Source organism: Halalkalibacter sp. AB-rgal2, from assembly GCF_041821005.1.
In the GTDB taxonomy this organism is placed as follows: Bacteria; Bacillota; Bacilli; order Bacillales; family Bacillaceae_D; genus Halalkalibacter.
The window spans coordinates 1-57,671 of sequence record NZ_JBGUAV010000026.1 but is presented as its reverse complement, the minus strand read 5'-3'; the positions used below and the strand labels follow the sequence as shown (position 1 = coordinate 57,671).

51 protein-coding genes and 1 pseudogene (1 of these 52 running past the window's edge) are annotated in these 57,671 nt (G+C 38.3%); 16 read left to right on the top strand and 36 right to left on the bottom strand.

The genetic code is table 11. From position 1 onward, the window contains the following. Positions 1-663, bottom strand: partial view of a PrkA family serine protein kinase gene (locus ACERJO_RS17155; protein ID WP_247103397.1) — the start only. It extends 1,233 nt beyond the left edge of the window; 663 of the gene's 1,896 nt are visible here — the first part of the coding sequence; it begins with the start codon at positions 661-663; its stop codon lies beyond the left edge, outside the window. A 307-nt stretch (positions 664-970) separates the two neighbouring features. Between ACERJO_RS17155 and ACERJO_RS17150 the strand changes: the two genes are divergently transcribed. After that, positions 971-2,830 carry a transglycosylase domain-containing protein gene (locus ACERJO_RS17150; protein WP_373648265.1) on the top strand — a complete coding sequence of 620 codons (1,860 nt, stop codon included), beginning with the start codon at positions 971-973 and terminating at the stop codon, positions 2,828-2,830. Positions 2,831-2,947: 117 nt separating this feature from the next. On the opposite strand, the gene ACERJO_RS17145 is transcribed toward ACERJO_RS17150, so the two are convergent. The 5 genes from ACERJO_RS17145 to queG all read right to left on the bottom strand — a co-directional run bounded on the left by ACERJO_RS17145 (position 2,948) and on the right by queG (position 7,193). Then, the gene (locus ACERJO_RS17145; RefSeq protein ID WP_247103401.1) at positions 2,948-3,505 is read right to left on the bottom strand and encodes a DUF5366 family protein; all 558 of its coding nucleotides are present in this window, start codon (positions 3,503-3,505) and stop codon (positions 2,948-2,950) included. Positions 3,506-3,775: 270 nt separating this feature from the next. After that, on the bottom strand, positions 3,776-4,249 hold the full coding sequence (gene trmL / locus ACERJO_RS17140; protein ID WP_373648264.1) for a tRNA (uridine(34)/cytosine(34)/5-carboxymethylaminomethyluridine(34)-2'-O)-methyltransferase TrmL: 474 nt from the start codon (positions 4,247-4,249) through the stop codon (positions 3,776-3,778). 150 nt (positions 4,250-4,399) lie between these two features. Continuing rightward, positions 4,400-5,284, bottom strand: a complete 885-nt coding sequence (locus ACERJO_RS17135) for an amidase domain-containing protein (RefSeq protein WP_373648263.1) — start codon at positions 5,282-5,284, stop codon at positions 4,400-4,402. 164 nt (positions 5,285-5,448) lie between these two features. Next, on the bottom strand, positions 5,449-5,982 hold the full coding sequence (locus ACERJO_RS17130; protein WP_373648262.1) for a methylated-DNA--[protein]-cysteine S-methyltransferase: 534 nt from the start codon (positions 5,980-5,982) through the stop codon (positions 5,449-5,451). A 68-nt stretch (positions 5,983-6,050) separates the two neighbouring features. Continuing rightward, the gene (queG, locus tag ACERJO_RS17125; protein WP_373648261.1) at positions 6,051-7,193 is read right to left on the bottom strand and encodes a tRNA epoxyqueuosine(34) reductase QueG; all 1,143 of its coding nucleotides are present in this window, start codon (positions 7,191-7,193) and stop codon (positions 6,051-6,053) included. 149 nt (positions 7,194-7,342) lie between these two features. Here queG and ACERJO_RS17120 point away from each other — a divergent pair, with 149 nt between their 5' ends. After that, the gene (locus ACERJO_RS17120; RefSeq protein ID WP_373648260.1) at positions 7,343-8,035 is read left to right on the top strand and encodes a B3/B4 domain-containing protein; all 693 of its coding nucleotides are present in this window, start codon (positions 7,343-7,345) and stop codon (positions 8,033-8,035) included. Positions 8,036-8,140: 105 nt separating this feature from the next. Next, on the top strand, positions 8,141-8,587 hold the full coding sequence (locus ACERJO_RS17115; protein ID WP_247103415.1) for a Dps family protein: 447 nt from the start codon (positions 8,141-8,143) through the stop codon (positions 8,585-8,587). A gap of 196 nt (positions 8,588-8,783) precedes the next feature. Here the strand turns inward: ACERJO_RS17115 and ACERJO_RS17110 are convergent, their stop codons facing one another. Both ACERJO_RS17110 and ACERJO_RS17105 read right to left on the bottom strand, forming a co-directional pair. Then, positions 8,784-9,290, bottom strand: coding sequence for a ferritin (locus tag ACERJO_RS17110; protein ID WP_247103417.1), 507 nt, complete (start codon positions 9,288-9,290; stop codon positions 8,784-8,786). Positions 9,291-9,366: 76 nt separating this feature from the next. Next, entirely contained in the window at positions 9,367-11,715 is a 2,349-nt protein-coding gene (locus ACERJO_RS17105; protein WP_373648259.1) for an FdhF/YdeP family oxidoreductase, read from the bottom strand. A 117-nt stretch (positions 11,716-11,832) separates the two neighbouring features. On the opposite strand from ACERJO_RS17105, the gene fdhD reads away from it, so the two are divergent. After that, entirely contained in the window at positions 11,833-12,627 is a 795-nt protein-coding gene (fdhD, locus tag ACERJO_RS17100) for a formate dehydrogenase accessory sulfurtransferase FdhD (protein ID WP_247103421.1), read from the top strand. A 227-nt stretch (positions 12,628-12,854) separates the two neighbouring features. Here the strand turns inward: fdhD and moaA are convergent, their stop codons facing one another. From moaA to ACERJO_RS17040, 12 genes and pseudogenes are all read right to left on the bottom strand, one after another. After that, positions 12,855-13,871, bottom strand: a complete 1,017-nt coding sequence (gene moaA / locus ACERJO_RS17095; RefSeq protein WP_373648258.1) for a GTP 3',8-cyclase MoaA — start codon at positions 13,869-13,871, stop codon at positions 12,855-12,857. 185 nt (positions 13,872-14,056) lie between these two features. After that, the gene (locus tag ACERJO_RS17090) at positions 14,057-15,646 is read right to left on the bottom strand and encodes a catalase (RefSeq protein WP_373648257.1); all 1,590 of its coding nucleotides are present in this window, start codon (positions 15,644-15,646) and stop codon (positions 14,057-14,059) included. Positions 15,647-15,762: 116 nt separating this feature from the next. Continuing rightward, positions 15,763-16,350 carry a class D sortase gene (locus tag ACERJO_RS17085; protein ID WP_373648256.1) on the bottom strand — a complete coding sequence of 196 codons (588 nt, stop codon included), beginning with the start codon at positions 16,348-16,350 and terminating at the stop codon, positions 15,763-15,765. A 22-nt stretch (positions 16,351-16,372) separates the two neighbouring features. Then, the gene (locus ACERJO_RS17080; protein ID WP_247103432.1) at positions 16,373-16,669 is read right to left on the bottom strand and encodes a hypothetical protein; all 297 of its coding nucleotides are present in this window, start codon (positions 16,667-16,669) and stop codon (positions 16,373-16,375) included. Between the two features lie 213 nt (positions 16,670-16,882). Then, the gene (locus tag ACERJO_RS17075) at positions 16,883-18,580 is read right to left on the bottom strand and encodes an ABC transporter substrate-binding protein (protein ID WP_373648255.1); all 1,698 of its coding nucleotides are present in this window, start codon (positions 18,578-18,580) and stop codon (positions 16,883-16,885) included. Between the two features lie 361 nt (positions 18,581-18,941). Then, complete coding sequence (locus ACERJO_RS17070; protein WP_247103436.1) at positions 18,942-19,766, bottom strand: carbohydrate ABC transporter permease; 825 nt, start codon at positions 19,764-19,766, stop codon at positions 18,942-18,944. Continuing rightward, the gene (locus ACERJO_RS17065) at positions 19,759-20,622 is read right to left on the bottom strand and encodes a carbohydrate ABC transporter permease (protein WP_373648270.1); all 864 of its coding nucleotides are present in this window, start codon (positions 20,620-20,622) and stop codon (positions 19,759-19,761) included. Before ACERJO_RS17065 ends, ACERJO_RS17070 begins: the two co-directional genes overlap by 8 nt. Positions 20,623-20,792: 170 nt before the next feature. After that, entirely contained in the window at positions 20,793-22,112 is a 1,320-nt protein-coding gene (locus tag ACERJO_RS17060) for an ABC transporter substrate-binding protein (protein ID WP_373648254.1), read from the bottom strand. 246 nt (positions 22,113-22,358) lie between these two features. Further along, positions 22,359-24,101 carry a sensor histidine kinase gene (locus ACERJO_RS17055; RefSeq protein ID WP_247103440.1) on the bottom strand — a complete coding sequence of 581 codons (1,743 nt, stop codon included), beginning with the start codon at positions 24,099-24,101 and terminating at the stop codon, positions 22,359-22,361. 3 nt (positions 24,102-24,104) lie between these two features. Further along, the gene (locus tag ACERJO_RS17050) at positions 24,105-25,658 is read right to left on the bottom strand and encodes a response regulator transcription factor (RefSeq protein WP_373648253.1); all 1,554 of its coding nucleotides are present in this window, start codon (positions 25,656-25,658) and stop codon (positions 24,105-24,107) included. Between the two features lie 157 nt (positions 25,659-25,815). Further along, positions 25,816-25,977, bottom strand: a pseudogene (locus tag ACERJO_RS17045) (twin-arginine translocase subunit TatC); the annotation flags it as partial. A 195-nt stretch (positions 25,978-26,172) separates the two neighbouring features. Next, the gene (locus ACERJO_RS17040; RefSeq protein ID WP_373648252.1) at positions 26,173-26,781 is read right to left on the bottom strand and encodes a dihydrofolate reductase family protein; all 609 of its coding nucleotides are present in this window, start codon (positions 26,779-26,781) and stop codon (positions 26,173-26,175) included. A 694-nt stretch (positions 26,782-27,475) separates the two neighbouring features. On the opposite strand from ACERJO_RS17040, the gene ACERJO_RS17035 reads away from it, so the two are divergent. Beyond that, positions 27,476-28,168 (top strand): DsbA family oxidoreductase, encoded by a 693-nt coding sequence (locus tag ACERJO_RS17035; RefSeq protein WP_247103444.1) that lies wholly within the window; start codon positions 27,476-27,478, stop codon positions 28,166-28,168. 126 nt (positions 28,169-28,294) lie between these two features. Here ACERJO_RS17035 and ACERJO_RS17030 read toward each other — a convergent pair whose 3' ends face one another. From ACERJO_RS17030 to ACERJO_RS17020, 3 genes are all read right to left on the bottom strand, one after another. Beyond that, the gene (locus ACERJO_RS17030) at positions 28,295-28,567 is read right to left on the bottom strand and encodes a class I SAM-dependent methyltransferase (RefSeq protein ID WP_373648251.1); all 273 of its coding nucleotides are present in this window, start codon (positions 28,565-28,567) and stop codon (positions 28,295-28,297) included. Between the two features lie 115 nt (positions 28,568-28,682). Beyond that, positions 28,683-29,861, bottom strand: a complete 1,179-nt coding sequence (locus ACERJO_RS17025) for a S41 family peptidase (RefSeq protein ID WP_373648250.1) — start codon at positions 29,859-29,861, stop codon at positions 28,683-28,685. 224 nt (positions 29,862-30,085) lie between these two features. Further along, positions 30,086-30,943, bottom strand: coding sequence for a LysR family transcriptional regulator (locus ACERJO_RS17020; protein ID WP_373648249.1), 858 nt, complete (start codon positions 30,941-30,943; stop codon positions 30,086-30,088). Positions 30,944-31,061: 118 nt separating this feature from the next. Here ACERJO_RS17020 and ACERJO_RS17015 point away from each other — a divergent pair, with 118 nt between their 5' ends. Beyond that, complete coding sequence (locus ACERJO_RS17015) at positions 31,062-31,835, top strand: methyltransferase domain-containing protein (protein ID WP_373648248.1); 774 nt, start codon at positions 31,062-31,064, stop codon at positions 31,833-31,835. Between the two features lie 69 nt (positions 31,836-31,904). Here ACERJO_RS17015 and ACERJO_RS17010 read toward each other — a convergent pair whose 3' ends face one another. The 11 genes from ACERJO_RS17010 to rraA form a co-directional block, all read right to left on the bottom strand. Beyond that, positions 31,905-32,219, bottom strand: a complete 315-nt coding sequence (locus tag ACERJO_RS17010; RefSeq protein WP_373648247.1) for a hypothetical protein — start codon at positions 32,217-32,219, stop codon at positions 31,905-31,907. 52 nt (positions 32,220-32,271) lie between these two features. Continuing rightward, positions 32,272-32,652 carry a YhfM domain-containing protein gene (locus ACERJO_RS17005; RefSeq protein ID WP_373648246.1) on the bottom strand — a complete coding sequence of 127 codons (381 nt, stop codon included), beginning with the start codon at positions 32,650-32,652 and terminating at the stop codon, positions 32,272-32,274. 70 nt (positions 32,653-32,722) lie between these two features. Further along, entirely contained in the window at positions 32,723-34,090 is a 1,368-nt protein-coding gene (locus ACERJO_RS17000; protein WP_373648269.1) for an MATE family efflux transporter, read from the bottom strand. A gap of 305 nt (positions 34,091-34,395) precedes the next feature. Then, positions 34,396-35,562: an iron-containing alcohol dehydrogenase gene (locus ACERJO_RS16995; RefSeq protein ID WP_373648245.1), complete on the bottom strand. Its 1,167-nt coding sequence runs from the start codon at positions 35,560-35,562 to the stop codon at positions 34,396-34,398. 349 nt (positions 35,563-35,911) lie between these two features. Beyond that, positions 35,912-36,727, bottom strand: coding sequence for an ABC transporter permease (locus tag ACERJO_RS16990; protein ID WP_247103452.1), 816 nt, complete (start codon positions 36,725-36,727; stop codon positions 35,912-35,914). Positions 36,728-36,731: 4 nt separating this feature from the next. Then, positions 36,732-37,709: an ATP-binding cassette domain-containing protein gene (locus tag ACERJO_RS16985; protein ID WP_373648244.1), complete on the bottom strand. Its 978-nt coding sequence runs from the start codon at positions 37,707-37,709 to the stop codon at positions 36,732-36,734. A gap of 33 nt (positions 37,710-37,742) precedes the next feature. Next, on the bottom strand, positions 37,743-38,123 hold the full coding sequence (locus ACERJO_RS16980; RefSeq protein ID WP_247103460.1) for an SHOCT-like domain-containing protein: 381 nt from the start codon (positions 38,121-38,123) through the stop codon (positions 37,743-37,745). Positions 38,124-38,136: 13 nt separating this feature from the next. After that, positions 38,137-38,505, bottom strand: a complete 369-nt coding sequence (locus ACERJO_RS16975; RefSeq protein ID WP_247103461.1) for a DUF2089 domain-containing protein — start codon at positions 38,503-38,505, stop codon at positions 38,137-38,139. 636 nt (positions 38,506-39,141) lie between these two features. Continuing rightward, a complete protein-coding gene (locus ACERJO_RS16970; protein WP_373648243.1) occupies positions 39,142-40,359 on the bottom strand; it encodes a CynX/NimT family MFS transporter in 1,218 nt (405 codons plus the stop codon). 199 nt (positions 40,360-40,558) lie between these two features. After that, positions 40,559-40,942 carry a DUF302 domain-containing protein gene (locus tag ACERJO_RS16965; protein WP_247103464.1) on the bottom strand — a complete coding sequence of 128 codons (384 nt, stop codon included), beginning with the start codon at positions 40,940-40,942 and terminating at the stop codon, positions 40,559-40,561. A 697-nt stretch (positions 40,943-41,639) separates the two neighbouring features. Further along, positions 41,640-42,125, bottom strand: coding sequence for a ribonuclease E activity regulator RraA (rraA, locus tag ACERJO_RS16960; RefSeq protein WP_247103467.1), 486 nt, complete (start codon positions 42,123-42,125; stop codon positions 41,640-41,642). A gap of 199 nt (positions 42,126-42,324) precedes the next feature. On the opposite strand from rraA, the gene ACERJO_RS16955 reads away from it, so the two are divergent. Further along, the gene (locus ACERJO_RS16955) at positions 42,325-43,248 is read left to right on the top strand and encodes an ArsR/SmtB family transcription factor (protein WP_247103468.1); all 924 of its coding nucleotides are present in this window, start codon (positions 42,325-42,327) and stop codon (positions 43,246-43,248) included. 32 nt (positions 43,249-43,280) lie between these two features. Here the strand turns inward: ACERJO_RS16955 and ACERJO_RS16950 are convergent, their stop codons facing one another. Then, entirely contained in the window at positions 43,281-44,162 is an 882-nt protein-coding gene (locus ACERJO_RS16950; RefSeq protein ID WP_373648242.1) for a LysR substrate-binding domain-containing protein, read from the bottom strand. 159 nt (positions 44,163-44,321) lie between these two features. On the opposite strand from ACERJO_RS16950, the gene ACERJO_RS16945 reads away from it, so the two are divergent. The 4 genes from ACERJO_RS16945 to ACERJO_RS16930 all read left to right on the top strand — a co-directional run bounded on the left by ACERJO_RS16945 (position 44,322) and on the right by ACERJO_RS16930 (position 49,453). After that, positions 44,322-45,416, top strand: coding sequence for an ABC transporter ATP-binding protein (locus ACERJO_RS16945; protein ID WP_247103472.1), 1,095 nt, complete (start codon positions 44,322-44,324; stop codon positions 45,414-45,416). After that, positions 45,403-46,455 (top strand): ABC transporter substrate-binding protein, encoded by a 1,053-nt coding sequence (locus ACERJO_RS16940; protein ID WP_373648241.1) that lies wholly within the window; start codon positions 45,403-45,405, stop codon positions 46,453-46,455. The genes ACERJO_RS16945 and ACERJO_RS16940 overlap by 14 nt, the downstream gene beginning before the upstream one ends. A 3-nt stretch (positions 46,456-46,458) precedes the next feature. Then, entirely contained in the window at positions 46,459-48,120 is a 1,662-nt protein-coding gene (locus tag ACERJO_RS16935) for an ABC transporter permease (RefSeq protein WP_373648240.1), read from the top strand. A 112-nt stretch (positions 48,121-48,232) separates the two neighbouring features. Continuing rightward, complete coding sequence (locus ACERJO_RS16930; protein WP_373648239.1) at positions 48,233-49,453, top strand: MBL fold metallo-hydrolase; 1,221 nt, start codon at positions 48,233-48,235, stop codon at positions 49,451-49,453. 119 nt (positions 49,454-49,572) lie between these two features. Here ACERJO_RS16930 and ACERJO_RS16925 read toward each other — a convergent pair whose 3' ends face one another. Beyond that, positions 49,573-51,759, bottom strand: a complete 2,187-nt coding sequence (locus ACERJO_RS16925) for an alpha-galactosidase (protein ID WP_373648238.1) — start codon at positions 51,757-51,759, stop codon at positions 49,573-49,575. A gap of 191 nt (positions 51,760-51,950) precedes the next feature. On the opposite strand from ACERJO_RS16925, the gene ACERJO_RS16920 reads away from it, so the two are divergent. The 5 genes from ACERJO_RS16920 (at position 51,951) to ACERJO_RS16900 (ending at position 57,321) form a co-directional block, all read left to right on the top strand. After that, positions 51,951-52,832: a helix-turn-helix domain-containing protein gene (locus ACERJO_RS16920; protein ID WP_247103490.1), complete on the top strand. Its 882-nt coding sequence runs from the start codon at positions 51,951-51,953 to the stop codon at positions 52,830-52,832. A 278-nt stretch (positions 52,833-53,110) separates the two neighbouring features. After that, entirely contained in the window at positions 53,111-54,340 is a 1,230-nt protein-coding gene (locus ACERJO_RS16915; RefSeq protein WP_373648237.1) for an ABC transporter substrate-binding protein, read from the top strand. Positions 54,341-54,417: 77 nt separating this feature from the next. Next, on the top strand, positions 54,418-55,284 hold the full coding sequence (locus ACERJO_RS16910) for a carbohydrate ABC transporter permease (RefSeq protein WP_373648236.1): 867 nt from the start codon (positions 54,418-54,420) through the stop codon (positions 55,282-55,284). Further along, on the top strand, positions 55,284-56,108 hold the full coding sequence (locus ACERJO_RS16905) for a carbohydrate ABC transporter permease (RefSeq protein WP_373648235.1): 825 nt from the start codon (positions 55,284-55,286) through the stop codon (positions 56,106-56,108). Before ACERJO_RS16910 ends, ACERJO_RS16905 begins: the two co-directional genes overlap by 1 nt. 328 nt (positions 56,109-56,436) lie before the next feature. Beyond that, a complete protein-coding gene (locus ACERJO_RS16900; RefSeq protein WP_373648234.1) occupies positions 56,437-57,321 on the top strand; it encodes an AraC family transcriptional regulator in 885 nt (294 codons plus the stop codon). Positions 57,322-57,671 lie beyond the last annotated feature (350 nt).

Here is a 57,671-nt window from a genome sequence, read left to right as displayed (position 1 = left end):
ATCAATACTTCCTGTTAAATCAGCAATATCCTGTGATTTCGGGTCTGAAGGACTAAAAGTCCCAATTCCAGTCCGCTTATCTTCAGAAAAAAAGATACGTTCAACGATTACATCTTCAATTCGGCCACTATATTCTTCTTCCAAGCGCATCATATTTAATGGTGATAAATTCCCTTCCACTTTAATTCCATATTCCTCGTAGAATTCATTTCTCAAGTGATTCGGAATAAGATGAAGAGGATCTTCATGCATAGGACATCCTTTTATGGCATAAACCGCACCTTTATCCATTCGTGAATATTGTTCTAACCCACGCTTTAGCATTGTAACAAGTGTCGATTTACCTCCACTAACAGGCCCCATTAAAAGTAAGATACGTTTCCGTACATCTAAACGTTTAGCAGCCGAATGGAAGTATTCTTCAACAAGCTTTTCAAGGGCTTCATTTACTCCAAACAACTGATCTTTAAAAAATTGATATTCTTTCTTCCCGTTGTCTTCCTCTACTCCAGCATCCTTAATCATATTGTAAACACGGGAGTGAGCGGTTTGAGCAATCCACGGCTTCTCCTTCAAAAGGTTTAAGTAATCAGCAAATGTACCTTCCCACTTTAGACGCTCCTCTTCTTCTCTGAAATCTTCAATTTTACGTAAGATTGACATGTAGCGTAACCTCCATCCTCATGGTCAGAGCAAGATTAGTTAACCATATGCAGCAAAAGAAATGAACATGCAATCTTTTATGATTATGACCCTTTTTCTTTAAATTGGTGGTAAAATATAAATGGAATAATTAAGATCTTTTCTTAAATATGTCGTGCGGAGCCATTACTTTGGATTAAGATTGTCTGATCAGATAACTCATATAATGAAGTAGACGACGCCCGTCCAATATTCCACTTAATCTCCACAATTGGATTTCTTTAAAATTTCCTGAATTCTGATCATATAAGAAAAGAGTGAACACAAAATGATAAAGATGGCAATCGGTTGGATTTTCACTAGTATATCAAGTATCGTATTTGCATTTGTCTTAATAGAAGTGACAGCTGAAGTGAAAGAGGTTAAGACTTTATCCGAGCTTATAGATGAACAAGTCGACTTGCAAGACATACAGTTATCTTCTAACAGCTATATGTATGACCAACATGGAGATCTAATTTCAGAGCTTTACAACGATCATAATCGGCGATACCTACATTATGATGAAATACCTGTCCAACTGATCGATGCTTTTATTGCTACAGAAGACCAACGCTTCTTTGAGCATAAAGGCTATGATGCGATTGCAATGGTTAGAGCGCTTTTGGCTAACGTTCGCCAAGAGGGTATTGAAGAAGGTGCAAGTACAATGACTCAACAGCTTGCTCGAAACCTTTTTCTAACACATGAACAAACGTATAATCGCAAAATGACGGAAATCCTCTATTCACACGAATTAGAAAAACATTTTACAAAAGAAGAAATTATTGAGCTTTATGTGAACTCAATTTATTTCAGTAATGGCGTATATGGAATTGAAGCGGCTAGCTATTTTTATTTTAATAAGCCGAGTAAGCAATTAACATTAGCCGAAACAGCCTTCTTAAGTGCGATCCCGAACAATCCAAGTCATTATGATCCACTACAGCACTTTGATCGGACATTACTTCGCCAAGAATGGATTTTGCAAAAAATGCTTGAGGTTCACTATATTTCAACGGAAGAGTACGAACAAGCACGTAATGAGCATCTTACAATAAATCAACGACAACGAATTGATGAATTTCCTGATTACGTGACTTATATTCATCACGAACTAACAGAACTTATTGCACAATCAGAAGGATACTCATTGAGAATAGAGCAAGCAGAATCAGATGACACACGTCAAGAAATTGAACGTGACCTGCAAAGCCATGTTCAACAGCTACTTGAAAGCGGTATTCATATCGAAACTGCCCTTGAACCGTATAGACAGAACAGTATTACAAAGGCTATACAACGGTATTTACCTGAAGATGATATACAAGCTGCCGTCGCAATGATCGACCACCATAATCATGAGATCGTCGCGATAAGCGGAGGCAAAGGCTATAACAAGTTTGATTTTCATCGCGGGTATCAAGATTTCCGTCAGCCAGGCTCTGCGATTAAGCCCATTCTTGTCTATGGACCTTTTATTGAAGAAACAGGTGCATCTATTTCAACTCAAATTGATGCATCGAACATATGTATTAACGACTATTGTCCAAATAATTATGGAGATCAGGAATATGGTCATGTCCCAATATTGACAGCATTCAAACACTCCTATAACACACCAGCTGTACGTCTGCTACACCAAATTGGCATTCAACATGCATTTACGTATTTAGAACCTTTTTCGTTTTCAAGAGTCGTATCAGATGACTATGTTCCAGGTGCTGCTTTAGGAGGCTTAACATATGGAGTCTCTCCACTAGAGCTCACACAGTCCTACACAACATTTGCAACGGATGGAGCTTTTACACAGTCATATGGCATTCGAGCTGTAAAAGATCAAGAGGGGACGATTTTGTATAGTTGGGAACAAGAGTCTGAACAAGTATGGAGTTCTTCAACCAATCAAAAAATGCGCTCACTTCTAGATGAAGTCATTACAAGTGGTACTGGGAGACAGGCCAATATTACTGCATCCTACCGTGGTGGGAAGACAGGTACAACTGATGAATATCGTAATTTATGGTTTGTTGGTTTAACCGACCAATACACAGCAGGAGTATGGATTGGTAACGATGATAACGAATCCATAGAAAGAGTCAATAACCGTTCACCTCACCTAGACATTTGGAGAGAAAGTATTAAATAAGACCAATAAATGAAAGAGAGTCTCCTCCCTTAACTGGAAAAAGATGGAAACTCTCTTTTAAATGTGTATGAGTATCAAGTATCTACTTATAATAAGTGAAGATTTCACTCCACCCAATTAAATCGGCAAACTTGCCATAAAGCTATTATACAAGCGTACTAAAGCGTACAAGACCGAAATAACAAATGCTCCCCAAAAGAAAACTTGAAAGAAAATAAATCCGACAAGACCAGCAAAGGATAAAACATCACTTACTTTATAAATGAGAAAAACAAAATAAATAAAATTAGCGAGTAAAAAGAGAGCAAGAATGAAAATAAGTTGGTTGGCGACAAATAATGAGATGATACTTCCAATTAAATAAATCCATGCACCTGCCCTCGCTTTGGACAGCTCTGTCCCTTCTTCGTCTTTTGAAAAAAAGAGCATCGATAACTCAATTGTCGTATCTGCTATTAGCTTCAATGCAGAAAATACCATAAAGAAAAATAACATTAATAAAAATAGTAAAGTCAATTTAATTCCATTCTCTGAAATGAACTCTAGCATACCGCTATAGACTCCCATATTTACAAGCTCAGTCAAAATAAGCCCTTGAACATAGATAGCTAACGCTAGACTAAAGAGTACAATTGATATTAAAGGGAAATGACTAGTAATATAACGATTGGTCATGAACGTTTCTCCATTTCTTCATATTCATTAAGTGTGTCTTGATTGTGAATTTAGACTTCTGATATTTCATTCTTCGTCAAGTTGATTTATAATGAAAAGGATCATGTCGCAAGGAGGCTATGATTTATGGGAACTATTCTTATCCTTGGAGTATGTGTAGTATTCTTTGTTGCCCTCTTTACAGCTGGCTATGAAGATAATCCTCACAAGAACTAATGAATGAAAAAATCGATCAGACTCGCATAAGAGCTGGTCGATTTTTTTGTATCCTTATGTTAAATTAGGAAAACCTTGTTGACGAATGGCTTCATAAATAACAATAGCTGCAGTATTGGACAAGTTTAACGATCGGATATGATCGGTCTGAGGAATCCGAAGGCATCGTTCAACATTACGGTTGATGATTTCATCAGGAATTCCTGTTGTTTCACGTCCAAATACAAAAAAGTGATCCTTATTTACATCTGAATAATCAAACTCACTATAATTCTTTTCACCAACTGTTTCAATAAAATAAAATTCTCCATCATCATAACTTGCAAAGAGCTCGTCCAATGAATCATAGTAACGAATGGTCACACTTGGCCAATAATCACACCCTGCACGCTTTAACATTTTATCATCAGTTGAAAACCCTAACGGACGAATTAAGTGTAGCGTTGTATTCGTTCCTGCACACGTTCGAGCAATATTGCCAGTGTTTGCTGGTATTTCTGGCTGATACAATACAATATGAAGCCCCACGCGCTCCACTCCAATCTTTGTATATCATGGTCTCTTAAACGAATTTATTATATCATAAGACTCCTTTAACCGCCGAATTTTATTTTATCGAAACTACAATTAAAGGGTATTCAAACCGTTTAAATCCAGGCTAGAATACCCTCACGATCCTCATATCTTTATATGAAAGAACTTATATTGAATTTGTGGTGTCCAAGCTGTTGAATCTTCATATTTCCAGTAACGCATTCGACTATTAGTCGTTTGCGCATTAACAAGCGGCTCTCCATTAGCATCTTTTGCTACAACGATCGTTGTATGCTGCCAACTGCCATTCCCATTAAAATCATAGCAAATGACATCCCCTGGCTCTAACAGCTCAGCACGTGCTCGTTCTTCCCCTCTAAGCCCTGAATTCGCTCCGCTTAAATACCAACGCATCGCATTTGCTACTGACCAGCTGTAGCTCCATGTACGTCCATTATACCACCACCCCTTTGATCGATTTGAAAACCCTCTCATTTCGGCACCACCTGCACGTAAGCATTGTGATATAAAGTTTGTGCAATTATTTTCAAATTTCTCATATTGAGGATTGTAGTCATTCCACCATCTTTCGGCATACTGTACTGCTTTTCGCCGATCATAAGTAGCTCTTTGAATGCTCTCTTCACTTTCTTCATGACTAAATTCAACATGTGCTGTTTCATCATTTTCCGATAATTCCCCTTCGAAACCAATTTGGTGATCCGATTGACATGTTTCCCTTAAAAATGTGGCCCTCCTTACACACTCTCTTTCTTCTACATAAAATTCATCCTTCAATTTAATGAGAAATTCTTCATGTTGAACATAATCAACAATTTGCTGATCATCAAATTGATTAGAACGAAGCACATCACCTTCAACAAGTGTACGGACAATAGTCGCTCCACGTTGACGATGCATACTTAACACATTTTCAACTTGTTGATCCGTTTTTTCAATATTTGAAACATAGGCATGACTCCGATTCTTAATACGTTGATGCAAATTCAATATGATCCTTTCATCCATCTGATTACACCCCTTTCCTTTTTACACTATGCGTGAAATCCAGAATCCATTAATCAGAACAACTTTAGAATGAATACTCTTCATTGATTAGAAACAAAAAGAAGCCACAAAGGCCAATAACCTCTACGACTTCTAACCTTGTTATTAAGCTTTATATTCTATGATTAAGAGGATATTTTTTGAATTGCTCCTTCTAAGGATAACAATCGTTCCTTTTTGTCTAATCCCCCACCATATCCAACCATATTCCCATTACTACCAATTACTCGATGACAAGGTATAACGATTGGTATAGGGTTTTGATTGTTAGCACCACCAATCGCGCGAACGGCTCTTGGCGCTCCTATTCTTTCAGCAATTTCCTTGTAAGAAACCGTTTCTCCATATCTAATTTGTGTTAACGCACTCCAAACCTTTTTCTGGAATGGTGTACCACATAAATCTAGCGGAACATCAAAGTGGTCTCTTTCACCAGCAAAGTATTCTTCTAATTGTGCACAATATAGACGAAGAGTTTCAGAACAATGAATGATATCTCCACAACGACTTTGTTTCTTCAGCCATGCCTTTAAACTTGCTTGACATGTCGATATTTCTCCAAAATACAAACGACAAAGGCCTTTTTCTGTTGCTACGATTGTCAGTGGTCCTAGCGGGCTATCCAACTCATCAACATAATGTGTGAATAGACTTGACATGTATGAACCCTTCCTTCCTATTGTCCATCTTTTCCTAACATTACCTTAATCATCGCTAAAATGCATGATTACAAACTCTTATTTTCAATGATATTAAGACCTTTTTCTATCTCTTCTAGTACTTTTTCCTCAAATTCGGTCTTTTTCAACTCATTTAACAGCTTTTTCTCCTGATAGCTCCCAATAACTCCGATTGCCCAGGCCGCCGTCCCGCGAATAACAGGACGAGGATCATTTTTAACTAAATCCGTCAAGACCGGTAACGACCTTTCGTCTTTAAAATGAGCTAACGCAATAATCGCATTACGCTGAATAGGCTTCTTTCCACGCCAGGACCCGGACACATGACCAAACTTCGCCTTAAAGCTTCTATTACTCATTGTCAATAGTGGAATGAGCTTCGGTTTCGCTATTTCAGGGTCTGGCTCCATCTCAGAATGAATATGAACATCTTTTCCTTTATTTACTGGACAAACTTGCTGACACGTATCACATCCATATAATCGATTCCCTAATTTCTTTCGGTATTGATCTGGTAAGAAATCTTTTGTTTGCGTCAAATAAGCAATGCACTTCTGTGAATTCAATTGACCGCCTTGTACAAGCGCACCAGTCGGACATGCATCTATACATTTTGTACAGGATCCACATTGGTCTGTTAAAGGGACATCTGGCTCTATAGACAATGTTGTTATTAAATCACCTAAGTACACATAGCTACCGAACTCCGGTGTAATGATTGCACAGTTCTTTCCACTCCAACCAATACCCGCGCGCTCTGCCACAGCCCGGTCAGATAATTCACCCGTATCAACCATTGAAACAGTCCTAGCTTCAGGAGCTCTTTCTCTAATAAATTGCTCTAGCTTCTGCAATCGTTCTCGAAGAATATGATGGTAATCTTTTCCCCATGATGCCCGACAAAAAATCCCTCGACGTTCTTCCTTCGTATTCTTAGGCGGGTTTTTCATTCTTGAAGGATACGCTAGCGCAATGGAAATAATTGTTTTTGCATGAGGCAAGAGCCGTTCAGGTGTCACACGCTTATCAATATCTGGTTCCTCAAAGCCAGACTGATAGCCTAACTGCTGCTGTGTAAGTAAACGATCCTTTAATTGCAAAAACGGATTAGCAGAAGCGAAGCCAATTTTATCAATACCTATTGATTTACTATATGCAATGATTTCATCTTTTAGTTGGGCGAGTGTCACGAGCTACCCACCTTTCTCTTACTTTTTTACGTTTATGCTACAATAGAACAAACACATATATCACTTTCGCGCATAGCCGTTACTTGATTTTATAGCTTTAAAGAAGCTTGTACATAGGCTTAGTATCTATTATTATAGGAGGTCAAGAAATGATCCATACGAACATCAATCCATCTCTTAAGGCAATTGTACCAAACTTTAAAATAGGATGTATTCAATATCATCATATCGAAATTCAAGAATCTCCTCAAATGTTAAAAGGACGATTACGTTTTTTTCAAGAAACAATTCAAGTAGAATTAGCAACTAAACGTATAACCGATGTTGCTGGCATCGCTGACTGGAGAAGTACGTTTAAATCCCTTCGTATCGACCCTAATCGGTATCGTCCATCAAACGAAGCACTTTTTCGTCGCATAAAAAAAGGGAGCGCACTTCCATTTATTCACTCAGCTGTCGATCTAAATACATTTTTCTCGTTGCAATACGAAATTCCGATTGGGATTTATGACCTTTCAACAATTGACACCGATCTTACCATACGAATCGGTCAAAGTGGAGAAGCATATGTTGGAATTAACGGACGAGAAAATCAGCTCGAAGGAAAATTAATTAGTGCTGACACCATTGGTCCGTTTGGAGGACCAGTTGTTGACTCTGATCGGACAAAGGTAACTGAACATACGACCGACGCTTTACATATTTTTTACCTTCGACCTTCAATGGATATGGCCGAAGCAAAACAGCTAATAGAAGCTGCAGCAAAGATGTTTACACATGTTCACGGAGGTGAAAGCTCTCACCTTATTCACCATGTAGATGGAACGAAGGAAAGTTGGTAAACCACTCTTAGTACGTATAATTAGCTGATTTTTATAAATGACGTTTAGGCTTGGTCAAAGATGGGTAATAGTAATATATAGCAAATGATTAGGAGTGGTTATAAGATGGAAGCAAAATTACATGATGTATTAAATAAGCAAATTGCCAATTGGAGCGTTTTATTCGTTAAACTACACAATTACCATTGGTACGTAAAAGGGCATCAGTTCTTTACTCTACATGATAAGTTTGAAGAGCTATACAACGAATCTGCGACTCATATCGATGAGTTGGCTGAGCGTCTATTAGCTATAGGTGGAGAACCGATTGCGACAATGAAAGAATATTTAGCAGAATCCTCCATCGAAGAAGCCAAATCAACAGAGACTGCTGAAGAAATGGTCCAGTCAATCTCTAAGGACTTCACAACGATGATCGGTGAACTACGAGAGGGGATGGCTATCTCCGAGGAAGCGGATGATGAAACAACAGGAGACATGCTTCTTGCCATTCATTCGAGTCTTGAGAAACACGCTTGGATGCTTCAAGCATTCCTAGGTAAATCTGTCTAGCGAAAAAACGAATGAGAGCTTTATCAAAGTCTCATTCCTTTCAAACATAGACACAACGCCTTTGAGAAGAGACTCTCAAAGGCGTTTTTATGACCATCCTCTCAAATCACAAAAAGCCTGTCAACCGTCTCTTTATCCTAAGACTTTATGACAGGCTTTTCCTTCTTTTAAAAATAGAAATCATTGCAAAGTGTTCTTATTGACCCTCAGGACTAAAGGATCGCTTCGAAAATTCATCATCTAACATGAAGAAGGCATTACTATCATTATCAATTCGCTTAAGCTTCTGAATAATGCTATCAAACATATCCTCTTCTTCTACTTGCTCCTCAATAAACCATTTTAAAAAGGAGATTGTCGCATGCTCTCTTCGATCTAATGCCAAATCAGAAAGATAATAAATTTTCTTTGTGACATCCTTTTCTTGTGCTAGGGCTTGTTCAAATGCATCTTTTACAGACGAAAACGAGTTATTAGGTTTTGGTAATGATTGAATCGTTGCTCGTTCTCCTAATGCATTGATGAAATTGTAAAACTTCATTGCATGGAAACGTTCTTCCTCAGCTTGCACTAAGAAAAAGTTAGCGAACCCATCAAGGCTTTCACTTGTGCAATAAGCAGCCATTGCCATATAAGCATGTGCTGCATAAAATTCATAATTCATTTGATCATTTAAAGCTTTTGTCAATTGGTCATCTAACATGACTAATCATCCTTTCTTTCTGCTATCTACTCCATTATACTATACCCTTGGATAACTGTGGAAAAACCTTAAACACTTAATTAACTGATATTTCTAAATCAGCAATCCGCTTTTCTACGTATTTCTGATCTTTTTTAGCATGAAATATATCCGCCCGTTCGACTATGACAGTTGAATTATATTCTGGAATCTTGGCGTGTTTCTCATATACCCCTTTTGGGAGAAGTACATTTCCTTCTGGCCAATAGACAGCAATATTTCCATTTGCCACGTCTTCAAATTTCGCTCTACCTTGAAGCTGTCCATAATGATTAAATACGACAACCGACACGCCTTCATCAATTGCCAGTTTGCGAGCATCCTCTTCATTTAGAAATATATCGTAACGTTCTCCATCATTAAATGGATCAACCTCACTATAAATCATCGAGTTAAATTGCTTCCCTCGACGAGTTGTTACGAAGAACTGACCTTCTGTTCGGCGGTTTTCAGGCAAATCAATGGCAAAGAGCTGTCCCTTCCCATCTTCAGTCGGACAAACACCACCCTCACAGAGCCATGCCCCTCCCCACTGAAACAGATCTCCTTTTTCAGTAAGGTGTTGAATTCCATCATAGTTTGGATTCGCTTGAGCAATCTCGGCACGTATGTCAGCCGCGGTTTCAAATTGAATCAATTTCTTTTGATCAGGCTTCACACGTCCTGCTAAATCAATATAAATTTCCCACTCTGATCGAGCTTCCTCTATGCGAGGGCCTCTTATCTCTGGACTAAAATAAACCATCCGCTCCGTACTAGTCGAGGTGCCGCCCCCCGGCTGTTCATATCGGGTCATTGCTGGTAAAATAATCACTTCTTCTTTTGCATCAACTAATGTAGATGTATTCAATATAATATCTTGATGAACACGTAGCTCTATCTTTTCTAATGATTGTTGCATAAAATCCGGATCTGGCATCGTTTCTAGGAAATTTCCGCCACTCGTATAAAACAGCTTCAGCTTACGTTCGTGCTCTTCGCGTAAATGAGTATTTTCTAAAGATTGACCGACCGTATCTCCTTGCCAATCCATAATTGGAAATCCCCAAAGCTTCTCCATTCTTTCCTTGTTTCGCGGATCAAAATCACCACCTGGTAAAACAAAAGGATCAGCTCCCATTTCACCAGATCCTTGAACACCACTATGGCCACGAATCGGCATAACACCACAATGCTCCCTCCCTAAAAAGCCACGTAACATCGCCAAATTGGCAACTTGTGATATATTATCTGTCGCAAAACGATGCTGCGTCAACCCCATACTCCATATAAATACTCCTGACTTCGAGTTAGCTAATAGTTGAGCAAACTCTTCGATTCGCTCTCTTGAAAGACCTGATGAACGTTCGATTTCGTCCCAAGTAAGTGTACGGACATGTACTTCCACTTGTTCAATCCCTTTCGTATGCTGCTTAACAAACGAATGATCGATCGCCGATCCCCTTTCTTGTTCCTCCATTTCAAACCAATGCTTCATTACACCATTCATAAACGCAATATCTCCACCAATATTCACTTGATACACATCATCAACCATTTTCGTCCCGAATAATGCACTTTCAGCAATCGATGGAATCCAATATTTCTCCATGGACGGCTCACGATAAGGGTTAATCATAATTATTTTCGTTCCTGCTTTCTTTGCAGCATACATATATTTCGTTGAGACTGGCTGGTTGTTTGCTGCGACGCTCCCCCAGAAAATAAGGACATCCGTCCCAATCCAATCTTTATACGAACAACTTGCTGCACCAATTCCTAATGAACGCTTTAAAGCCGTTTTACTTGGTGAATGGCAAATTCTTGATGCATTATCAATATTATTCGTTCCAAGGAATCTAGCAACCTTCGCTGCAGTATAATAGACTTCATTTGTAATCCCACGTGCTGTTAAATAAAATGCCATCTGTTTCGGGTCAATCTCTTGCATTTTTTCTGCAATGCGATTCAATGCTTCATCCCATGTTAGTCTTGTAAACTTCCTCTCCCCTGGTTTGCGTGAAAGCGGATATGGAATACGACCTAGTTTCCTCAATTGGCTACTATCCATCTTGCGTAATTGCTCAACATCCTCAAACCATTTATCCTCAATAGCTGGTGCTGTATTTAATCGCAGCACATTCAACCGCGTCGTACAAAGGTGAGGACCTTTTAACGTCTGATCATAAAGTCCAGAAACACCAAGAGCACAACCATCACATACACCTTCTGTTAAAATACGATAAGCATAGCGGGCATTATCGCGATTTTCCCAAGCAACCTTCATCGTATCGCGAATATGCTTCGGCTTCACCTTTCCAATCCCCATCGGAGTCATTCCTGCCCATAACGAAGGCTGAGGTTTTTTATTTAGTTTCATTGGTCCTGTATGTTTTGTTTTTCCCATTAAGAGCAACTCCTCTTCTTCTCAATACAAACTCTCTCTTTCACAAACTACTATATTCATTATAAAATAACGTATGAGCCTTGTATGCAATTTCATAATAAAAGTGAGGGTACTACGTTGAATAATGATCTTAATCATCAACATGCCGTTATCAAATATCAGCATGGAGCGTTTCAATCGACTACTGATGCGATTGTAGAGGAAGCTCCATTAACCATTTACATTAACCAAGAAGAATTCGCTACGTTATTGTGTAGTCCCACCTATTTAAAAGAATTAATGATCGGTTTTTTAGCTTCGGAGGGCATCATCATCGCCAAGAAGGAAGTTGAATCTATGCATATTGACGACCATAAAGGTGCTGCCTATGTCACATTAGTAAACAAAAAAGTAAACATGATGCAAACAACGAAGCGAGTATTTGGTTCATGCTGTGGAAAAAGCCGACAATTTTACTTTCAAAACGACATGAAGACGGCCAAAACGGCGATGTCCACATTACGCATTACACCGGATCAATGTATAGCATTAATGGAAACACTCCAACAGCAAAGTGAAATTTTTCAGAAAACAGGTGGTGTCCACAACGCAGCTCTAGCGACACCCGATCACATTCTTTTACAAAGAAGTGATATCGGCAGACACAACGCACTTGATAAGCTCTATGGTCATGCACTTATTCAACAGCAATCCCTTGCGAACCAAGTTCTCGTTTTCAGTGGCAGGATTTCATCTGAAATTCTATTAAAAGCTGCCAAAATGCGGATTAGCATCCTCTTATCAAAATCCGCACCGACAACACTAGCGATTGAGCTAGCAAAAGACTTAAATATGACAATCGTCGGATTTATACGTGAGCAATCATTTAATGTGTATTCGCATCCAGAGCGTATAATTAAACGGTCCAACTAATTTTACTCTCTGTGATACGAGTGAAGCGATTGCTAGTCAAAAGAAAATCACCATCCATCTGAAAAAATATGATGAATGGTGATTTGAAATCTTTTACAATGAGAAATATGAAAAAGATTGCATCTTGGTAAAAAAGAATCGCAAGCAGACGGTTTTGAAATGAGTTTAATATATATTTTAGGCTCACGATGAAACAACTGAATATGAATTTTGACTTGCAACTCCTGCTATCCACCTATATAAGACATCTCAATTTTCTTGCGCTTTTTCACTGACTCTTCTGTTCTTAGTTCAGAATAGCGGTCGAATCGTTTATTCCAAATCCCTTTCACAGTTGTCAAAATTTCTTGATCAGTAGCATCTGAGCGAAGTGACTCTACTAATGTGTGCCCCTCCTCCGCAAATAGACACGTATACAATTTCCCATCTGCCGAGATTCTCGCTCTTGTACAATTCCCACAAAATGTATCACTAACAGAAGAAATAAAACCTACTTCCACATTCGTTCCTTTGTAACGATATTTCGAGGCAACCTCCCCTAAATAATCCTTACCCACAGTCTCTAATTCACCTAAAATTGATACTTGTTCCATTAATTCCTTTTTCGTGACTACCTCGGCAAAGTTCCAGCCATTTGTCTGACCGACATCCATAAACTCAATGAACCGTAGCGTAATATGCTGATCCTTAAAGTAGGAAGCCATGTTTAGTACTTCACAATCATTGACACCCTTTTTAACAACCATATTAATTTTCACATCTAAACCTGCTTTAACTGCTGCATCAATTCCCCTTAATACAGCCTTCGGTTTGACATTTTTTCCATTCATCTTTTGGAAAATTGATTCCGTTATCGCATCCAAACTTACATTCACTCGTTTCAATCCAGCTTCCTTTAGCCTTTTCGCTTCCTTAACGAGAAATACTCCATTTGTCGTTAAAGCAATATCCTCAATTCCGTCTATGGCAGCTAAACGCCGAATGAGTAAGTAAGCATCCTTCCTCATTAAAGGCTCTCCACCTGTTAGACGTAGCTTTTTCACACCTAGCTTCGTAAATAATCGAACAACCCTCTCAATCTCTGAAAAAGATAGTAGCTTATCTTCTGGTAGAAAGGCATAGTCTTCTCCAAAAATTTCAGCAGGCATACAATAAGAACAACGAAAGTTACATCTATCAATGATCGAGATTCGTAAATCTTGTAACGGACGCTCATATTGATCGTATACATGTTCGAATGTCATTGAGCTTCCTCCTTAACGTCAATCCTATATCTTATACTATATGCTATTTTAACACATCTAGCTTGTTCATGTGATAAACCACAAAAAGGAAGGACACCAAAAAAGTTGAAAACAAAATTTTTCCAGTGTCCTTAAAAAGCGAACTCATTCAATATCCTCATTAAGAAATGCTTGCTATCATTACTCTAATATGGATCAGATGGATGACTCATCTCTTCAGCTTGCTGAACGGCTTCATCTGTTTTAGTCGTTCCAATTGGATCACTCGAATTCATATTATCATTCATTTGAGCAATCCCTTCCTTCACTCGACGTCCATATTCAGGGTCTGCCTTCGTAAAGTTTTCAATCATTTGCTGCTGAATGCGCTCATCACAGGTTGATAAATTGTTGACTAAATTTTTTATTAATTCATCTCTTTCAAAATCAGTAAATCGTCGATACGTTTCTCCAGCCTGAGCAAAATCATTTGTTCGATCAATCGACTGTCTCTTTACGTTCCCTTCAACATATGGCGTATGTTCAACACCTGGATTTTCCGCTTCATCTAAGCCTCCTAACGTAGACGGCTCATAGTTCACATGAGGATTCTGATGTTCTCCTCGATCAACATGATATTCCATTTGGCCACCGCGTTGATTCGTCGCCACACGCTTCTTCGGGGCATTGATTGGTAACTGTAAATAATTCGCACCTACACGATACCGTTGAGTGTCAGAATATGAAAACGTTCTCCCTTGTAATAGCTTGTCATCAGAAAAGTCTAGACCATCTACAAGGACTCCTGTTCCAAATGCAACTTGCTCTACTTCATTATAATAATCCTCTGGGTTACGATCTAACACCATTCTTCCTACTGGCTGCCATGGGACATCCTCCTTATACCATAACTTTGTTGGGTCAAGTGGATCGTAATCAAGCTGATGATTTTCACCATCAGGCAGCACTTGCACAAACAGCTCCCATTCAGGATAATCTCCATTTTCAATCGAATCATATAAATCTAATGTAGCATGATTGAAGTTTTTAGCTTGGAGTTCCTCCGCCTCTTCTTGTGTTAAATTACGAATACCTTGCTTCGGTTCCCAGTGATATTTCACTAAAAAACCCTCTCCCGCGCTGTTTACCCATTTGTATGTGTTCACACCTGATCCTTGCATCATCCGATAATTAGCCGGAATACCCCAAGGAGAAAAGAGAAATGTCACCATATGTGTCGCTTCAGGTGAATTGCTGACAAAGTCGAAAATTCGCTCACTGTCCTGAACATTTGTAACTGGATCAGGCTTAAATGCATGAACAAGATCAGGAAATTTAAGTGGATCACGAATAAAGAAGATTTTTAAATTATTCCCTACTAAATCCCAATTACCATCCTCTGTATAAAATTTTATCGCAAACCCACGAGGATCGCGTAACGTTTCCGGAGAATGCCCACCATGAATAACAGTTGAAAAACGAACAAATACCGGAGTCCGTTTACCTTTTTCTTGGAACAGCTTAGCTCTCGTATAGTTTGAAATCGGCTCTTCACCAAACGTACCATATGCTTCAAAATAACCATGAGCACCCGCTCCTCTTGCATGAACAACTCGTTCAGGAATTCTCTCACGATCGAAATGACTAATCTTCTCAAGAAAATCATAATTTTCTAACGTTGTCGGTCCACGATTCCCTACCGTTCGAACATGCTGATTATTTGTGACTGGATGACCTTGACGATTCGTTAACTCATCTTCACTTTCATTTCCCATAACATTTTCTTCATTCACCATAATCTACCTCCTTTAAAATTCCTTTTCAATTTACCCATAAAGGTGAGAGATTATGTATAGCATACAAAAACCTAGCTACAGACTCATTAAGTCTACTAGCTAGGTTAAGAAATTACTTATTCTGCATCAACCGGTTTAGCATAAACGATATATCGATCTGGTGCCGATCCTACAAAACCAAATGGATAACAAGTCGACAATGTTAATATTTCATCAGGTGCTGTTGAACGAATCACCGTTCGATCATCAGCATCAACGATTTCATCTTCATACATCACGTACGTAAATTCACCATACGGCATCTTTACAATGAATTCATCGCCCATTTCTAAATCACCAAACCCACGAAAAACCGTATCACGGTGACCAGAAAGGAGGATTTGGTCTCCTTGACCTGGAAGTACGGTCGTTGTATAGTGACCTACTCCGCGATCAAGTTCTTCCTCATCTGTACCAGAAACAATTGGAAGCTCCTTATCGAATCGTGGGATATATAAAATTCCAATCACATCCCCTTGATTAATATCCATATCTTCAGCTGAAGTCGGCTTACCTCCTTCACTATTAGAATTTGTTTTCGTAATAAGCTCATTAGCTTGGGCAATCGATTCATTTTGCTTCGCATGATTATCATAAATGTTATAGCCACTATAAAATACGAGAGCAAGTCCAACGATAATAATGATATTCGCAATAATTTTCATTTACTACATCAACTCCTTTATCTCATTTTGAGCGTTTCCAAACAGAAATTAAACCTGTAAAGCCAATTAACCCTCCAATAAACCAGCCAATTGTCGCGCCAGTCTCACTGTACATACTGCCGATAATAAGCCCGAGAAATGGTATCGTAATTGCATATGTAAAGGATAAAATAATTTTATGTGTTTTACTTTTTGCATAGCTTGATTTTTTTACATCCGTTTGAGGCTTCGACTTATGCTTCTGTTGATAAGCGTGCTCTGATTCTTTCTTCGCCTGCTGCCAGTCACTCTTGAATCGTTCTTTACTCCAAAATCCCATGTTGTCTCATCCTTTCACTTATAGAATACCAAATAAACGATCGTTTTGGCTATTCTTATTCGAATGTGACAACAGTTTATGCAGATTCTAAATATTCTCAATTTTGATTATAACTGAAACATAGGAAAAAGCAATCTTTTTAGTAAGCGCTCTATTTATTATTTTCTCTATAGAAAAGAAGCCAGCCTTTTAGCTAGCTTCTCCCTCTCTTACTTATTCACCTTCAAATGCTTCGACACGACTCTTAACAACTTCTGTAAAGAACGCTTCATACCCTTCAACATCAAGCTCATTCACTCGTGCAACATAATCTTCCCAAATACCATCAAACTCTGATGGATCTGATAGCACTAAACGTGGGAAGAAATCACGCTGAATATCTTCTAAACGCTGTTCGAATATTTCAGGATCCGAACCTTGTTCAATATTAGCACTCCACGTTGGATACCACGGACGATCCTGTGGCTCAGCAAAGATTTGTGTAAATGTTTCTAATCCGTACGCATCTAAGAATTCACGGTCAACCTCATTGTACGTTTCTTGGACAACAGCAGGCTGTCGGCGAGGCTCCCAAGCATTCCCATCTGAGAATACACCGCCTCCACGTGGCCAGTACCACTCAAAGTAGGCAAATCCGAACTCTTGTCTCCAATCTTCATCTTCAGTCATCGTAATTTGTTCTGATGTGCGATAGTACATACCATCTTCATCGACTTCATATGTTTCTCCTTCAATTCCCCACATAACAAGCTTTTGCGTCTCTTCCTTAGCAATGTGGTTAAAGAATTCCATAATACGCTCAGGATTATCCGCGCTTGTCGTAATACCTACACCGCGGTTCGTAACAAATGCTGGTGGATCAAGGTACTGATCAGTAATATCTTCATCAAATACAATCGGAAGACCCATGTACTCTTTATAATGGTCACCATCTTGTCTATGAACATTCATAGCTACATTTGCTTGCCATCCATAATCAAAGAATCCTAATAGTCGACCAGAAGAAATTTTCGCTAAATATTCATCATAGTTCGCAACAAATGCTTCTCGATCAAATAACCCTTTTGCATTAATTTCATTTAATTTCTCAAGGTAACGTCTTGTTTCTTCTTTATCAGCGTAAATTTCCGCTTCATGCGTGTCCATATCCACCCATACGCCACCATCATTTGGAAAACCAGCTAAATGGTTAGGCACATTGGATAATGCAAAGAATCTCCAATCATACGTCAAAGCTGTATATCCAATTGTTGAAGCACCGTCAATTTCAGGGTACTTTTCAACATAAGCTTCAATTAAATCAAAATACTCGTCTAACGTCGTAATTTCAGGATAATCAAACTCACGTAAAACTTCACGTTGAATCCAAAATGCTCCTTGATCTTGGTTAGCTGGAGGGATAAATCCTTGGTCCGCTCCCATCGGGATATAATAAATATTCCCATCTTCATGAGTCATCGCATCAAGGTACGGCTCATAAAGCGCTTTCAAGTCAGGTGCATATTCATCAATTAAGTCATTTAATGGGATAAATGCTTCAGCATCTAATAGAGCATCAATTGCTTCATTTGGCTCAATAACATCTGGATATTGACCCGATGCAACCATCGTACCAATACGCGTGTTAAGATCACCAGTAATATACTCCATGTCAACAGTAGTGTTCAATTCCTCTTCAAACATAGCTCCAATTGTTGTTTCTCTTGAATTAACATTCGGAAGTGTCGTTGAACCATTGAAATACGAAAATGTAAATGGTTCATTGTCCGCCGTTGCTTCCTCTTCACTACTAGAATCGTCGTTTGTATCACTTGACTCATCACCTGACGTATCGTCACCTGAACAAGCGACTAACGCTAACATTAGCGCCAACGCTAGACATAAGAAAAAGTTTTTCTTACTAATAAACATACTGCAATTCCCCCTTTTTTGAAATTGCTTACCTTTTCTGTAAGCCCTTTCATTGTATATTTAATGACTTAGTTCAGTCACTCTACAAACTAAAGATTAAACCTTAAAAATTATATTTTCTATCTTAGAGATGTTAACTTTACCATGTCTAAACAAGTGAAACAATATAAATAAAGACACCATTAGTAAATAAAAAACTAGAATCTACTTGCGACTCTAACAAGGAAACGTTTTATGCATTGGCTAAATAACAAATACTATCTTGATTCAGATATGTTTTTTTAAAACAACAAAAAACCCATATGCAAGGATTCCATTCGTTCCTTGCATACGGGATGAATGAATAAAAGAGAATTCATAACTATTTGATGGAACCAAGCATTCCCGCTACAAAATGTCGTTGCATCAAAAAGAAAATAATCGCTGTAGGTAGGGTTGCTATGACAATCGCAGTCATGATTAAACCATAATCAGGGGAATAGCTCGAACCTAATGTTGAAATGAGTAATGGAATCGTTTGTTGTTCCTGAGACTGCAATACAACTAACGGCCATAGGTAGTTATTCCAGCTATTCATAAACGTAATAATGGCTGCAGCTGCATACGTTGCTTTCATCGTTGGCATGTAAATCCGAAAAAAGATTCCAATCTCTGAAACACCATCAATTCGAGCAGCTTCCAATATATCTTTTGGAAAGAACTTTGTATTTTGTCTAAATAGAAAAATAAGAAAGGCTGTAGTAATGGTCGGAAGAGCTGCTGCTGCCAGTGTATCAATGCCAATGGCAGGAATAATATGTGAAATCGTTCCAAACAAACGAAACAACGGAACCATTAACGCGGCAAAAGGAATCATCATTGATAACAATAAAATCGAAAAAACAATATCCTTTGCTCGACTTCGATAAATTTCAAATCCATAACCTGCTAATGAACCTATCAATAAAGCTAGTACGGTTGTCCCAACAGCAATGAGTGTCGAATTCCAAAGAGCTTGCACAATATCAACAGTTGCAAATAAATGACGGATATTTTCAATTAAATGTGTTCCCGGTAATAATCGACCACCCGTCACATCTACAGATCGATTCGTTGAACTAATAACCATCCAAAGAAACGGAAGGATTGAAATAAGGGATGCCACTGACAAAAATAAATATGTGAAAATTCGTTTAACGTTACGCATTTTTATCACCTGCTACTTTAAACTGAATAATGGAGAAGAACACAACCATCACAACGATCGCATACGAAACAGTTGCCGCATAGCCAAAGTCAGGCGTGTATTTGAATGAAATGTTATAAATATATTGCGAAATAGTAATTGTCGCATTACCTGGTCCACCACCCGTTATATTCATAACCTCATCAAATAATTGTAATGTTCCAATTGTCGACATAATCGATGTAAATAAAATAATTGGTTTTAACATTGGCACCGTAATTCGGAAGAATTGGGTAAATGCCGATGCTCCATCGATTCGTGCCGCTTCATAAATAGCTGGGTCAATATTTTGTAGCGCAGACAAATAAAAGATCATGTTGTACCCTGTCCATCTCCACGTAATCGCAATAATAATTGTTACTTTCGCCCAAAACGAATTCGTAAGCCATTGAATCGGCTCTGAGATTAATGAAAAATTTAAAAGCATCACGTTAATGAATCCATCTGCACCAAACATATACTTAAACACAACAGAATAAGCAACTAAAGATGTGACACAAGGAAGAAAGATCGCAATTCGAAAGAATCCTCTCCCTTTTAACGTTCGATCATTGAGTAGCACGGAAAAAAATAACGCAAGAATGAGCATGACTGGTACTTGAATAAGAAAGTAAAGGACCGTATTCTGTACGGCTGTTATAAAAACAGGATCTGAAAACAATCTCGTATAATTAGCAAACCCAATAAATTCTAAGTTATTCCCAGATCCTGATTGAAAGGATAAGATGAACGCTCGTAGCATTGGATAAAAATAAAAAAGCCCGATCATGAAAACAGATAAAATAATAAAAGACCATCCAATCATCGATTTTTTCATACGTAACCGAGTTAATGGTCGCTTCGGCTTAAGCTGAGTTCGTTTGTTTTCTTGCTTGGCAGGCAACACTTTCTCCACCCCTCTCTTAATTTAAGAAAAAAAGCGTTAGATGAAGTGAATGTCCTAAAGGGTATACTTTCACCTTTTAGGACATCCACACTCTTCTTTGTTTAATTTAATGAGGCTTCGGCTTGTGCTTGTGCATCTGCTAGCGCATCATCTAAATCCTTCCCATTTAAATAGTTTTGCATTTCAACGACTAGAATGTCATCAATCGCATACGTATGCATCCCATAGTTAATTTGCGGAATATCCTCTGCCCATTCTGAAAAAGTCGCAATAATCCTTTGACCTTGAAAGTAATCATCTTCTAATTGATACGCCTCTCCTTCAGCCGCAGGCGAATATGTCCCGATTGCACCAATTTCAGTAACTAAATCTTGGTAAAAGTCAACATTCGAACCAAACGTTTGTGTTAAGAAATCAACGGCATCCTCTTTTCCATCAATATCAATCACATACCATGACGATCCCCCTAAGTTTGAGGCATTTACTGCTCCATCAACACCGCTTAGTCTTGGTTGTTCCACGACCTTCCATAAGCCGGCTTGAGAATCTTCTGCCCTGATTGAAGGACTAATCCAATTTCCTGTTTGTACAGTTGCAACGTCTCCACTATTGAACCCTTGTAAAAACTGACTCCAGTCTGAGTGAAAGCCCATAATATCCGCTTCAACCATTTTTTTATACACTTCAAAGGACGCTTTCAAGGCTTCATTATTCGCTAAATTTGGTGTAACTCCATCGTCTTCCATATACCATGCCCCTGCCGATTGAATCATCGTACGAATAAGACCTAAATCACTAGGGTCAGTGGTAATCATTTTCTTGCCTGTCGCTTCATACACATCCTTACCTATCTCGATATATTCTTCCCAATCAATAATTGATAAATCATCTGCTGTATAGCCTGCTTCCTCTAAATAGTCGGTTCGAACGAATAAACCCGTTACACCGGTATCAAATGGAAGACCATAATTCTCTCCTTCAAAGCTTGTCGGTGCTAATTTATAAGGGGCGAAGTCATCTGCGTTAAACGCTCCCGTAATTGGGTAAAATGAATCCGGATACGCATTTAAAAAGCTTTGAGCACGATAATCCTCAATTAAAACAATATTAGGTAAGCCTCTTGTTGTACCGGAGCTCAAGCTCGTATTTAACCTTTGTACAATATCATCCTGAGCATTTTCGATGACCTCAAACTCAACATCTGGATTGATCGCTTGATAATGCTCTTGAGCGATTTCAAGTGCTTTAATATTAAAGTTCACATCCCAAGCCCATACCGTAACCTTTCCTTCTCCAGTAGCCTCTTCTGTAACATCATCTGAATTTGATCCGTTCTCTGTAGATGACTCTTCAGTAGAGTCAGAGCAAGCCACTAACGCGAAAAGAGCTACCATTAAGATTGCCATGAACCATTTTTTCATTTTAAATCCCCCTGTCTTTTATTTGTAAGCGCTTACTTATATAAAAAGTTTACCATTTTACTTATTTATACTGTTAGGAAGATTTCTAGATATATTTGCACTTTTTATCGTTTTCATATAACGTCAGCTTGTATTTTCTTTGGAAATTAGGAGATTTCTTTGTTAATCCTTTTGGAGCATATCCACACTTAAAAAGACACTGAAAAAAATGTAAAAGTTCTTATTTTTCAGTGCCTCCATAAATTATTATTCTTGCTCAACTGGAAGGATCAAGCGTACTCTTGTCCCTTGTTTAAGCTCACTTTGTACAGACACTCGATATGACTCACCGTACAAAAATTGAATACGTTCATCTACATTCTTTATCCCAATTCCTTTAAAGAACGATGAACCTTTACGTTTTTCTTCTATTATAGGCTCCTTCAACTCCATCCCCTTACCGTTGTCGACAACTTCACATACTAGTCTGTGCTCGTCTAACCATATATAGATGTGGATAAATCCCGTTTCCTGTTCATTGAACGCATGAAAAAAAGCATTCTCCACAAAAGGCTGTAAAATTAATTTAGGAATAAGAATTTTTGCGCAACTTTCTTCCACAAAATAATCAACATGTATTCGATCACCATAACGCTTCTGCTGAATGAACACATAATGCTTTAAATTCTCCACCTCCTGCTTCACCGTAATCATCTCATCACCATTACTTAATGTACTTTGTAAAAGTGAGATTAAAGAACGAACGGTATCAATAGCTTCTTCTTTACTTCCTTGCTGAACAAGGAATTGTACGGAAGTTAATGTGTTATAAAGAAAATGGGGATTAATTTGTTGCTGCAATGCAGCGAACTCCGCTTGACGCTTCTGCTTTTCACTGTCCACCACCTTATCCACATACATGTGAAGCTCATCTAACATTCGATTAAAGGCCTGACCAATCTTCTTCGTTTCATACGTATTTTGTAACGTAATATAATAATCAAATTGATTTTCAGAAACATGCCCTATTTGTTGAACTAATGTTGCAATCGAATTCGTCAATCTCTGTGATACAAGGAATACAATAATGACAGCTACGAATGTAATGAGCATACACAATAGAAATATGGCACTCGTATCAATTAAATCAGCAAAGGCAATATCCTTATTCAGCATATTAACTAAATACAAATCAATAGAAGGGATATACGTAGAGAAAATAATATGATCTTCTTGATCGATCGTTGTCGTCAAATAGTCGAGACGACTATCAGCTAGCTCATTTGCATATTGCAGTAAGGACCAATTTTGCTTTCCAATCAAATCATGACGATTACTAGAAACGACTTCACCCGCTTGATTCATTAGCAATATATCATTTCCTGGTGAAGTGTAGCTTTCATAGAAAGGTTGAAAATCAGCTTCTCGTATCGTAAAGTACATAACCCCATACGTTGAATCATTCGTACGATCTAAGAAAGCTCTTGAAATAACGATAATCGGCACTCTCGCTGAAGGATCCACCTGATAAAGCATTTTTCTCGGATAGAGCATCGATAGTTTCGTAATGTCACTTGCATAAAGCTCCTGATCTGAAATCGGCCATTGTGAGCGCTCAGACGTATACACTTGACCGTTTTTTCCTGCAATGAGAACACCGATATCATGGGCACTAAAAAAACGTTTCGTTCTCTCAATTTCTTGGTCCATATAATAATAGGAATTCAACAAATCCAGGCTCGTGTATTCCTCTGTTAAATAATTTTTCACATCATTATTTTGAATGAGCTGATTCGAAGCCATTACTAGAGAATAATGAAACGTATCAATCGAACCTTCCACCTGCTTTAATATTTGTGAATTCGTAATACTAAATGTATTAATAAAAAATCGCTCAGACATGCGAATCGTCGTCCATGTAATAGTAGTCGAAACAATGACCATCAATAACACTGTCATGACAAACAGTTTAATAAATAAGCTTCTATGTTGAAATCGTTTAGGAATCATTGCTTACCCCAACTCTCTTAGTTGATCCTTCTTTTGCTGTCGGCGATAGTAGCTTGGTGAAACCCCCTTTAGTTTTTTAAATACTTTGCAAAAATAACTATGATCTGAATAACCGACAACCCCGCCAATTTCAGAGATAGGTCGCTTTCCTTCTGTTAATTGCTTGCAGGCGTGCTCGATACGTATTCGGTTTACATATTCATTAAATCCTACTTTCATACGGTGAGAAAACTGTGCTGATAAATACGAAGCATTAAAATGGAACGTTTCTGCGACAACATTTAAACTAATAGGCTCATGATAATGAGTAGAGATGTACTCGATCACTTGCTGTATACTATCTTCATTTCCCTTCACACTTACTTGAGTAACGGTATCGTTCATCTCTTCTATAAATCTTTCCATATAATCAATGACTTCATGAGCACTTAACGCTGCACTAACTTTCGACACATACGAGAACTTAACCTTCTCTAGCATCGACCTCTCATAGCCATGGTTGCTTAAAAGAATCGTCACCGTAAAAAAAATATGATTGAAGAAGCTTCTAAACTCATTCACACTTAAATGAGCCGACTGTACTAAACCATAACTGTATTGTCGTAAATATTGAAAAGCAAGATCGTAATGTCCGTTCTTCCATTCATCTGTAAACCAATCTAAATTAAAAGGTTCCTCCTTTTTTGTACAAGGAGCATCCTCAGTGCAAATCAATGACTTCTCTGAAAAATAAAACGGAAGCTGGATCAATGCCTTCCATTCTTCCATATAAATTCTACGTAACTGCTGTAATTGTTCAAAACATGATGTCATTATAAAAGATATTTGAGCTGCCACCTTACATACATTTTTCAAACGTTCATATAGTTCAAGATCATTCAAATTCACTATCGCAATAGAAGTATATTGATCTTCTTTAATCCAAGCGTATCGGACTTGATCTTCATGCTGTTGATAAAAAGGTTCCAATATCCTTTCTGCACATTCAACCTTATTAATGTTACCGCTTTCATTTTGGCTCACTACACCTATTAAACAAAAATAAGGATAAGTGAAAAGCTTACATAATTGCTCTATATCTTCCTTCGAACTATACCCATCTATTACCTTTTCTATTTGAGTAGACTTAGACGAGACAACTTTCTGATAAGTCTCTTCGCATTTTAACACTTTGGGTATATGCTGAACGGCTTTACATAATACGTCATGTAAATCCTTAGCGTTCAATTTCGGTTTAAGAATATAATCAATAGCACCATGATGAAAAGCTGAACGAACATAATCATACTCTCCAAAGCTACTTAAAATAACAACTTGGATATTCGGATAATGTTGCTTCATTTCCTTCGTTAATACTTCTCCATCCATTATCGGCATAACCATATCTGTCAACATAATGTGGGGCTGACATTGAGGAATAAGAGCTAATGCTTCTTGTCCATTTGAAGCTTCACCAACAATCTCAAAGCCGGACTTTTCCCAGTCTAAATAATGCTTAATTCCTTGTCTAATGAGCGGCTCATCATCAACTATTAGAACACGATAAAGATCTTTCATGTACGTCCCCCATTTGATCTATTTATAATACAACTCATTTGTTACTCATTCTACTTAAAGGAGACCGTTTCCTGCTTTCTTACCAAAAGCAAATAGGGAGATGTCTCAGAAGGTAAAGTTATCTTCTGAGACATCTCCATTCGGTTCAATTTATCGCTTAACTTCCTTTACGATGCACAAATCGTGAGATCGTCACACTCACTTCATATAAAATGAGAAGAGGAATAATAACTAACACATCTGATAGAAAATCGGGCGGTGATACACGAACCGATAAACAAATTAAAATAAAATAGGCATACTTACGATTTTTAACGATTATGGAAAGAATCGATACATCAATCTGTTGCGATTTAGTTATATGAAGCGTGTGCAAATACTTTTTAAAGGCTTTTCTCTCCTTTTCATTTTAGATGCAACGGCTTTCTACGAATCCTTATACACTGTTATCCTACAACGACAAGCCGTATTGCTTCACTGAACAATGCGGCTTGTCGCGATAGTTTTGTTCCATTCATTTTATTACATCATATTTTACATGTATCGCACCCGTTCCTTTAACGACCTCAGTTGATCTCAACGTCACCCGCTGCTGTCCAATGTGATCAAACAAACGTATTCCCTTACTGAGCAATACCGGAGCAATATGTAGATCTAGTCCATCAAGCAAACCTAATTGAATGCACTGTTGGGCAACACTGGCTGTTCCAACACTCACATCCTTAGAACCCGCTACTTCCTTCGCTTGCTTAACCGCCTGCTCTACTCCGTCTGTAATAAACGTAAATGGTGTACTGCCACTAGGTGGGCTATCTGGGACATTGTGAGTTAGGACAAATAGCGGAACATGTCTTAAAGGATGACTTCCTCCCCAACCATTCACAATGTCATAAGTCCTTCTCCCAACAATCATTGCACCGGTTTTTTCAGCTGCCGAATCAAAAATATTTTTGTTGATCGTTGAAAGTTTAAAAAAGTCATTAGTCTGACTCGCTATGTCTCCAGAAAACATCCACCGTTGCAGAATTTCACCTTGATCTCCTAAAGGTTGTTTTTGACTATCATTCGTTCCTGCTATAAAACCATCAAGAGACATTGATATATTTAGAATAACCTTGCTCATTTTTAAAACCTCCTTATCAACAGTTTATATTACAAAATAATAGCGTATTTCTTCTCGATTGCTTTTCTAATGATTACAGCCACAAGTCCCCACCAAGTCTTTACTTAATCCATTAACCTTATTAAACTCCTCTGCTTCTTTAACCGCACAAGTAAAGAGAACCGCATTCTGGCTAACCTTATAAGACGAACGGGAGCGTTTCTGGAATAAGCAAAAACGCTTATTCCACTATAGGTGCAGGTTAGTTGTACGTAACGTTTCTATCCCAAAAGGAGAATGGTCATATAACTCTAGTAAAAGTTAGACAGTTTCTATTTGAAATTGAAGGATTACATTGAAGAATCAAATGATCGGGTAACGCCTTGAAGGGTTCTAAGTAGAGTAGCACTAAAATTAGTAAGAAAGATAGTGTTATAAGCTCGGCAAAAAGGCGTGAGAATTTACCGAAACAGTAATTGGGGCTGACAAAAGCCTACCTGCGGGGTGATGTACATCATAATGATAGACCAATACTTTACAATCCTCCATCTTGATTCAAGCATAAATGCCAACACCAGTACCAATCATGGTGGTAAATGCTATGTGGTACAGTTCAATACTGTAATCATACTCGCGTCCTCCAATCAATATTTTGGACTCTAGAAAATACTCTCTGTATACTAACAATAAACCATTTACAAAAGGAGGATGTAACATGATGATTGAAATGTGGACAGATTTCGCTTGTCCCTTTTGCTATATTGGTAAACGACGCCTCGAAGAAGCTTTGAAACAAATCGAAGAGCCAATTGAAGTTGTTTATCGTAGCTTTGAATTAGACCCTGACGCTGACGTTCAATCAAAAGAAACGATATATGAAAAGCTCGCAAAAAAGTACGGAATGAGTATAGCAGAAGCAAGAGCTAATACTGAAAATGTGGAGAAAATGGCTGCTCAGGTGGGGTTAAATTTCAACTTTGACCAAATGGTTGTCACAAATACGTTCGATGCGCACCGTCTCGCGCTATACGCTCACAAAAAGGGGCTAATGCAAGAGATGACCGATCGAATATTGCATGCTCACTTTTCTGAAGGCAAGCATATTGGCGATCGTTCGACCCTAATTCAGCTTGCTACAGAGGTTGGACTCGAACAGGAAGCCGTTTCTGCGTTACTTGAAAGCAAAGAAATGACTGAGCTTGTTCGCAAAGATGAGCAGCAAGCAAGCGAATACGGTATTCGCAGCGTGCCTTATTTCCTGATCAATCAAAAATATGCGATTACAGGGGCACAACCAACAGACGTCTTCGTTCAATCCATTAAACAAATCCTTGAACAAGATCAACTATTAACACAAAAGCAAGCAGATGGAGAAGGTACATGCGACAATGATGGGTGTAGTGTGTAAGGTGATGCCCTAAAAGGTATATTTTTTTACCTTGGGCATCCCTCTTAAAAGACTTACTTCGTACAAAGACACATATTTCGATTAATCGAGAAAAAATATTGATTCAACTGAGAAAGTTCATCCAGCTCAGCCAACCAAGCCTCTATTAATAGCCCGCAATGGCTCCTTGACCCACTCTAACATTTCTGCACATATCACTTTGTCAAATCGATTATCTTCAAATGGAAGAGCAGCAGCGTCTCCTTGAACAAAGGTAATCTTCTTCTCATCCTGCTCCCACCTTTTCTCGGCTCGGTTAATTCGTTTCTCATCATAATCGAGACCGATGATACTATGAATCTTTGGATGCTGATCCACGATTAATTTTTCAGTATCTCCTATATGACAACCGACATCCAATCATTGATCATTGTCTTGAATAGCCAGCTTGGCAATATAATACTCCCATTGCTTGATTACATCCGGCATCGGGGGATCTAGAAAGAAACATTTCTTGAGCCATACTATGTCCTTTCTAGCTATTAGTTAGCTGCTTGTGATAGTGAAGCGCTGTGACTAGACTACTGTCCTGATGTTCATATAAATCTGCTCTCGTCAGCTGCACCTTAATATCAGGTTCAATCCCTATACCCTCGAATCGATCCCCATTGGGCATCCGTGCTCTCATAGCACCAACACATAGAAAATAGCGCTCTGTTTCATAATGATACGGTTGTCCTGTTGAACCCGCAGTCGTCTCACCGACGATCAATGCTCGACGATTATCCTTGAATGGAACGATCAAGTCTTCCGCAGCAGAAGCTGTTTCACGATCAACTATAAAAGTTACATCTCCATCATAAGCATCACGAGCTGGTTCATAGTAGCACGTTAAATCAACATCATCTGGAATAGGCAAAGTCGTTTCGATCGACCACCATCTCCATTTTTGATTCATTAATTTGGCAACTAGCCTAGATGGTGTACTTCCGCCTTGATTACCGCGAAGGTCAATCATAATCGTTTTTGCGTTACTAAATCGGTTTAGATCGTCTAGCACTTGTGCTTCATAGCTTTGCTTTGCAAATGAAGGAATTTTCAAATAAGCAATTTCACCTTTTATTAACCATTGCGATATCGGTTCACATTGCTTTCTATAGCCTTCTTTTGAATCCACTTTTACACGTTTCACTTGTCCGAATTGATCCACTAATTCAATCAAATATTCGTCACTTGGATATAGTAACGTCCAAAGTATTTGCGCACGAGCGACTTGTGATGAGGAATTCAATTCTGGAAAATAGCATTTAAGCGTCTTAATCCAACTATTAATTGGCTTTTCATTTATCTTCATCACTTTATCTCCTGAATGAATCTCTCTCACCACACTATCAACAACAATCCAATCATCATCAAGTAGCTTCATTGAAATTCCTAATGGTATCGCTTCTTCAAGCTTCTCCCAACAAATAGCAGGTGCTAATGAACGATCAAAATAAACGGTATGTTTATTATTAAATAACGCTAAGAACTCTAGCATAAGCTTCATAAACTCAGAGCTACCTTCCATATGTACAGCCTTCGATAAATACTGCTGATACGTATCATCTAATTGATCTTCGGCGATCCGCGCATCCTCCCAGTGAGCAAAATATTTAGAGATGATTGCATAGGCTTTTGATATAAGAAATAGCCGTTCCTCTAAAGAAATCATTACATTCACCACACCCCTTTCGACTAATTTACATATTCTTCATATGAGATGAAATCCCTTTTTTTGAGTGAGTTTTATAACAATTACAAGAAAAAAATAAGCCATACCTAAGCGATATGACTATTATTTATGTGCACTAGCAGTTTCTATTGACCAAATTCAATCATATGATAAATGTATTCTCGATCTATACTTTTCCCTCATGGTCACCTTTTGAAAACGTATTAAGTACCCTTCAAAAACTGCATAAAACGATTCACTTCATATGTATCGACTCTTGTTAAAATGTATGTTGCAGAAGTAGGGGTTGAGACTTTTTCAGGTTGTATTTCTAGCAATTGATTACTCGTTATCTCATCTTCGACCATGGAATAAGGTAAATAGGAAACACCTAGTCCATTCTCAATCAATTTCTTCGTCCCTTCGATTTGATTCACCTCCATCGTTCGTATCATTGGATAATGTCTCTTAATTTCATTTAATAAAGAATCCCAATAGTCTGGATGATTATGTGTGATAAGTCTATACGACGTTAATGCTTCGCTTTCCGCCATTGCACCTGTATGTCTAGTCGATCCAACTAAAATGACTCTCTCCTCTTCAAATGCTTCAACCTCAACATTTGCTTGCAAAGGCTTTACTTTTGATAACCCTATATCAGCCCTTCCTGAACTGATAGCATCGCCAATTTCATATGATTTAATAACATCTATAGATACTTCCATATCAGAATTTTCATCCATAAAAACTCGTAACAACGAGGGTAAGAAGGATGAAGCAATTTGAGGGGCAGCCGCAATCGCTAATTTACGATGATAGCCTTGCTTCCATGATTCAAAATGCTCCATCCCTCGTTCATACGTTTCTATAAATTCCATTGCATAAGGTAGAAATTTATACCCTGCTTGCGTCAAATTCACGTTTTTCCCTATTCGATTGAACAACTGGCTATTCAGATGCTCTTCAAGGCGTTTAATATGCTTTGTTACCGCAGGTTGAGTGAGAAATAGCTCCTCTGACGCTCTTCTGAAATTTTCAAACTTTGCACATATGATAAATGTTTTGAACCACTTAATATCCAATCCGATCACCTTCACCTCTAATAACGATCTGTTATTAAAATTGATATTTTTTGTTAATTTCAATTATATACCTTGTACCATATAATTCAATAAAACAGTAAAAGAGAGGAGAGCAAACATGAAGAATCAAATTAAGGATCAGTGGAATGCTGGATTATATGACGGAAACCATTCATTTGTATCTGAATTTGGAAATGAGTTAATTAAATTTTTAGCACATGAGGAAGGGGAACGAATACTTGATATCGGATGCGGGACAGGGGATTTAGCAAATACGCTATATGAGAATGGTGTAAACGTCATCGGTGTTGATCAATCAGCAAATATGATTAATCAAGCTTTGAACAAATACCCACATATCCCTTTCGTTGTGAAAGACGTGTTGAGTTTGTCTGACAAAAATGAATTCGATGCTGTTTTTTCAAACGCAACACTTCACTGGGTGAAAGAACCCAAACAAGCACTCATTTGCATCTATAATAGCTTAAAGCCTGGGGGGAGGTTTGTAGCTGAGTTTGGTGGTAAAGGAAATGTTCAAACGATTACAAATGAAATAGCCAACCAATTAAAACGTTCTGGCGTCACATACAGCGCTGTTGAACAATTTCCGTGGTATTTCCCAAGTATCGGTGAATACACGACTTTAATGGAGGAAGTAGGATTTCACGTCACCGTCGCTCTACATTTTCACAGACCGACACCCTTAGAAGGAAATGATGGGTTAAGAAATTGGCTCGATATGTTCGCAGTAGAAATGTTTAAACATGCTACTACCGAAACAAAAGAACGGATTTATGCGAGCATAGAAAAGAATCTCAGGAACACGTTATTTACGAACAACCGTTGGATCGCAGACTATAAACGAATTCGAGTTGTTGGGATTAAAGACTAGTATAAGGTAAGGTAGGGGTAGAGGCTTCTTTCTAGCTTTCCCCCTAACAACCACATATCCACTCATCTTCTAATTCACTAACCTATGACGATAAATTAGAAGATTAATGACATTTAAAATGATTGTAACGATTAGAAGAACAGCTACGACAAATGCAAGTGTGTCCATAATATCCATAAGAGCAGACCAATCCTCAATTGTTACAAGATGATTGATACTGAAAATCTGAAAGCATAGTGAAATGGCACAAGCACTGATGCTCGTTACAATAAGTGTCAACACACTATGATCATCGAGATTGTTCATACGTATGAAAGTGACAATAGGAAGTATCCAAGCAATTAGCCCGAGCACAAGGCTACCGATATTAAGTAATTCAACCACGTCTATTCCCCCTTTGTTAATTGAATACAGGTGTCCAATTCAAGCCACCCGATTATTGCCGATTTTCATGTTTAACAATTAATGCATTTACTTCATCAACCGATTGATCTGATAAAGTAAAAATAGTATGTGTATGATTAGCATTCATAATTATCCCAGAATCTTCTGTAATCCATAGAAAATAGGTATCTTCATCAATACAAAATTGATACTGATGTTGGGACACATTGACTATGCCTGGTTCTTGCTTTGCTTGGCGTACAGCGCTTTTAAATATATCTAAATCTTCTTCATTCTTTAACTCTGTAACATTCATATTCGTCTTACAAAAGATCTCTACATTGTCCTGTACTACTTCTTCACTCTTTTGTATGTGAGAACATCCAACTAATGCAAGGCTTGTTACGATACATAACAAAGTGCATTTTTCCATAGTACAATCCCTCCCATCAATTAGACGTTCTAGCTCAACAAAGGGTCTCTATATTTTTCCTTGTTCGCCATTATGCCGATGACCGATCCTCCTTTTCAACTAACCCTTTACTCATCCATTTCCGACTGCGCCAGCGAAAGAACATTAAGACCGAACGTAGCCATTCATCTAATAGCATCGCAATCCATATTCCAATTAATCCATATCCTAAATGAATACCTAATATATACGATAGCAATACGCTCACTCCCCACATTGAAGCAATCCCTATTAATACAGGGAATCGTGCATCACCTGAAGCCCGTAGTGCACTAATGATCACTAAGTTTGAAGTTCGCCCAGGCTCTAATAACACCCCAATAAATAACAAAATAGAGCCAAGTGCAATAATTTCAGCATCATCTGTAAAAAATCCAAACAAAATCTCTCCAGAAAAAGCGACAGTAATGCCCACTGTAACGGCAATGATCAAAGCGACTCGTAAGCCACGAAACATTTGACGATATGCCTCTTCTTTCAATCCAGCTCCAACAAGCTGACCGATGTAAATTTGCATTCCTTTTGAAATCGACATCGAAAAAACAACCATGAGCATAAGCAGATTTTGCGTGTATACTTTCGTCGCCAAAGCTGTTGCACCAATCAAAGTAATAAAAATCGTAATAACGATTTGACTCATATTAAAGGACAAATGCTCACCAGCTGCCGGTACACCAATTGCCATAATTTTTTTGACATACTCGACCTTAACCTTTAACCAATCAGCCCAACTAATTCGCACCTCTACACGACGATAGAGAAGAACGAAAAGTGTGACCAATGCTAACGCCTGACAAACAACAGTCGCAATCGCAACCCCCATCACCCCTAATTGAGGTACACCTAATGCTCCGAATATAAATAAATAATTCCCGGCGATATTTAAAGCGTTCATCGCTAGGACAACATACATGACATCCTTCGTAAACCCCATTGCTTGTAACACAGCAGAAATCGTTAAAACAAGAGCATGTGTAAATAGTGCAGAGCCAACAATCAACATATAGATATCAGCATACTCAAATAGCTCAGGCTCTAAGTTGAATAGTGTAAGAAACTGCTGACGAAACAGTACGACCATCACACTAATAAATAACCCAAATAACAAATTAATGATAATTGCATTAGCAATCGTTAAGCTAACATCCTTTTTCTTTCTCGCGCCAACAAACTGAGCTACAACAACGCCGGAGCCCATTGCAGTAAAATTAAATAAGACAAAAGTAAACATCATGACTTGGTTTACAACACCAATTGCAGCAACAGCCTCATCAGAAATAAAGCTCAGCATAAATATATCCGAAAACTTCATCATCGCTTGTAAAAATACTTCAATAAAAATCGGCCATGTAATCGCAAATAACGTCACATGCTTCATATGATTCGTAGATTGTTTCATAGACACAGTATATACACCTTCGCTCTTCATCCTCTTATTTAAACGCTTTCAAAAAAAAGAAGATCGTTTCTATTTAATAGCAGACATTTTACCATATCCATTACGTCATTGAAGCTAGAAAAACTATATGATTTATTTTAAAAAACGCGATTACGATTTTCTTTATCGAAGTCTGTCGTAATGAAATTTGCTATTTCCCTTGACCCACCTCTGTTTCTTCACAGAGTGCCGGTATTGATTGCCGTGCCCCCTAAACAAAAACAGAGTGCATAGCTGAAAATAGCATCAGCCATACACTCCCTGTTCTAATCTAAAGCCAGTTCATATATCTTATGTACATCATTCGCTTCTAGCTTGACGAAATTCCCTAACGGGCAACGATCAGTCGCCTTTTTGGCCATCTCATCAAAGTGTGTACGGTCGATATCAGCCTCATTTAACCGAATTGGCATACCAATTGAGTGGAAGAATTCCTCGGTCTTTTTTATACCAGCTAATGCCGTTTTTTCTAAATCATTAAGATCGATTTCAACATCCCACACTCGATTTGCATATTGAGCAAAACGGTTCACATTATGCTTATAGACATATTTCATCCAAGCAGGGAAAATAATCGCTAACCCTGCACCGTGTGCAATATCATAAATTCCACTAATCTCATGCTCAATTTCATGACTTGCCCAATCACCGATTCTACCTGTTCCTAATAAATCATTATGAGCAATCGTTCCGGCCCACATAATTTCTGCACGTGCATCGTAGTTGGCCGGTTCATCAATAACCGCACGAGCATTTACAATGATCGACCGTAATGTACCTTCACATAGACGATCCGTTAAATCAACGTGCTGTTCATTTGTGAAATAACGCTCTAATATATGAGCCATCATATCTGTAAGACCACATGCTGTTTGATAGGCAGGTAATGTGTAGGTAAGCTCCGGATTTAATATCGCGAATTCTGGTCTCATATTTTGGTGACCTGTCGAGCGTTTGTACATGCCATCTTCATTTGTGATAACGGTCCCATTACTTGTTTCACTTCCGGCAGCAGGAATCGTTAACACTACGCCAATCGGCAAACATCGATCCACTTCAGCTTTTCCAATAAAGTAATCCCACACATCGCCATCATAATATGCCCCTGCTGCAATCGCTTTTGCAGAATCAATCACACTTCCACCACCAACTGCAAGAATGAACTCGATGCTTTCCTTCTTACAAATCGAAACGCCTTCACGTACTAAATCAACACGCGGATTCGGCTTCACTCCACCTAACTCGAAAACCTCAATCCCCTCGGCCTTTAATGAAGAAATTACACGGTCATATAACCCACTCTTCTTTATACTTCCGCCTCCATAATGAAGAAGAACCTTCTTTCCAAAAGCAGCAGTCTGTTTGCCAACAACCTGCTCCTGATCTTTTCCAAAAATAATCGCTGTTCCATTTTGAAATTCAAAATTCTGCATTGATGTCATCTCCCTTCGAACCTATCATACGCCGATCCTAATAAAAAATGCAAACGGCTACACCTGGCATATGGAGAAACGAGTGAACACTCTAATAGTTTATGTTCATTTTCATTGAATCAGAAGATGACTCATCATCTATTTGCACATTCCTTGTTTTCCAATCCAAACTTTTTTTAAAGTTAGTTTAGCATCAGTAGCAGTAAGCCCGTCATCCATTTCAACATACCAGCTCTTAGGAGCCCGCGCACAGCCAAGAATTTTCTAAAACAAAAGAGACCGCGAATAGAATCACAAAGATTTCATTCTCGATCTCTTATACGTAAAATGATCTCAACAGTAGTCTTGCTTATTTCTTTCGATACAAAAGCATCGTCAATGGTGCAAAAATAACAATGAGTACTAAGCTAAATAAAAGCACGACACCTATTTCCCCTGCTGTTACCGTTCCTTGCATCAGACCACGAATCGCTGTGACAAGAAGAGTGATCGGGTTGACATCAACAAACGCTCGTAGCCACCCTGGCATCGTTGCCGGATCAACAAACACATTACTCGCAAATGTCAATGGGAACAGGACAACCATACTAACACCCATTACCGCATTTGGTGTCCGCATCACTAGACCAAGTGCGGTAAAGATCCACGATAGGCTAAAGGCGAAAATAAGAAGCAACAACACTCCTAATAAAACGCCAAGTGTACCACCATCTGGTCGGAAGCCTAAAATAAGTCCTAATACGATGACAATCGCTGATGCAATCGAGTAACGCACCGTATCAGCTAAAAGAGCACCGACTAGTGGTGATGGCCCCCAGATCGGCAAGGATCGAAACCGATCGAAAATTCCTTTTGAAATATCTGTATTCAATGCTGTCCCCGTATAAATCGATGTAAACACAACGGTTTGAACGAGAATACCAGGTAATAAAAATTGCAAATACTCACTCGTAGAACCAGCGATCGCTCCGCCAAATAAATATGTAAACATTAACGTGAACATTATCGGAAACATTGTTACATCAAACAACTGTTCAGGTACGTATTTAATTTTCAAAATCGCACGCCACGTAAAAACAAAGGTCGAAGTCCAGCCACGTGCACGTTTCGGCCGTTCTCCATTGGCTATGGCTGTTTTTAACGTTTCATTTATATTTGAATTCATCGCTCTACACCTCCTCCTCTTGCTCTTCATCTTCAGCTGGTCGACCTGTCAAAGTAAGAAACACTTCATCCAAACTCGGTTGACCTAATGAAAAATCTGTGACTCCAATCCCAGCTTTGGCTAGCTCTGCCAAAGCATGTGCTGCCTTTTCACTATCCTTAATTCTCGCAGAAAGCGCTGTTGGATCTGATACTACTTGTATTTCAGCCTGCAAATGCTCGTGCAACAATTTCTCAGCTTCGGGACGTTGTTCCGGGTTTAATAATCTAACATGTAGCATCCCTGAGCCAATCGAGGCTTTCAGCTCTCCACTCGTCCCCTCAGCTATGACCTTACCACGGTCAATGACGGCAATACGATCGGCTAACTGATCAGCTTCATCTAAATATTGCGTCGTCAATAACACTGTCGTTCCTGTACTGACTAATACTCTTACAATATCCCACACTTGATTTCGACTCCGTGGATCTAATCCAGTTGTTGGCTCATCAAGAAACAAAAGATCCGGTGTTACAACGATACTTGCTGCAATATCAATTCTTCTTCTCATTCCACCTGAATATTTTTTCACTTGTCGCTTGCCTGCTTCTTCAAGGCCAAATGCACGTAACAATTCAATTGCGCGAGCTTTCGCCTTTTGTCTTGAATAACCCATCAACCTAGCAATCATTCTTAAATTATCATAGCCAGTTAAATCCTCATCAATCGAAGCAAATTGTCCCGTTAAACTTACACGACTCCGTACTTTCTTCGCGTCTGACTTTAAATCATGTCCGAGTATTTTTGCTGAACCCCCATCTGATTTCAATAATGTTGCTAGCATGCGAATGGTCGTTGTTTTCCCGGCACCGTTCGGCCCTAAAATACTATATACAGTACCAGCCTTCACCTTTAAATCGACACCATCAACAGCTCGATTCTTCCCAAACACCTTCACTAATCCATTAGCTTCAATCGCATAGTTGGAACGATCCAATGACATCCCTTCCTCTCTTCTTTCAATGTATTTAACACTCTATTCAATAATGACAGATACAGTATCTCCATTCGATGATTTCACATCGACAATTTGACCCTCTAACTCATTATCTATTGCTTCAATAATAAGACCAATGTCAAGGTCTTTCACATATTGCTCAGATTGAGGAATTTTCGATGCAATACTATGTCCTGCTACTAGAACAACTTTTACAAGCTTGATCGGTAAATTCACTGAAACATTTTCATTGTCTTCTGAATGTATGCGGATTTTCAATGTTTTCTTTAAATACTCTGATTGTTTCGTTGCCGTTTCTGTTTCCTCCTGCTTCAACAACTCAATTAATTCCGTGCCTTCTTTGGCATCAATCTTCCCCTCTTGAACCATGTTCAGCACCTTCGCAATCTCGTCCTTCATCAATCCCACTCTCCTATTCCTCTTTCAATAATTTAATGGCATCCTCTGATGAAATTTCACCATCTTCTAGCATTTGAATCACCTTACTCTTATCAGCTGAGACCGTTTTCTTTTCTTGTTCATAGCCTAGTGCTGATATGATCTCTGTTAACTTACCACGAACAGTAGGGTAAGAAATGCCTAACTCTTTTTCAACCTCTTTAATATTCCCTCGACAAGTAATGAAAACTTCTGCAAAGTGAAGCTGCTCTTTGGACAATGCTGCAAATTTTGAAAGTTCGAATTGATTCTCAATCGTTGTATGACAATGCGTACAATGAAGCTTCGTTACTTTCATCGTATGACTGCATACAGGACAAGATGTGATGATTGGATATGCCATTTCGATCAGCTCCTTCTTCAATTGTTAGTTTAATCCAATAAAAATAAAAAGTAAATAATTATTTTTATTATTTACATAAAAAATATTAATTTATTTAATTGTTAAGTTAATATTTTAAATTAAATGGTGCTGGACAGACTAAAAAAGCATCCAAATGTTATCATGAATGCCTTTTTAAAAAATGGCGTATCTTTCTAAATTAGCCCACTCTCTCAAAACATAAAATTGATAATTTGAACATTAGATTCTTTCCTCTCAGTCCAGTGTCCTTTAAATCATAGACGAAACCGTTGCCTTTTTTGAAAATCCTGATATGAGCTATTTCTAATCAAATCAAAGATGCTAAAAAAAGTTAATTTGGAGGCCACTGAAAAAGTTTGGTTTTAACTTTTTCAGTGGCTTTGAAGTAATGTGCGTAGCCGTTGCCCGATTTTGAAAGCCTTGCAATGAGTGGGTTTCTCATAGCAAGGCGCGCAACGAGCGGAGCCATTACTCTTCCTTGAGTTACTAGAAAGGACTTTTTCAGTGACCTCGTTAATTTGTACTTTTCCAGTGGCCTCCTCATCTCATAATAGCAGCTATATTTACATACACTTCTTCTAAATTGCTCAATAGTAGTCACCATAATTATTTTACCTATGCAGATGTATTCTCATTTTCCTCATCAAACACATACTTCGCTTGTCCTGCACCCACACCAACAATGAGCATAATGACACTTATTGCCAAAAGAACCAACAATGACACATTCCATGATGCTAGCCAATCATAGAGAAAACCAAGCATTAATGGTCCACTTGCCGCTAACAAATAGCCAATCGATTGCGCCATTCCAGAAAGATTAGCAGCCTGATCAGACGTGCGTGTCCGTAAACTAATAAAAGATAATGCCATACTAATGCTAGCTCCAAAAGCAACACCCATCATGAGAACACTCAAACCAATTAACCAAACAGTCTGAACATCAATTATTAATATACCGATTCCAATAAAAGAGCAGAGACTAATCACGAATACAATTCCTTTTTGATCTCGTAAACGATCAGCCAGAACAGGAGCTAGCAATGTAGCTGGCAAACCAATCAACTGCATCCCTGCCACAAACCACCCTGCTGAAACAGACTCTATTCCTCGACTTGTTAAAATTTCAGGTAACCACGAAATCATACAATAAAATAATAACGACTGTAAGCCCATAAATAGCGTGACTTGCCACGCCAATTTCGATTTCCATAGACTTGATTTGACTGATTTGTCCATTAATAGTTGACTGGAACGGGAGGCGTTTCTTAGCTGCGGCAGCCAAGCAATCAGCCCGATTAAGACAAAAAGACCCCAAAACCGTAGTCCATTCTGCCATCCTAATTCTAGCTGCTGTGACATCGGCACACTCAAACCTGAACCAAGACTTGCTGCCATTCCCATTGACATCGTATAAAGTCCCGTCATCAAGCCTACTTTAGCTGGGAAGCTTTTTTTCACTATACCTGGTAGTAATACATTTACTACCGCAACACCCGCTCCTACTAAAACCGTACCTATAAATAAAAAAGAGACCGAATCAAATGGCCTAATGACGATACCGATACCAAGTATCCATAACCCTAACCAAACAGCACCATTATTGCCGAGTCTCCGTCCGATTTTCGGAGCAAATGGTGACAAGAAAGCAAACGCCAGTAATGGAACGGTTGTTAACATGCCTGCGACCCCATTTGAAATCCCCGTATCATTCCGTATATCTTGAATGACTGGTCCAACTGACGTAATGGCGGGGCGTAAATTTAATGCAACAAATACTAAACCTATGATAAAAATCCATTTATTCCATTTTTTCTTTTTCATATTGTTCATTCCTCACTCTCCTTTTCTACACTAACGTTTCTATCCTTTAACAGCAAGAGGAGAAGAGGATAATTTGTGGACTTACTTTACAAACATACGCTAACTACATTGCCCTTAACACAGCCAAACTTTAATATTTTTTTCAAGGAAATTAAAAAAGCAAAGGAAACTGATTCATCCCTTTGCTTATCAACATTCTATGAGTCTTTTAAATACTTTTTTGAATGGCCGACATCAGCCTACTTTCAATTTCATCCGAGACTGCATTTAATTCCTCATTTTTTAAGCTTCTAAGTAGTACAGATGGCTTTGGCATCCCGACTTTTATTCGATCTCCATCTCGATAAACTGTAATCTTACATGGTAGAAAATAACCTGATAACTTATTAATTTCAAGCATCCTTTTCACTTCAATTGAATTACACACTTCAAAAACGGTATACGACTCATTATATTGAAGCCCTTTTTCATTAAGCTTCGCCTGCAAATCAAACTCATATAAAACGCCAAATTTCTCTTCCATTAATGCCTTTTGTAATTGCTCCACCGTTTCTTGAAAGCTATTAGAAGATTCAACCGTATAATCAAACATGATAAAAACAGCTCCTTATCAACATATTCATCTACTTTGTTAAAGACCTTTACCCTGTTTGAAAAGGCTTTATTCAATTATCTAAAAAGTCAGGTAATTTCTCATATTTTTTTACATTTTCCTATTCTAATTTTTTCAAAGGATACTATTCTTAAAACTGGTGATATGTAATTTGAAAGGAGTGACTAAGTTGATCGTCAAAAATTGGACTGAACGATTACTACTAAGAATCCTTCGTAATATGACATTAACTTTCATTCTTGAGCACCGATCTCATCCGAAAACAATTCACCATACTTTGTTATTCAAAATCTCTTAATATTACCTATAAAAAAGTGTTCTATAGAAACAAGTCTATAAAACACTTAATAAAGAATATATTCTTTCAGCCTGTCGACAAAGTCTCGTAAAAGCGAGACATGTAGACAGGTTTTTTTGATTAGTAGTCAGGGTGCGGCTCTTCGTCCTCGCTACCGGGATGGGGGGCACGCTTTCCGCAGGCGGGAGTTGAACTAACCGGCTGCGCCGGTGGATTTCAACCTACCCTTTCTTCCTGCAGGAGTCGGCCCTCCCATCCCGTCCGCTTTTTCTAGTGAAAAAAAGGAAATTCGCCTCCTCAAATGTCACCAACAATAGAACCGCCTTTGAGAATCATTTTTCAAAGGCGGTTTGTCTATGGTCTGAAAGAATATATTCTTTATAGTAAAAGGTCCTCATCCGAAACGACGACACCATCTTGATCAACATATACATATTGCCCAGGCTTCCAATCAACACTCGCAAAGTGAAAAGCAATGTTTGTTTCCCCTGAACCTTCGCATGAACTTAGTACGGGTATCGTTCCTATCGCCATTATTCCAATATCCATCTGATCGATCATCGCAGAATCACGTATACATCCATAAATGATCAATCCAGATACTTTCTTTTCAATACTAATTCGAACAAGCTCTGCTCCAATTAGCGCGGATCGTCTTGATCCAGAGCCATGTATGACGATCACACTCCCCTCTTCAGCTGATTCAACGACCTTTTTTACTAATCCATAATCTTCATATACTTTCACCGTTACAACTCGTCCTGAAAAGGCTTTCTTATTACCGTAATATTGAAGAAGCGAACTTTCAGCAACAACGATTTGTCCATTATTTTGATCACATAATTGAGAAGTATGAAAACTCAAAAGAGTCCCTCCTAAAAGAATAATATATTACATATACAGTTATATTAGCTCCATTCTATCATATTTTCAATTATGAAAAAGTTAATTTATGAGTACACACAAAAATTTAAGCAATTAATCAAATAGCCTTGTTAAAATATTAACAACCATGTATCATTATTTACATTAACATTAATTATATGACGTACGGAGGAAATAGATGCAGTTAGATATCTCTCAACAATCACTTCCTGTCTATGAGGCACTAGCCAGTAAAGTTCGCCTCGCCCTAATTCAACACCTTACCAATAGATCGATGAATATTCGAGAATTGGCCGAAGCCTCAAATTTAAGTAGTGCCATCATGACAATGCACATAAAAAAATTAGAAAAGGCGGGAATCATTCGTACAGAAATGATTCCTGGAAAAGGCGGGGTGCAAAAGCGATGTATATTAAATACTGAAAAAATCGAAATCCTTTTTCCAAACCATCAACAATTAAAAAAAGACTTCTATCATACCGAAGTTTCGGTCGGCCACTATACTGATTTCTTTGTCAAGCCGACATGCGGTTTAGCGACAACAGAAAAGTATGTAGGTGAATTTGACGAACCTCGTTATTTTCTTGATCCACAACGAGTTAATGCGAAAATTCTTTGGTTTAGTCAAGGATTTGTCGAATACAAAATTCCGAACTTCCTTCTTTCTACTCAGGAGCCCGAGGAGCTAGAAATTTCATTTGAACTATCGTCAGAAGCACCATTTACAAATGATCATTGGCCTTCTGATATTACGTTTGAATTAAATGATGTCCAAATTGGAACGTGGACAAGTCCAGGTGATTATGGAGATCGCCCAGGGAAATATACACCAGACTGGTGGCCGCGAATTATTAACCAGTATGGCATCTTAAAAATATTGCGTATCTCCAAAGATGGTACATATATAGATGGTCAACAAATCTCTTCATCAACCATTTATGATGTCAATGTTCTTAATAAGCAATGGTCTTTTCGGATATCCGTTAAAGAAGACGCTGCTCATGTCGGCGGGCTCACCCTCTTTGGATCAGGCTTTGGCAATTACAATCAAGATCTCGTTTTTAGACTCTATTATAATCATAAGGATAAGGCTAACAGGTAAACAACTTACTTTTAGCCTTTTTTATCACTAACTCATACTTCACGAAATAGATCTGTCATGAACTCTTGCATTAGTGGGCTAATAGGACGATCATTCCGATAAATTAACGAGATAGAGCGGTTATATCCAAGCTCTGGTAACGAATGAACCGTAAGCACATTTTGTTGCGCTTCTTCCTGTACTGCTCGTTTTGATAGAATCGCTCCCCCTTCTCCAAGACTGACCATTTTCTTAATCGCTTCAATACTCGTTAGCTCCATACGGATATTTAAAGAGAGCTTCTCTTTCTCAGCCCATTCGTTAATCATCTCTCTCGTTGAGCCAGAACTGTGAATATATATAGGTACCTTTTCTATATCGTGGCGAGTTATCTTATCAAAAATGGCATATTCATGTGAATGAGATATGACAAATACGAGATGATCTGACACAATCTCTTTCTCCACCAACAAGGAATCCTTCATTGGCTGAGTCGATATAACACCGAAATCGACTTCTTTTTCCTTTACCATTTTCTTAATAGTCGGTGCCGAATGGACATGTAACGTAATTTGAACATTTGGTTTCTTTGAAAAAAATTGACTGCATATAGGGGGTAGAACGTAGCTTGCAGGGATTGTGCTCGCCCCTATATGTAACTCTCCTCTATTAAACGATTGATAATCCTTCATTACACGCTCCGTCTCAGACACGAGACGCAAAATCTTTTCAGCATATTGATGAAGCATCGCCCCTGCTGATGTTAATACGATCTCCTCACCCTTTTGCTCATACAACGTTATCCCAACAGAATCACGTAATTTTTTTAAATGAAACGAAACCGTCGGTTGCTTTAAGTTCAAATCACGAGCAACCTTGGACACACTTTTACATTGGCAAAACCTATAATACATATCAAGCTGCTGTACGTTCATTTGTAAATCTCTCCGTCCATCCATAGATTATTTCTATAGTAACATCCGTAACCTATTGATTTTATTAATTAGATGTTAAGAAAGCGTTAATACTCTATTAACATTTCTTCGTTATCGTAATAGATAAGCAAGACATTTAGACGGAGAGGAGAGCTTTGATTGAAGATTGAGTTAACAGCTATTGAAAAATCTTTCGGTTCCTTACAAGCACTAAAAGCGCTTCATTTAACAATTCCATCTAGTTCATTTGTTAGTTTACTAGGCCCATCAGGCTGTGGAAAAACGACACTACTTCGCATCATTGCTGGTCTAGAGGAGGCAGATAGTGGAACGATTATGATGAACGATACAACTATCTATTCAAGCGAAAAACACATTCAAGTCCCTCCGCAAAAAAGAGGGATCGGCATGGTATTTCAAGATTTTGCTCTTTGGCCACATATGACGGTCTATGAGAATGTTGCTTACAGTCTTAAAGCAACCGGAAAGAGAAAAGCCTTACGTGACAAAGTAAAAACCGCCTTAAAAAATGTGCAGCTTGAGTCTTATAGTAAGCGATATCCACATCAACTATCAGGTGGCCAACAACAGCGAGTTGCTATCGCTAGAGCGATTGCCAATGACCCCGCAGTCATCTTAATGGATGAACCATTAAGCGCACTAGATGCTACATTACGCGATGATATGAGAATCTTATTACAATCACTCGTAAAACAGCTTAAAATGACTGCCATTTACGTCACTCATGATCAAAATGAAGCAATGGCAATGTCTGATCATGTTGTCGTCATGAACTCTGGAGAAATTTTGCAGCAAGGAGCACCGGAAGACATTTATCATTACCCATGCTCAAAAGAAGTCGCTTCTTTTATCGGAAAAGGCACCATTTGGGATGGCTTGATGATTCATAAGGGAGAGCAGCCTTACGTGAAAATCGACACCGATTTCCTTATTCAACTCGCTAAGCAAGAAAAATACAAATCACTCGGCGGAGAATGCACGATGGTTATTCGACCTGAACATGTACGCCTTTCGCAAGTTTCATTTCATCATGCACAAATTGGTGAAGTTGAAACCGTTAGTTTTTTAGGAGAAAGATATGAAGTCACTTTACAAATCGGAAAGAACAAGCGACGATTATTTGCTTATTCATCCGAACGATTAACGCCAGGACAAGCCATCTATTTTACGATCATGTCTGATTCGATTCATTTTATTAACCAAATAGGGGGATTATCTCATGAAACAGCTTAAGTCATCTTTTTTTCTACTATTACTACTAGTCACGCTTGCAGCATGTACCCAGTCGGAACAAGAAGTACAAGAAAATGAAAATAAACAGCCTACTAACAATGAGCCTACAGAAGAAATGCAAAATGAGGAAACTGGCTCATTAACCCTTTACACATCTGGCCCCGGAGGAATGGCTGAGCAATTAGCTGAAGCCTTCACAGAAGAGACAGGCATTACAGTCGATATGTTTCAAGGGACAACAGGTGATGTACTCGGTCGTCTCGAAGCAGAGGAAAGCAATCCTCTTGCTGATGTCGTAGTTCTTGCCTCCTTGCCTCCAGCTATCGATTACAAAAATAGAGAACTCACACTCGCTTATGAATCACCATACGCCTCATCACTTCACGATGATTGGTATGACGAGGAGTTTCACTTTTATGGCTTTAGTGCATCTGCATTAGGATTAAGCTACAATACGAACTTAATTTCAGAGGCGCCAACTGATTGGTCTGACTTAACCTCTGATGAATTCAACGGTCAAATCGCCATCCCTGACCCAACTCAATCAGGTACAGCACGTGATTTCATCGCCGCATATATTAATCAAGAAGAGGAAGACGGATGGGATTTACTCGAACAACTCAAAGAAAATGGACTTCAAATGGAAGGTGCGAATAACCCGGCATTACAAACGGTTATTTCAGGAGCGAATTCAGTCGTTATGGCCGGTGTTGATTATATGGTTTATAACAATATGGAAAATGGCGAACCTGTGGATATTATCTTCCCTGAAAGTGGCACGATGATCACACCACGCCCTGCTTTTATTTTAGAAAGTACACAAAATCCCGAAGCGGCGAAAGCATATATTGATTTCATTCTTTCTGATAAAGGACAGGAAATCGTCGCAGACGCTTATTTACTCCCGGCACGAGTCGATATAGAACCAGCTGATATTCGTCTTGGACTCGATGACATTCCAACGTTAGAATACGACTGGGATTACTTAGAGGAGCATACACAAACGATATTAGAGCGCTTTATGGAGATGATCCGATAACGAATGAATTCATTATTTACTTTTCAAACACTTAATCGTGCTTTTGCCTTTCTTACATTAATCATTCTCGTTTTCATGCCATTATTGTTTGTTTTGTTACGTGGTGTGATGCCAGATGGGAAATTTGAAGGCTTTGCTGCTTTTAGTTTGTTGGCCAATGATCATTACTGGTCCATTTTCCTGAACTCGATTTTACTCGGAATTGGAGTTGTCATAGGGGCGTCATTATTAGCGGCGCCTCTTGCCTTCTTCATGGCACGAACTGAACTAAAGAAGCACCGCTGGATTGACATCGTTCTCGTTATCCCATTTATGACACCTCCATATATTGGAGCAATGGGGTGGATTTTGTCCATGCAACCAAACGGCTACGCTGAACAACTCGTTCCATTATTAGCCAATGTTACTCCCGTGTTCTTTTCTTATTTCGGAATGGTTTTAGTCATGAGCCTTCATCTTTTCCCATTTATTTATCTTATTATGCGAAATAATTTGGAGAACATTGGTGGGCGTTTAGAGGAAGCTGGTATTATTCATGGCGGTTCATTCTTTAATCGCTTAAGAAGAATTACTTTTCCTTTGTTTCTTTCAGGCTACAGTATGGGAGCCTTACTCGTCTTTGTGAAAACAATTGGAGAATTTGGAACACCAGTCACATTAGGTAATCGTATTGGCTATTACGTCTTAACATCTGAAATCCATCGTTATACGTCGATTTGGCCCCTTGATTTTGGTACAGCGGCGGTTTTGTCTACAATGCTTCTATCGGTTAGTATGCTCATTTGGTATTTACAGCAATGGCTCGTCAGTCGCCGTCACGATCAAGTCGTAACAGGAAAAGGACAAACTCAATCGACCTTACGCTTAGGTAAGAAACAGGCTTTCGCTTGGGCTTACTTAGCCTTTGTCCTTCTTCTTTCAATTGGTGTTCCATATTTTTCAGTGGCATCAACGGCTTTGATGAATATTCAAGGTAATGGCTTAAGCTTTTCCAATTTGACACTCCGTCATTTTGTAGAATTATTTAGTGGCAGTGGCAAAGACGCGCTTTGGAATAGCATTTGGCTTGCTGCACTTGCAGCAACTATCAGTGCCAGTATCGGCATTTGGGTGGCCATGATTATTATGAAAAAGCGTGGAATTCAAGAGAAAACGATGGATTTTTTCTCACTTGCTCCTAATACGGTACCGGGAATTGTCGTCGTCGTAGGTCTCATACTTTTTTGGAATGCGTATTGGAATCCAGCACCCATCTATAACACTTGGATGATGCTCATTCTCACATATGTCATTTTGTACTTACCTTTCACGGTACAAAATATTAAAGCCGTATATGGTCAGCTCGGAGACTCTTTATTCCAAGCAGCAAAGATGAGTGGCGCTTCTTCTATCTATATGATCCGAACCATCATCATTCCGTTGCTCATTCCTGGTATATTAGCAGGCTGGATGATGACCTTTACGATTTCAATGAGAGAGCTCGTAGGTTCGCTAATTCTGCGTCCTCCCAATATGCATACATCAGCAACTTTTATTTATTCACAATTTGAACAAGGTACTGCCTCCTTAGGAATGGCAATGGCGCTCGTTACTGTCGGAATGACAACAATCATGTTAATCGTGATTGAACAAATGAAAGCTCGTTTTCAACATTACAAGTCTTAATAACCTATATGAGAAATACACCGAGTGGCTTTACTGAGTCCACTTCCATCTCCTTCATTGGACTTCTAAGAATGTTATAAAATCTGATTATGAGAAAAAAGGATGATGCTAGTTGAAAGTAACTTTCTTAGGTGGAGTGAATGAATATGGACGATCTTGCTTCCACCTGCAAGCAGATAGGGTTTCCATTTTAATCGACTGTGGCATTATGAAAAATGCCCATGTCGAGCATAAACGATTCCCTTTATTAAATAGAGAAATCGTCGAAAGTCTTGATGTGGTTTTCATCACACATTCACATGAAGATCACACAGCAGCACTTCCATTGCTTTGTGAACTTGGCTTTAAAGGAAGCATTTATGCGACATCAGCCACACTCAATCAAACGATTCAAGTGCTTACTTCACTACAAAACGGAAAACAAGGATATAGCTCTATCACTCAGCAGTTTAGACCATTAGAACCATTACCAAGACAGACTTGGCTACAATTGGCTCCGAACTATCAATTTGATTTTCAATACGGTTATAGTGGACACACACTTGGTTCTGTCTGGTTCCTATTTCGAATAAACGGTGAGCAAATTTTCTTTTCTGGTGACTACTCAACAGAGTCACCGATCCTCACAACAGATCAACCAATCATTGAAAAACCAATAGAAATCGCGATCCTAGACGGAGCATACGGGAATGAAACATGCTCACAACAAACCTATTTAGAAGAAATCTACCATGCAATTGAACACGCATTAACCTTAAAGAAAAAAGTTCTCCTACACGGGCCTATATATGGAAAATTGCAAGACTTGCTCATGTATTTTCAAAATGATAGAGCTAACTTCCTAACAGATACAGCCATCAGTCAAGAAATTAGAGCAAGTTTTGAAGCATATATGAACAATCAAAGCAACGTTAAGAAGCAAGCTCTCAAACAAATAGATGAGCTTGCCAATCAGCTGCAGACAATACCGTTAACGACATGGCTACATAACGATTCATTTTCAATTGGACTTTTTACAGAGCATGAACTTTTAAAGGAATTAACAGCAGAAAATGCGGATAATTTACTCATCTTATGTACCGGACCTTATCTAGAGAAAATTGTGGCAATCGGAGACAAGCAACCATTCCCACAATACGTGCAAAAACGTTACAAAGTCCATCCAAGTGTCTATGAATTACACGAACAAATCAAGTATCTCAAGCCGAAGAGAATTGTCTTCAGTCATAGTCCCAATAAACAAATTACCTACTTACAAGAAGTATTTACAGCAATAGGCGAAGATGTTGTACTTGCTGAAGTTGGAGATGTATTAGAAATGATTGTGAAGTGAAGAAATCCTATCAATTAGACGATCCACGAGAGCACACCTTCATGGATCGTCTTCTATGCGAAACAACCACCCTTATATTTACGCTCATTATATCCAAATGACGAAAATCACAGCACGCTTCATTCCTCTATTAAGCGCCACATTATACTCTGAAAATCGCCCGTTAATTGGGGAATATTAACCCCAATATTCATTAACTCATCTCCATAGTAACTTTCACTCAGTTCTATAATGTGATATTTTTTTGTCTTGATGAGACCTTTTAATTTAATTCTCTTAAATGGCTCATTCGCTTCCCCTAACACTTTCACATAAGAAAAAACAGCTTCAGACTGATCATCTGTAACGAACATCCACGCCGCATCCTGCTGTTTAAATGGATTCACTAAACGATACATTTCACCGAATTGAACAATATGACGAATCGTCTTATAATACGCTACCTGCTCCTTAATCACTTGGTGTTCCTCACTCGACAACGTAGTCACATCTAACTCATAACCAAAGTTCCCTGACATAGCAACATGACCCCTTACCTCAATAGGGGTTTCACGATGTACCTGATGATTCGGAACAGCCGATACATGTGCTCCCATTGAACGAATTGGATAAACAAGACTCGTTCCATATTGGATCTTCAAACGCGAAATAGCATCCGTATTATCACTCGTCCATGTTTGTGGCATATAGTAAAGCATCCCAGGGTCGAATCGTCCACCTCCACCTGAGCAACTTTCAAATAATACATGTGGAAAGGCTATCGTAAGTTCCTCTAGCACACGGTACAACCCTAGCATATAACGATGACCTGTTTCTCGCTGCCTGTTTTTCGATAACTGTGCCGACCCCACTTCAGTCATATGGCGATTCATGTCCCATTTTACATACGTAATCGGAGCTTGCTGTAATATAGCCGAAATTCGCTTAATCATTTCATTACATACATCATGCCGTGAATAGTCCAAGACTAATTGATTCCGACTTTTCGAACGTCTTCGATTTGGAACATGAATACACCAATCAGGATGCTGACGATACAATTCACTATCTTCTGATACCATCTCTGGTTCAAACCACAAGCCAAATTGCATATCCAGCTTTGTAATTTTTCGTGCTAATTCTTCTAAACCATTAGGCAATTTCTTTTCATCAACAAACCAATCTCCTAAGGAAGAATTATCGTCATCCCTCTTACCAAACCATCCATCATCTAAGACAAATAGTTCTATACCTAACTCTTTACCACTTTTAGCTATGTCATATATTTTATCCTCATGAAAATCAAAATAGGTCGCTTCCCAATTATTAATTAAAATCGGACGTTCTAGATCACGAAATACTCCTCTACAGAGACGCTGTTGATAGAGACGATGAAATGTATGTGACATCTCCGTTAAACCATTACTAGAATAAACCATCACCACTTCTGGCGTTTGAAAGTTCTCACCAGGCTGAAGCAACCATGAGAAATCAAACGGATTAATCCCCATCGTGACTCGTGTTTGTGAAAATTGATCAACTTCTGCAGTCGCCAAAAAATTACCGCTATAGACCAAGTTAAAAGCAAAAACTTCACCTGTATCTTCAGTTGTATTTTCATCAACTAGTGCAATAAATGGGTTATGCTGGTGACTACTTGCACCTCGACGGCTTTCTACAGACTGAACCCCAGTATGAAGTGGTGATTGTTCAATATGCCTTTCGCGGCAATGAGCTCCTGGTAAACGAAGCATTTCAAAGTTAGCACTACGAAAATCAACATTCACACTTGCCGCTTTTTCTATTTTCAATGATTCTCTCCCATTATTTTCAAAACGAACAGAGCGTGTCATTGCATTCCACTTCTCAAAGACTGTATACGTAAGCACAACTCGTAACTGTGTAAGCGAATCAAGCAATGTAATTTCAAGAGTTTCCGCCTCATCTTCATTTTCCACATACGTAGCTGGGAGGCCATTTAATTGTGGCTTACCTTTTTCAATTCGATGTGAATGATAACGCAAATCCATCACCGTACTGCCATTTTCTAATTGAATATGAACAGCAGGAAGACGATAATCAGTATGACCAAACGAAGGATACTCTTGCGGTAACGTATCTAATGAAAATGTCCGATCTGAAGCAATCGGATTTCCAGAAAAACCACGATCTGCATAACGAATCGCATTCGAATGATGATAACGATTCACCTTTTTTCCCCAATACAAATGAGCTACATAGCCTCCATCTAGCAATTGAAAGACATAACTCATATCATTAGCTTGCAAGTGAAACGTACGTGTCTGTTCTACAAAGGTAATCCCCATCTTTCACTCCACCCTCCAAAATAATAAACAGCATTATATTGCTCAAAAAAATACATGAATTCTTCTTCTTTAAACACTATATAATCTTATAAATACTTATATCAAGGGTAATTAATTGCAATTAGAGTATTATATTGCTGTTGATGTTATACTAGTTAAAAGAGAAGATAATAAAAAACGAGGTGAGTAGTTTGACAATTATTAAGCATAAAATGGGAAATGTCCGCCTATTTCTAGATAAACAGGACGACCTTCCAACACTAAATTCGATCGGATGGGAACTACGAACAGATAATGACAAGGAAATATATGATTGGAATTGCACAAATCGTATGGACAAACAATGTTTGTTTCAATATACAGTTGCGGGAGAAGGAGAACTAGAGGTCGGGGGAAATGTCCACCACATCAAAGCAGGACAAGCCTTTCTTATCGAAATTCCTGGTCCATTTTCTTATCGCTTTCCACAAGGAAAACAAAAATGGGAATATAAATACCTCTCTCTCACTCTTAACGCATATCCGTTGTGGGCACCCCTCATAGAAAACGGAGGGAGAATTATAAACCTAGCTCCTGATAGTAACGTCCTTCAATTTTGGGACAAACTTTTCGAAAAAGCATTAACCGATCAAATTAAACATATTTATGACAATTCTTCGTACGCTTATCGCTTCTTAATGGAGGTTCGCCACGCTGTTCAACAGCAATCGAAGCCAAGTTCAACTCCTGAACCGATTCAAAAGTGCTTACACTTTATAGATCGTTCTTTTCACAAGCCAATTGGACTCGATGAAATCGCCGAAGCTGCTGGACTATCTAAGTTTCACCTTATACGTATTTTCCAAAAAAGTATCGGCGAATCACCTATTAATTATTTAATTAAAGTACGCATTAAAGTGGCCGCTCAAAGATTAATCGAAAACGATTTACCCATTTATGAAATCGCTAATCAATGTGGCTTTTCAAGTGCGAATTATTTTTCAAAAGTGTTTCAAAAGCATACATCCCTTACCCCATCTGAATTCAGAAATAGCGTAGGCAAGCAACAAATATCTGAAGTGTTTGTCAAATAACCTTCTTCTTAGGCAGCAATAAGGCTTCTTATTGCTGCCCCATTCAATCTAGCAATATATTACCCTATCATGCAATTAATTACTCTTGTTCACATTATTAAGTTAACATATTATTGATTTACACAATTTAACCGCTTATCGATTATGAAGCAATTTAATATCCATATTATTTTATTTATGAATAATACTACTAACGAATGCTCATTCGTTAATCGGTTTTTTGTTAAGAGTAATTGAGATCGCTTTCAATATATACAAATTGAAAAGGGGAGATTGACATGAAAACATGGCTTAAAGCGACTATCATAGGTGCATTAACTGTATCAATGTTAATAGCTTGTGGAGAAAGAGATTCATCAGGTGATACTGAAATCGTACAACTTGAATTTTTCCAATTCAAAGGAGAAGCAGTTAGCGAATTTGACACTCTTATTGAACAATTCGAACAGAAGCATCCAAATATTCGAATCGAACAAAACAATGTACCTGATCCAGACACCGTACTATTCTCTCGATTATCACAAAATGACATTCCTGATATCATGACTATTAACGGGGGGGTTACGTATGGTGAAATCGCTAACGCCGGTGTGTTAATGGATCTCAGTGATTACGAAAATCGCAACTCCATTATTGATGAATATGAAGAAATGCTTCAACGCCTTAGTAGAACTGATGAATTATTCGCATTACCACATACAGTTAATGCTAATGGTGTTCTTTACAATAAGAAGAAATTTGAGGAATTAGGTTTAGACATTCCTGAAACATGGGATGAGTTTATCACTCTTGCTGAAACGATTCAAGAACATGGGGAAACACCACTTTATTCAACTTACGGTGAAGCGTGGACCATCCTTCCCCCATTAAATACATTAGCTTCAAATATACATGGCATGGAGTTTTTTGATGAACTTGAGGCTGGCAATACATCTTTTAGTGACGTCTATAGTGACATTGCATTAAAAATGAAAGAATTACTTCAATATACAGATAACGATGTATTCGGAGCAGATTATGATATTGGAAACACAGCTTTCGCCAATGGAGATGCTGTAATGTATATGCAGGGGGTGTGGGCATTAGGTCCAATTCTAGATGCTAATCCTGATCTGCAGGTAGGGGTCTTTCCAATGCCAGCAACAAATGAAGCAAATCAAAATAATGTCATTTCCGGTGTTGATGTAGCAATAGCCATTGCGGACGATACAGACTATCCTGAAGAAGCCCAACTTTTCTTAGATTTCTTACTACAACCAGAAAATATAGAAGTCTATTTAGAAACACAGCGAATGTTTTCTGCTGTTGAAGGGGCTGAACAAGAGAATGAAGCATTACAAGAGCTACAAGTTTACTTTGATAATGAACGAGTCTCACCGTTTGCTGACCATTATTACCCACAAGGATTTGGTGTCGACATTATGTTCCAAGATTATTTATTAGATGGTTCTCTCGATACTCTTTTAGCTGAACTAGACTCAGAATACGAACGATTAACAAGACAATAATATGGGTTTACACTCATTTAAGGTCACTGTTCTCAGTGACCTTAAACATCCATGCTCGCAAGAAGGGAGAACATATCATGATTAAGAAAAAACCGTCAGTCTACTTTTTTATGGTCATCCCAGCTTTGTTGTTATTTTTTAGTTTCCACACTCTCCCTGTACTACAAGGAATCTTTTATAGCTTCACGAATTACCGTGGTTATGGAAACTGGGACTTTGTTGGGTTTAGAAATTATATGAATGTGTTTAGTGATAGCCGCATTTATAATGCTTATTTTTTTACATTTAAATTTGCCATCGTTTCTACAATTTTAGTTAATATCATTAGCTTAATAATCGCTCTTGGCTTAAATGCCAAAATTAAATTTCATAAAACATTACGTGGCATCTATTTTATGCCAAACATTTTAAGTATTTTAATTGTAGGATTTATCTTTAATTTCATCTTTGCTGTCTTCATTCCAAATATCGCAGAGAATTTGGGCATTACTGCCTTAACTACAAGTATTCTTGGAAGTCGAGACCACGCTTGGATAGCAATTGTCATTGTTGCCGTATGGCAAGCTGCAGCCTTTAATACCATTTTATATTTAGCTGGATTATCAACCATTCAACAAGACCTATATGAAGCAGCTAGTTTAGATGGAGCTAACAGTTGGATGAAATTTTGGAAAGTAACATTCCCATTAATCGCTCCATTCTTTACCATTAATATGGTACTAGCAATGAAGAACTTTTTAATGGTATTCGATCATGTTGTTGCGCTAACGGGTGGTGGCCCGGGACGCTCAACTCAATCGATCTCTTTACTCATTTATGAGGATGGTTTCTCAGGTGGACAATTTGCCTTACAATCAGCTAACGCGGTCATTTACTTTATCATTATCGTCACCATCTCCATCATTCAAATACGTGTACTCCAGAAAAGGGAGGTGCAAATGTAATGAGTCAAAATAAATATAATTGGCTAGTCACCGTTTTATTAATGCTTGGAACAATCGTTATTCTTTTCCCACTTTATATTACAGTGGTTAACGCATTTAAGAAACCTGCAGAAACGGCAGCTTCAATTCTTGCGTTACCAGATTCACTCTCATTTGCAAACTTTAATAGAGCGATTGAAATGACGAACTTCTTTAACGCGTTAGGAAATAGTGTATATGTAACTTTATTTACCGTGTTATTTACAGTCCTATCCAACTCACTTGTCGCTTACGCAATCGCACGAAACATGCATAAAAAAATGTATCGTTTCTTATTTTATTATTTCGTCAGCGCCATGTTCGTTCCTTTCCCTATCATTATGCTACCAATAGTCAATCAAATGAGCTCGATGGGGCTGATGAATTTAAATGGGCTCATTTTACTCTATATCGTTTACGGGTTAGCATTTAACGTTTTTCTCTATACAGGTTATATTAAAACGATCCCGAAAGAATTAGAAGAAGCTGCAATCGTGGATGGATGCTCACAATGGGGGGTTTTTTGGAGAATCATTTTTCCGATTCTATCACCCATTAATGCAACTGTTGCCATCTTAACAGCTCTGTGGGCATGGAATGATTTCCTTTTACCTCTAGTTATTTTGTCTAACCGAGCTGATCAAACGTTACCACTCGTTCAATATGTCTTTCAAGGTCAATTCGCAACCAACTATAATTTATCATTCGCTTCTTACTTAATGGCACTACTCCCAATGATCATACTGTATTTATTTTTACAACGCTACATTATTAGTGGTGTAACACAAGGAGCGATTAAATCATAATACCGCAGATCTCCTATAAGCCCATAATCTTTTACAACTATGGGCTTTACCTCTTTTTCACAAACGCTCTCCTCTCTGCATATTCCAAACATTTAGGATAGACAAACGCTTCTTCGCCATTAATTTGATATAGCACTTACAGAAGTAGCAGCTCCTATTAAAGAAAGATTATATATATCGAACCATTTCCCCACCTCCTTGTTCCAAACATCCCCTTAAATTAGCTTATGCCATTCTACAATTCAATGGTAAAATAAATATAGCAAAAAGGATTAAGAATTCCAGAATGGTTTGTTGTTAAAGTAAGGATATGGGAGGTTTAAGGGGAATGGATTATATATGTAGTATACAAAAATCAATTGATTACATTGAAGAAAATCTAGGTGAAGAACTATCACTTTCAACTTTAGCAGAAATCGCCCACTTTTCTCCTTTCCACTACCATCGCATATTCCAAACGATGGTTGGAGAATCAGTGATGGATTATGTCAGAAAAAGAAGATTGACATCCGCAGCAGAACGTTTATATTACACTGAGGAAAAAGTGATTACCATTGCACTAGAAGTCGGATTTCACTATCAAGAATCGTTTAATCGTGCATTCAAAAAGTGTTATGGAATTTCACCTAAACAATACCGCAATGCCAACTACATCTCCGGCCCCTTACGTGGAAAAGTTCAACTCACTCCCAAAATTACAATTGGAGGAAAACGTATGCAACCTAAATTGATCACAAAACCTAAGCTTAACATTATTGGCTATGAACTAAAAACGAAAACTGTCGACGGTCAAAACAGTCGAGACATTCCGCAATTTTGGCAGCAGTACATGCAAAACAATCTATGCTCCAATATCCCAAACCCTCTCAAACCAAAAGAAGAGCTAGGCATCTGCACCGATTTCTGCCCTGAAACCAATGAATTTGTTTACATCATTGGTAAAGAAGTGGAACAAGGAACAAAGGCTCCAAGTGGATTAGTATACAGAGAATTTCCTGAAATGGAGTATGCCGTATTTACAACGCCAACAGCAAACGAAGAATCATTCACCTCTAACATTCAATCAACCTGGAATTATATCTTTGCAGAATGGTTTCCTCAAACAGACTATGAACATAATGGTACGACTGAATTCGAACTGTACGATGAACGATGCTACGGATCTGAAAAGGAAATGGATATTTATATACCGGTGAAAAAACGAGTCGTTTAAATAGAATCCTTTGCTAAAAAGTATAAGAAGCCCTTTCAAAAGCTAGTTGAAAGAGCTTCTTTTTTATTTCTGCTTATTGTTTTTAGAACATACACTTGACATCAATATTTTTATATATTATATTTAAATGATACGTAATAGATAAGAACAAACATAAAAGTTTATATATAAGATTTATTGGCATTCTATTAAGATTTTTTTACTTATTCACACTGGATTGGCTTCGGAGCCATGAGGATGTATGAGAGGTAGGGCTTACATTGTTTAGGTTTTTAAAGGTTAGAATAAAAGACGCGGCTATCTTACAAATTACTTGAAATGATCAGATTATCCTATATACGTAAATTCAC

Excerpts from the sequence above, each read along its gene's own strand:
- ACERJO_RS17150 (WP_373648265.1), top strand. The coding sequence starts at position 971 with ATGATAAAGATGGCAATCGGTTGGATTTTCACTAGTATATCAAGTATC.
- ACERJO_RS17145 (WP_247103401.1), bottom strand. The coding sequence starts at position 3,505 with ATGACCAATCGTTATATTACTAGTCATTTCCCTTTAATATCAATTGTA.
- ACERJO_RS17135 (WP_373648263.1), bottom strand. The coding sequence starts at position 5,284 with ATGGATGAAAGGATCATATTGAATTTGCATCAACGTATTAAGAATCGG.
- ACERJO_RS17130 (WP_373648262.1), bottom strand. The coding sequence starts at position 5,982 with ATGTCAAGTCTATTCACACATTATGTTGATGAGTTGGATAGCCCGCTA.
- ACERJO_RS17120 (WP_373648260.1), top strand. The coding sequence starts at position 7,343 with ATGATCCATACGAACATCAATCCATCTCTTAAGGCAATTGTACCAAAC.
- ACERJO_RS17115 (WP_247103415.1), top strand. The coding sequence starts at position 8,141 with ATGGAAGCAAAATTACATGATGTATTAAATAAGCAAATTGCCAATTGG.
- ACERJO_RS17110 (WP_247103417.1), bottom strand. The coding sequence starts at position 9,290 with ATGTTAGATGACCAATTGACAAAAGCTTTAAATGATCAAATGAATTAT.
- ACERJO_RS17105 (WP_373648259.1), bottom strand. The coding sequence starts at position 11,715 with ATGGGAAAAACAAAACATACAGGACCAATGAAACTAAATAAAAAACCT.
- moaA (WP_373648258.1), bottom strand. The coding sequence starts at position 13,871 with ATGACATTCGAACATGTATACGATCAATATGAGCGTCCGTTACAAGAT.
- ACERJO_RS17090 (WP_373648257.1), bottom strand. The coding sequence starts at position 15,646 with ATGGTGAATGAAGAAAATGTTATGGGAAATGAAAGTGAAGATGAGTTA.
- ACERJO_RS17085 (WP_373648256.1), bottom strand. The coding sequence starts at position 16,350 with ATGAAAATTATTGCGAATATCATTATTATCGTTGGACTTGCTCTCGTA.
- ACERJO_RS17080 (WP_247103432.1), bottom strand. The coding sequence starts at position 16,669 with ATGGGATTTTGGAGTAAAGAACGATTCAAGAGTGACTGGCAGCAGGCG.
- ACERJO_RS17075 (WP_373648255.1), bottom strand. The coding sequence starts at position 18,580 with ATGTTTATTAGTAAGAAAAACTTTTTCTTATGTCTAGCGTTGGCGCTA.
- ACERJO_RS17070 (WP_247103436.1), bottom strand. The coding sequence starts at position 19,766 with ATGCGTAACGTTAAACGAATTTTCACATATTTATTTTTGTCAGTGGCA.
- ACERJO_RS17065 (WP_373648270.1), bottom strand. The coding sequence starts at position 20,622 with ATGAAAAAATCGATGATTGGATGGTCTTTTATTATTTTATCTGTTTTC.
- ACERJO_RS17060 (WP_373648254.1), bottom strand. The coding sequence starts at position 22,112 with ATGAAAAAATGGTTCATGGCAATCTTAATGGTAGCTCTTTTCGCGTTA.
- ACERJO_RS17055 (WP_247103440.1), bottom strand. The coding sequence starts at position 24,101 with ATGATTCCTAAACGATTTCAACATAGAAGCTTATTTATTAAACTGTTT.
- ACERJO_RS17050 (WP_373648253.1), bottom strand. The coding sequence starts at position 25,658 with ATGAAAGATCTTTATCGTGTTCTAATAGTTGATGATGAGCCGCTCATT.
- ACERJO_RS17040 (WP_373648252.1), bottom strand. The coding sequence starts at position 26,781 with ATGAGCAAGGTTATTCTAAATATATCAATGTCTCTTGATGGTTTTATA.
- ACERJO_RS17035 (WP_247103444.1), top strand. The coding sequence starts at position 27,476 with ATGATGATTGAAATGTGGACAGATTTCGCTTGTCCCTTTTGCTATATT.
- ACERJO_RS17025 (WP_373648250.1), bottom strand. The coding sequence starts at position 29,861 with ATGATTTCTTTAGAGGAACGGCTATTTCTTATATCAAAAGCCTATGCA.
- ACERJO_RS17015 (WP_373648248.1), top strand. The coding sequence starts at position 31,062 with ATGAAGAATCAAATTAAGGATCAGTGGAATGCTGGATTATATGACGGA.
- ACERJO_RS17005 (WP_373648246.1), bottom strand. The coding sequence starts at position 32,652 with ATGGAAAAATGCACTTTGTTATGTATCGTAACAAGCCTTGCATTAGTT.
- ACERJO_RS17000 (WP_373648269.1), bottom strand. The coding sequence starts at position 34,090 with ATGAAACAATCTACGAATCATATGAAGCATGTGACGTTATTTGCGATT.
- ACERJO_RS16995 (WP_373648245.1), bottom strand. The coding sequence starts at position 35,562 with ATGCAGAATTTTGAATTTCAAAATGGAACAGCGATTATTTTTGGAAAA.
- ACERJO_RS16990 (WP_247103452.1), bottom strand. The coding sequence starts at position 36,727 with ATGAATTCAAATATAAATGAAACGTTAAAAACAGCCATAGCCAATGGA.
- ACERJO_RS16985 (WP_373648244.1), bottom strand. The coding sequence starts at position 37,709 with ATGTCATTGGATCGTTCCAACTATGCGATTGAAGCTAATGGATTAGTG.
- ACERJO_RS16980 (WP_247103460.1), bottom strand. The coding sequence starts at position 38,123 with ATGAAGGACGAGATTGCGAAGGTGCTGAACATGGTTCAAGAGGGGAAG.
- ACERJO_RS16975 (WP_247103461.1), bottom strand. The coding sequence starts at position 38,505 with ATGGCATATCCAATCATCACATCTTGTCCTGTATGCAGTCATACGATG.
- ACERJO_RS16970 (WP_373648243.1), bottom strand. The coding sequence starts at position 40,359 with ATGAACAATATGAAAAAGAAAAAATGGAATAAATGGATTTTTATCATA.
- ACERJO_RS16965 (WP_247103464.1), bottom strand. The coding sequence starts at position 40,942 with ATGTTTGATTATACGGTTGAATCTTCTAATAGCTTTCAAGAAACGGTG.
- ACERJO_RS16955 (WP_247103468.1), top strand. The coding sequence starts at position 42,325 with ATGCAGTTAGATATCTCTCAACAATCACTTCCTGTCTATGAGGCACTA.
- ACERJO_RS16950 (WP_373648242.1), bottom strand. The coding sequence starts at position 44,162 with ATGAACGTACAGCAGCTTGATATGTATTATAGGTTTTGCCAATGTAAA.
- ACERJO_RS16940 (WP_373648241.1), top strand. The coding sequence starts at position 45,403 with ATGAAACAGCTTAAGTCATCTTTTTTTCTACTATTACTACTAGTCACG.
- ACERJO_RS16935 (WP_373648240.1), top strand. The coding sequence starts at position 46,459 with ATGAATTCATTATTTACTTTTCAAACACTTAATCGTGCTTTTGCCTTT.
- ACERJO_RS16925 (WP_373648238.1), bottom strand. The coding sequence starts at position 51,759 with ATGGGGATTACCTTTGTAGAACAGACACGTACGTTTCACTTGCAAGCT.
- ACERJO_RS16915 (WP_373648237.1), top strand. The coding sequence starts at position 53,111 with ATGAAAACATGGCTTAAAGCGACTATCATAGGTGCATTAACTGTATCA.
- ACERJO_RS16910 (WP_373648236.1), top strand. The coding sequence starts at position 54,418 with ATGATTAAGAAAAAACCGTCAGTCTACTTTTTTATGGTCATCCCAGCT.
- ACERJO_RS16905 (WP_373648235.1), top strand. The coding sequence starts at position 55,284 with ATGAGTCAAAATAAATATAATTGGCTAGTCACCGTTTTATTAATGCTT.
- ACERJO_RS16900 (WP_373648234.1), top strand. The coding sequence starts at position 56,437 with ATGGATTATATATGTAGTATACAAAAATCAATTGATTACATTGAAGAA.